Origin of the sequence: Alteromonas sp. BMJM2, from assembly GCF_027257845.1 — a bacterium.
Taxonomy (GTDB): Bacteria; Pseudomonadota; Gammaproteobacteria; order Enterobacterales; family Alteromonadaceae; genus Alteromonas.
This window is the reverse complement of sequence record NZ_JAPVOT010000003.1, coordinates 57,672-115,342: the sequence shown is the minus strand read 5'-3', so window position 1 is coordinate 115,342 and position 57,671 is coordinate 57,672. Positions and strand designations below refer to the sequence as shown.

The window sequence follows — 57,671 nt, the reverse complement described above, 5'->3', positions numbered from 1 at the left end:
AGTTTTGCTCTAGGCGAATTGTTGCTGGTGATTCAAAGTCTTTTAGAAAGTGCTGAATGTTGTCTACATTCGCACCGCGCCAACCGTATATAGATTGGTCGTCATCGCCCACAATCATAATATTGTTATTATCGCCGCTGCTCAGCATGCGTAACCAAGCATATTGAATGTTGTTGGTATCTTGGAATTCATCAACTAACACCGCGCGAAAACGACGCTGGTAGTGGGCTAATACTTCAGGATTTTTCGCCCATAGCTCGTGAGCGCGTAACAGGAGTTCAGCAAAGTCTACAAGGCCTGAGCGATCGCAGGCATCTTGATAAGCGGTATACACTTCGCGCATGGTTTTTTGAATAGGGTCATCAAAGGTTTCAATGTGCTGAGGGCGAAGTCCTTCGTCTTTATTACCGTTGATATACCATTGAATTTGGCGAGGTGGATAGTGCTTCTCGTCTAAATTCATGGCCTTTAAAATTCGACGAATTAGGCGATACTGATCGTCTGAATCAATGATTTGAAAATTCTCTGGCAGTCGTGCTTCAGCGTGGTGAGCGCGCAACAGGCGATGGGCTAACCCGTGGAACGTGCCAATCCACATGTTATGCAGGCTTTTGCCCATAAGTGACTCTATACGACCGCGCATCTCTTTAGCGGCTTTATTTGTGAACGTAACGGCTAAGATTGAGAAGGGCGCAATATTTTCGACTTCCATCAACCACGCTATGCGGTGAACAAGCACGCGGGTTTTGCCACTACCAGCGCCTGCTAATACCAGCGCGTTTGAGAGCGGTGCTGCTACAGCCTCACGTTGTTTGTCGTTAAGCTCGTCTAGCAGTCTGGATACATCCATAGTGTGGCACCTATTATTTTATTTCATTCACAAATTAGAAGCGTGGCTATTATGCCAGCTGCCTGTTAATTTATACAGTCTAGTTTTGGCTTCTTATATCTTGAATAGGTGTGCAAGTACTGTTAGGAGTCTTGTGAAGAGAAAGGTAAAAATTGACAGATAAAAACCTAATGGAATAACTAATAATAAATTGTTTAGCTAAGTTGATCGAAATCCACCGCCAGCAGGTATCACTGTCATATTGCAATTCGTCAATCTCAGGTAAACTCATCGTTTACGCTTCGCTGTCCAATATCACTGCGTCTAAGATAAATACCAACGGGAAATGCTATGTCTGTTACCTCTACGCCCATCGATTTTTGGTCTACTTTAAAACAAGAAGCAAAAGTTGTTGCAGATAATGAACCGTTATTATCAAGCTATGTTCATGCAAGTGTATTGGCGCACCATAACTTTGAATCGTGTTTAAGCTTTATTCTTTCCAATAAAATGGCTGATGATGTGATGCCAGCCCTCGCTATACGGGAAGTCTTCGATCAGGCCTATTTACTAGAGCCAGGGATCAGTGAAGCGGCTACCGCAGATATTTTAGCCATTAAAGCGCGTGATGCCGCGGTAGGCGACTTCTTAACGCCGCTGCTTCATTTTAAAGGTTTTCACGCTGTTCAAGTACATCGTATGGCGCATTATTTATGGATGCACGGTCGTCATCAGCTTGCTCTTTTTCTTCAAAGCCGCAATTCAGCAAGCTTTAGTGTGGATATTCATCCGGCTGCGAAAATTGGTAAAGGCGTGATGTTTGACCATGCTACAGGTATCGTTATTGGTGAGACCGCTGTGGTTGAAGATAACGTGTCGCTGCTACAAAGCGTTACGCTAGGCGGCACCGGCAACGAGTCTGGCGATCGTCACCCTAAAATTCGCCAAGGCGTTTTAGTGGGAGCCGGGGCTAAAATTCTAGGCAATATTGAAGTGGGCGAAGGGTCAAAAGTTGGCGCAGGAAGCGTGGTGCTAAACGACGTACCACCCCATGTTACCGTAGTTGGCGTGCCGGCAAAAGTGGTGGGCCGCCCAGTGTGTCAACACCCTTGCGAGTCTATGCAGCAAAACGTGCTTGAGGATAATGTCTAAACAACATGTTTAGACACTCAAGCCGAGCTTTTTGCGTTTAAACTCAGCCCCCAGCCTTTAATTTCAGCCCTAAGCTTAAGCAATTCGCTAAGTTTGCTGGGCCGTACTCTTTTTTAAAGCTTCCTATTTAAAGCTTCCTGCTCATAACACCTTGCCTAAAGCTCCCTGCGCATAAAACCTTACTTGTAGCGCATCGTTTTAGAAAAAACGTTAGGCTGCTATGCCTATTAACGACAAAAGTGAGCGAGTTCTGACAATGTGGATAGCGAGACATGTGGCAACACCGAAACAGGCTCGTTTCGCAGCGCCATTGGTCGATTGCAGGCAAACCAAGCTGCCTGAAATTGCGCATTTATCGCCCCAAGCACATCTTTAATAATGTTATCGCCCACATGTAATATGTTACCGGCGGGAATACCCAATATTGCGGCTGCTTCGTTGAACATATCCGGTGCCGGTTTCATTGGCCTAGTTGTACTGGCATGCAAAATAGTCTCAAAATAGGGCGTGATGCCTATTTTATCAGCGTCTACATTACCGTTGGTTATACCAACAAGGGGCATATTATCACTCAGCAGTTTGAGGATGTTATGCACGTCATCATCTAAGGTTAAATCACTTCTCGCATCGTAAAAGCAATTAAAGCATGCATCCACAGCGCTGTTTAACTCTGCGTCATCCGGTATTTCTATAGAAAGAGAGTGTTCATTTTTACCAGAAAGGGCCGCGGTTAATATGACTCTGCGCAATTGCCCCATATCTGAGGCTAAGCTACCGTCTAGATTAACGGCAGCTTGCTTAAGTAAGTACCAGTCGCGAGGGGTAAGCGCAGCGGCATTACTGTGATGGGCTTTTAAATGGGCGGCAAGGGCAGCTTCGGCTTGCCTAATAACGGGTTCGTTATTGTATAGGGTGTCATCGAGGTCAAAGGTCATGGCCTTTACTTCGTTAAGGGGGCGGTAAAACTGCATAAACTAGCTGGCCTTAATGTATCGTATTTAAATGTCGCGTTTACTTTTTATGCGCACGAGGGTGGGCTGCATCATAAACATTAGCGAGGTGTTGAAAGTCGAGGTGAGTATATACCTGTGTTGTAGACAAGTTGGCGTGCCCTAGTAATTCTTGAACCGCCCGTAAATCTCCGCTCGATTCTAGTACGTGGGTTGCGAAGGAATGGCGCAATTTATGGGGGCTTACTTTTTGGGATATAGATTGCTCTTGGGCCATTTTATCGAGTCTGTTGGCAACTTGACGATTAGATATCCGCGTTTTTCGCTTGCTAACAAACACCGCGCTTTCATAGGGAGAAGCGAGAGCCGGCCTTACTTTTAACCAGGCATTCAGGGCTTTTTGAGCGTGGCGACCTAAGGGCAAAATACGTTGCTTGCTACCTTTGCCCGTTACTCTCACCGTGCCGTCTTTTAAACAATCGGCGAGATTAAGCCCGGTAAGCTCGTTTAATCGCAGACCGCAGCCGTACATCAATTCAAACATGGCGTTATCGCGAAGCTTCATTCCCTCGTCGTCATCACTTGAAGGCCGAGCGGTAAGCAGTTGCTGCATTTCATCAACGCTAAGCTGTTTCGGTAGTGGCTTTCCTTGCTTAGGCGCATGGATACCCTCTAAAGGGTTACTGAATAATTGCTTGTGTTCAATTAGGTAGCTGCAAAACGTACGAAGAGCAGAAAGCCGAAGTGCGATACTGCGTGCGCTGTGCCCCGACATTTTTGAATCGGCCATAACGCGTTTTATATCGCTAGGGGTTAGTCCTGACCATTCAAATAAGCCAAGCAGTTTTGCCACTTCGGTGAGTTGTCGTTGATAATTTTTTACGGTGTGAGCGGACAAGCCGCGCTCTACTTGAAGGTGTAGCAAAAACTTATCAAGCCAGTGCTGACAGGCATCGCTTAACATGGACTCATTAGAACCAGACGGAGTGTCACCTGAGCTAGCGCGGAAATTGGCCGGCACGGGGGCTAATACCCCATCATCTCTGGCAATATAATGTTGAGTACTTGTTGCAGCTGTTGAAGCAGCAAGGTATCCATCTCAGGGGTGAAGTGGCTAGCATCGCTACTGCTTATTCCCAATATACCTAATTCGCGTTTATCACCAAGCAGCATTAATGCCACCGATTCGGCACTGCTTTCACCGAATAGTAGCTGTCTTTCATGTTGAGAAAGTCGTCCGAAGAAAAAATTAGACTCTTTAAAACGCTTTTCTGTGAACAAACGTTGCTGCAGTTCGGGAATGGCGTGGGGGCCTTTAAAGCTTTTAATAACCGCAGAGGATAACTGAAGGCGTTCTTGTAGCACGTCTTCAAGCGTAAATTGCACCTCCGCGACGCTTTTGCATCTAAGCAGCTGAACATTTAAATCGGTATAAACGCGATATATTTTTTCATTTTGCTTCGCAATAGAAACTAACTGGTTAAGCTTGAAGTTGAGCTGACGCACTTTTTTTCTAAGCTGTTCACTCTGAATTTCTACTAGAGAAACACTTCCTTTTTGTTCATGGGGAAGGTTTATTTTTTCAAGTAGCTCTGGGTATTGCACAAAGAGCTCAGGGTTTTCTAACAAATAGTCACGCACCTGCGCTGGGGTTAGTGCAGAGGTGTCTGTAAAGGGCTCAATAATTTGAGTTGCGTTAGATTGCCCTAGTAATTCGCTCATATCGTTATCTGTCCGTCATATACGTGTTCAGCAGGTCCAGTCATTTTCATCACGCTATCTGGGCCTGGCCAGCGAATACGTAAACTGCCTCCGGGCAAATCTACCCGCACATCGGTTCCTAATTTACCTTGTATTTGACCGATTGCAACTGCCGCGCATGCGCCGCTTCCACAGGCTAAGGTTTCACCTGAACCACGTTCAAATACACGAAGTTTAATATGCGACTCGTTGATAACCTGCATAAAACCAACATTCACACCTTCAGGAAAACGCTCATGTCGCTCTACCAATGGGCCAATTTCATGTACGGCGGCGGTATCAACATCATCGACTTCCATTACACAATGGGGGTTGCCCATTGAGGCGGCGCCAATAAATAAGGTTTTTTCACCTACTCGTAAAATGTAGGTGTTTTCTTGCTTATTTGCTTTTAAAGGAACAGATGCTGGCTCAAACATGGGCTTACCCATATTAACGGTAACCTGACCATCTTTTTCGAGATACAGCACCATTTTTCCGGCTTTGGTGCTTACCACAATTTTGTTGCGGTTAATAAGGCCATGTTGTTTTACAAAACGTGCAAAACAACGCGCGCCGTTGCCACACTGCTCTACTTCCGAACCATCTGCATTAAAAATGCGATAGTGGAAATCTTGCTCCGGGTCGTAAGGAGGCTCAACCATTAATAGTTGATCAAAGCCAATACCGAAGTTCCGGTCGGCCAGCTGTTTTATTTTATCTTTTGAGAAAAACACATTCTGGGTAACGTTATCAATAACCATGAAATCGTTACCCAAGCCGTGCATTTTAGAAAATTGAACCTGCATTAACGGTGCATCTTTATTTTATAATTGTCTCTAGTTTACGGAAGTTTGTGCTCACCTTTCCAGAGATCTTTTTGAATTTCTCGCTCGCGCACTACAATGGCAGTATCGCCATCAGCCATAATTTCGGCTGGGCGACAGCGACTGTTGTAGTTTGAAGCCATTACAAAGCCGTAGGCACCAGCGCTGCGAACCGCTAATAAGTCGGTGGGTTTTATGGATAAAATTCTGTCTTTTCCAATAAAATCACCGGTTTCACATACCGGGCCCACCACATCATAAGTACTTGGCTCAGCATCACTATTTTCATTAACTGGAATAATGTTTTGCCATGCTGAATAAAGCGCCGGGCGAAGTAAGTCGTTCATTGCAGCATCAACAATCGCAAAGTTTTTTTCTTCGCCTTGTTTAATAAACTCGACTTCTGTCACCAAAATCCCCGCGTTTGCCGCAATAGCACGGCCAGGCTCAAGAATAAGTTTTAACGACTCTCGACCTACCATTTTTTCAGCCATCGCTTCAGCATATTCTTTAGGGTGCGGAGGCAGTTCATTATTGTAAGTAACGCCTAAGCCGCCGCCTACATCTAGGTGCTCTATAATGATATTGCGTTCGGCTAACTCATCAATTAATACCAACAAACGCTCTAATGCATCTACAAATGGGCCAATTTCCGTTAGCTGTGAGCCAATATGGCAATCCATTCCTACGACATTCAAGTGTGGAAGTGATGCTGCTAACTCATAGGTAGCGAGGGCATTTTCGCGCGCAATACCAAATTTATTGGCCTTTAGCCCTGTAGAAATATACGGATGGGTTTTTGCATCTACATCAGGATTTATGCGCAAAGAAATAGGCGCTTTTACACCTAACTCGCCGGCTACTTCATTGATACGGTGTAGCTCTGGCTCAGACTCTACGTTAAAACACATGATGCCTTGTTGAAGCGCATAGCGAATTTCATCGTGTTTTTTACCCACGCCTGAAAATACCACTTTGCTGGCATTGCCGCCGGCTTCAATCACTCTTGCTAGTTCACCTGCAGACACAATGTCAAAACCTGACCCTAGCTTTGCTAATACGCTAAGTACGCCAATGTTTGAATTTGCCTTTACCGCGTAGCAGATAAGGTGAGGATGCTCGCCTATGGCGTCATTGAATGCATGCCAATGGCGCTCTAGGGTGGCCCGAGAATAAATATAAACGGGGGTTCCGTGTTGAGCGGCAATATCGGCAACAGCAACGTCTTCAGCGAAAAGCTGACCTTGCTTGTAGGCAAAGTAATCCACTAGTTAGAGTCTCCAAATTTGGTGATAGGTGCAATCATGGGCGTATTCGTGAGGGGAGTTTTAGGCGCTGAGCCAGACACAAAATGAGATACTGTGTTTTGGCCGTTGGACGCTTGCTCACTCTTATTATAAGAAGCATCAAAAGAAGCGTCAGAAGAAACGTCTGAAGACGGAGGCGTGTTTTGCGACGGAGCGTCGGGTATATACAACGCCCCTTTATAGCCACAACCGCCTAATGCAGTAAGGGTAAGCAGTAAAACAGCCAACTTATTAAGCACAGAAAAATCCCGCAGAGAATACGACAAATGCCGCTATCATCGCATTGCGGTGCTAAATTGCAAGAGACAATAGACGTTCTCTTGTTTTATCTCCATAGTGGACGTTTTTCCAAAGGGTTTCACACAGCGATTTTGTATCTGTGTAGTTGCCTTGTTTGATCCAATCAATAAGCAAATTCGCATTATCTGGGAAGGTGATTGGCTCAATATCTTCAGATGTCAGCCATTCTTCTAGTATATCGGTGTCTAGCTGAAACAAAGGCTGGCACAAGTTAAGGCTATCAAGCATATACACATTCGATAACTGTTCAAACTGCCCGTGCAATGGTTTAATAAGTAACTTTTTGCCTAGCTGTAGCGCTTCACTTGAAAGTTCAAACCCACCGTTTGCCACTACCCCATTACAGTTTTGTAAAGCTTTGTGAAAGTGCACCTTAGAGGTGGGTTTCCATTGAATATGCCCCTGAGTGTCGGCCTGTTCTATATCGGGGTGAAAACAAATGAATGTTTGGTCAGCCAGCGGCTCAAGCATATCCCGTATATCGCTTATATTTTCAAAAGGGAGATAAACCAGTATATGGCTGTTTTTTGCATGCGCGATAGGCTTATCAACTACAAAGGGAGGAATAATAGGCTGATTAAAGTGATACCAGTGAACCCCAATTTTTTGCTGGGTTGGTGCAAAAATTTTCATTAAAGCGGTATCAAATAGCGAGTTACCCCGCTTGGGCACATCATACGCAAAGGCCGCTTGATGACTGATAGACATAGAGGGTAATCCTTGGCGCTTTGCAGCCCAAGCCGTAACCGGCTCAAAGTCGTTAATAAGTAAGTCGTACTCACCAGTATCAAACTGCTTTACGTCACGAATAAACTGCCTGGCATTCGCTTGGCGTACCGTGTCCCACTTTTTTACTTTTCCGTCTTGGTAAATAAAGCTTAACCCACAATACGTTTTATACTGACCGAACACTTCCATATCAAAATATTTGTCTGGCGCTCGGCCAGTAAAAACAAAGTCCACATCAATGTCACTACGCTCTGCAAATGCAGTAGCCATAATCCTTGCTCGAGCAATATGCCCATTGCCTGTGCCCTGCACGCCGTAAAGTATTTTCATATCACACCAAAACCGGAGTGCTGAAAAGCGCAATAGCAATACCAAGTAAAGCCCCTGCAACAACATCAGAAGGGTAATGTACGCCAAGTAATACGCGGGATAATCCAATGAGTGAGGCCCACCCGTAAACGACAACCGAAAAAGACGGGTAAAAATGAGCCACTATGCAGGCCATTAACCACGCCGCCGCTGTGTGCCCAGACGGCAGTGAAAACTTATCAGAGGGCGTGATGTGGGCTTTAAAATTAGTTAGGAAGTCGCAAGGGCGGGGGCGCTTAAAGGTTTTCTTTAATAATAAATAAATGGGCAGCTCTAGTGCGTATGCCATCAGTGCAGTGTAGAGAAATATTTCGCCGTGCTCAGGCTCAAATGCCCAAAGCAACATTCCCACGACAAGATATAAGTAACCATCTCCGGTTTTTGATAACCAAATAATGGAACGACAGTCTCTTTTTTGCGTCATTTTGTAAAGGCGGTAAAATAAGTCAGTATCGTACTTGGTCAAGGATTTCATGATTTAACCTTGTCCTCTGTTGGTTACTTGTTGCTCACGTTAATTAGGTTCTGTGACTAATAGGTGACAGAATGAAGAAACATTTTTTACATCAGGTCAGAACGCGTAGAAATTATGCGCCACCTAGGAAATCTCAATACCAACTGCGCACCGCTAGAGGTTCGGGTTTTGCAGTGCTAATGGTGGTAAAAAAATTTGAATTTAAGTTTCAACAGATTTCTATAGATTTATATTCTTAGTAGCAAGAACGTAGCAAGAACTGTGCTCAATGTTGTTATATTCTCCGATAATCGCTACACGTTACGATTTTAAACCAAGTGATCAAAACAAGCGTTTTCAACGTGTAAATTAGTGCTATGCTAGTGAAATACACTGCGTTGTGACATTTCACACAAATTAACTAATGTAAGGCAGGGCCATGGAATACAACACTTCAGAATTATGCGACTTGTTTGCTGATAGCGTGGATGTCGTAGACCCAATTTTTGCGAGCTTTGGTGGGCGTTATTCATTTGGTGGTGAAATCACAACAATTAAGTGCTTTGAAGACCGGGGCCTTATCGATCGCGTTTTAGCCCAGCCAGGCGCTGGCAAAGTGCTGCTAATTGATGGTGGAGGTTCGGTTCGCCGTGCCTTGTTTGACGCTACATCGGCACAAATCGCGATAGATAACGATTGGGAAGGCGTGGTGTGCTACGGCAGTGTTAGGGAAATAGACAGCCTTGCTGAATTGGATATTGGCGTATTGGCAGTGGCTGCTATTCCAGTGAATGCCGACGCTGAAAGCGTGGGCGATGTAGATATTCCAGTTAATTTTGGTGGTGTGACTTTTCTACCAGAAGATCACCTTTACGCTGATAGCACTGGGGTTATCTTGTCACCAGAGCCGCTAGATGTAGATTAAAGTGTAAGCTTAAAGTGAATTCAAAAGCGAACTAAAAAAGTGAATTGAGTACAGAACAAAAAAACGGAGGCCTAGGCCTCCGTTTTCATTTTGTACTCGTTCAGCTTATTCGATAAGGACATCACGCTCTCGCGTTACTGGTTATGTGTTTGCGTCTTCAAATACAGCGTTTAAGTACATGGCAATGCGTATTCCCGCCATTTGCAGGCGACGTTTAGCCGTTGGCAGGTGATTGTATAAGTAGTCGTAACTCATTTTATTGGCATCAGTAGGATAGATGGTGTCGCGAATACTAACGCTCTCTTCAATCCATACGTTGGGATCGGTTGTTGCCCAGTTGCGAATATCCTCTGCGGTAATTTGCTCAGTTAACCATGATGTCCACTCGGTGTAAGACAGCGCGCGCTGATCTAACATTTGTGAGTCCCACACGCGGTGCAGGTTAGAGTCTTGCCAGAAAAAGCGGACCTTTACATCGTTGCCACCGCGATCGGTGCCGTTGCCAGCATGAAGCGGCTGATGCAGGTCGCCAATAATGTGTACGATAAAACGAAGAGCCAGTCGTTTTTCATCATCACTGGCCGTTTCGCTTTTCAAGGTTTTAGTAAATTCGCTAAGTGCACTAAATGCGTCGCCTTGTTCTGGTGCACCTACTTCAACATAGCGTTTACCTTCAGGCACAGTCACGTAGTGCCAAGGGTTAGCGGTTTTTTGCCAAAACTCACTGGGGTTTGAGCGCATTTCATCGGCGTGGGTTGAGGCTTCGGCAAGGGAGCCATGGGGTAATAAATCCATGAGTGCCGCTTGCGATAGCGGACTTAAATACTGCTCGGCAATAGCGCCCGTTACTCGATGACCCGTCTGGCCCCAGCCAAAAGCGGGTGAAGCAATGCACATTGTTATCAGTGTGCTTAATGCCACTGCGCAAGTCCTATTTGCAAATGCAAACATAGTTATTCCTCTGAATGTTTTGACGATTGATAGCCCCAACGAGCAACCAATGATTGTTCTATACCTAAGTGGTCTAAAATTCGAGCCACGACAAAGTCTACCAGATCATCAATCGTTTTAGGATTGTGATAGAAGCCGGGGGCTGCTGGCATAATTGTGGCACCCATTTGTGACAGTTTTAACATATTTTCTAGGTGAATGGAGGAAAGCGGCATTTCACGGGGGACTAAAATGAGTTGACCGCGCTCTTTGAGTACTACATCGGCTGCCCGTTCAATAAGATTATCACTCGCCCCAATGGAGATAGCTGATAACGTGCCGGTAGAGCAAGGGCACACCACCATTTTAGCCGGCGCCGCCGAGCCTGACGCAACCGGAGAGAACCACTCTTCTTTCCCGAATACCTTAATTTGGCCAGGTTTACCGCCGCAGTGCTCGGTAAAAAATGCCGCTGCATCTTCAGGGCGTGAAGGAATTTTTACATTTTCTTCGGTAGCGAATACCACTTTAGCCGCAGATGAGATAAGCACGTAAACTTGATAGTCGGCGCTAACGAGTGATTGCAGCAATGTCAGTGCATAAGGTGCGCCAGACGCGCCGGTAATAGCAAGAGTGACTTGCTTGTCATGTTTCATGTGTTGGCCTTGTTATATTTTTTTACTAAGCGCATCTAATAAACGCCCGTGAATACCGTCGAAACCACCATTGCTCATAATGAGAATATGATCGCCTGGCAGTGCTACGTTAGCTAGGAGTTGAACGATCGGTTCTACCTCATTAAAACACTGTGAGGAAACGGGGCTTTGGGCCGCAGCTTCACTTAACGACCATCCCATTTCTTTGGGTTCGTATAAGTATATCTCGTCGGCTTGCCGCCACGAATTTGCTAGCGTGTCTTTGTGAATGCCCATTTTCATCGTGTTAGAGCGGGGTTCTAATACGGCATGAATTCGCGCCTTGCCTACTTTATTGCGAAGCCCTTCAAGGGTGGTTGCTATGGCGGTAGGGTGGTGAGCAAAGTCATCATATACCGTGATGTTATTCACCACGCCCTTGACCTCCATTCTACGTTTAACATTTTTAAAATGGGCGAGGGCTGCAATTGCATCAGGTAGTGTTACGCCAGCATGGTGAGCAGCGGCAATTGCCATAAGGCCATTGTCCACATTGTGCTGACCGAGAAGCGACCATGTTACGGTACCTTTGGTGTCACCATTATGGATAACATCAAATTGACTGCCGTCTTTGTTCAGTAATTGACTAGACCATTCTTTACCTAAACACTGACGAGACGACCAACAACCTTGTGCTAAGGTTTCTTCAATAGCAGGGACGTCACTCGGTGAAAGAATTAAGCCATTTTCTGGCACCATTCTAATTAAGTGATGAAATTGGGTTTGTATGGCGGCCAAGTTAGGAAAGATATCTGCGTGATCAAACTCTAAATTATTAATGACTAGTGTTTTTGGGCGGTAGTGTACAAATTTAGAACGTTTGTCGAAAAACGCGCTGTCGTATTCATCGGCTTCAATGACAAAGAATGGCCCGTCGCCAATGCGTGCTGAAACGCCAAAGTTCTCAGGAACGCCACCAATAAGGTAGCCAGGGTTTAGCCCCGTATAATCTAATATCCACGCCACCATACTGCTGGTGGTTGTTTTACCGTGAGTGCCCGATAAGCCAATAACCCATCTATCTTTTAGCAGATTATCTAACAGCCACTGCGGCCCGCTGGTATAAGCTAGGTTGCGGCTAAGCACATACTCTACGGCCGGATTGCCGCGAGACAAGGCGTTGCCAATAATAACGATATCAGGCGTTGGCGAAAACTGGCTTTCGTCAAACCCTTCGGTGAGTTCTATTCCCAAAGCTTCTAACTGGGTGCTCATGGGGGGATAAACATTGCTATCAGACCCTGTCACTTTGTGTCCAAGTGACTTAGCGATGGCTGCAATGCCGCCCATAAAACTTCCGCAGATACCCAAAATATGTACGTGCATAGCGCATTCTCGTTCTTGTCTTTTATGGGGTGTACTGTATCAGAACCTTAAAAGATTTGGATAATCTAACGTGAGAAAAACTTAGCTTTAGCGCTTTGATTAGCCACCGCTATCTCACGTTTACAGTCAACGTTGGCCTTATTTACTGAACGCTCAGGTTGATAACGCTAAAACTGGTATGGTGTGTGAATGTCACTCTGATGGTATATAACCCTGTATGTCTGTTCTATTTCTAGGCGAACATGGTTACAATTGGTTTGCGGCACATTGCTAACGCGCCGTCTGTCGACACACTTGCAAAGGACTAACTGGCAAAGCAACGAGCGATAAGCCAGTGCGAAAATTGTGCGACTTGTGACACCACACCCTACACTCGAAAAAAAGGCTTTGAATAAATGAAACGTTTAAACTCTCAATTGCAACAAGACGGTGCACCGCTTGAGCTAATATTGCTCATTCGTACGCTGTTAGCTGGTTGCAAAGAAATTTCTTTCCGTGTTAGTCAGGGCGCCCTTGCTGGCGTACTGGGTTCAACGCTCTCTGAAAACGTGCAGGGCGAGACGCAAAAAAAGCTCGATGTCATTTCTAACCATATCTTAAAAGATACGCTGAGAGAGTCGGGGTATGTTAAAGCGATTTCATCAGAAGAAGAAGACGATGTTGTACCCTGTAACCCTGAGGGCAACTACTTAGTAAGTTTCGATCCGCTAGACGGCTCTTCAAATACTGAAATTAACAGTTTGATAGGTACCATTTTTTCAATCACTCATGCACCTCAGTGGATGGAGCCTGATGATCCTTCGGCGTTTCTACAGCCAGGCACACAGATGGTGGCAGCAGGTTACGTACTTTATGGTCCGTCAACGATGCTTGCACTTACCACGGGCCGCGGAACGCACATATATACGCTAGATAAAACCCACGGTGGCTTTCTGTTAACGCACCCCAATATTGAAGTACCTGCGCAAACCTCTGAATTTTCCATTAATGCCTCTAACCAGCGTCATTGGGAGCCTTCAATGCAGGCTTATATTGCCGACTTACTTGCTGGAAAAGAGGGGCCACGCGAGAAAAACTATAATATGCGCTGGGTAGCTGCCATGGTTGGCGATATTCATCGTCTATTATGTCGTGGCGGTATTTTTATGTACCCGTTTGATAATCGCGACCCGTCGAAGCCTGGAAAACTGCGTTTGTTATATGAAGCAAACCCAATGGCGTTTTTGATGGAACAAGCGGGTGGTAAAGCAGAAACAGGTGAAGGCCGCATACTTGAAGTGATGCCGGAAGAGATTCATCAACGCGTACCTTGCATTATCGGCTCGAGTGAAGAAGTCGATATGTGCTTGAGTTACGCCAAAAAAGCCTAACTAATCACAAAATAGTCATTATGAGGCGGCAAAATTCAATAGTTTGATGCGACATCAGTCTTAAATCATTTTTATTTTGCCGCTGTCACCGTATACTTACGGGCAAAATTTCTAACCTATTATTGTAAGGACAATCGAATGAGCTTGAATGCTGTTCCTGCGGGCAAGAATTTGCCTGATGAAGTGAATGTAATTATCGAAATCCCAGCACACGCTGACCCAGTTAAATATGAAGTAGATAAAGATACTGGTGCGTTGTATGTAGACCGCTTTATGGCGACATGCATGCATTACCCAACTAACTACGGTTACGTTAACAACACCTTGTCTGAAGACGGTGACCCGGTTGATGTATTAGTAATGACGCCTTTCCCACTACTTGCGGGTTCAGTGATTAAGTGTCGTCCTGTTGGCGTATTGAACATGACTGATGAGTCGGGCAAAGACGCTAAAGTTCTTGCTGTACCGGTAGACAAGCTATCTACTATTTACCGCGATGTTAAAGAATTGGCCGACGTACCTGCGTTGCTTCTTAAGCAAATTGAGCACTTCTTTGAGCACTACAAAGATTTAGAGCCTGGTAAATGGGTGAAAATTGAAGGTTGGGACGATGCTGCAGCTGCTAAAGCTGAGATTGTCTCAAGTGTTGAGCGTTTCAAAGCAGAATAATTCACCTTAGGTGAATGTAATGCTACAACGGGCTGGTTACGACCAGCCCGTTTTTGTTTATAAGAGAGGATTATGGCTACTGCAAAAGTAACATCATTATTTGCGTTAGTATCCTGCTTGATGTTTTTCGCTGTTTCAGCGCAAGCTCAAGAGGCACCGGTAGAAGTGTATTGGGAAGACTTAGTTCCTCCTGGCTTCAACGAACTAGCACCACCAGCGGTGCAGCATAACGGTGAGATGAGCCAAATACAGCCCGACGCGCCTGTGGTAGATACCTATGATGGTAAACGGGTTAAAATTCCGGGCTTTGTGGTTCCTCTTGAAGGCACAGCCGAACTCACCACTGAGTTTTTATTAGTGCCGTTTTTTGGCGCTTGTATCCACGTTCCGCCACCACCCTCTAATCAAATTGTGTATGTTAAGTTTGAAGAAGGCATTGCTATCGACAATATTTACGATGCAATTTGGGTGACAGGTGAGCTGTCTACAGAGGGTTGGAAGGGCGATATTGCTTCGGTGGGCTACCGTTTGAAAGGTGAGGCCGTCGAAGGGTTTTAACCCTTCAATATTGCCCAGCTTTTGCTATTGCCCAGTTTTTGTAATAGAACAAAGCCGCGCTTAATAGCCTCGCATAAGGATCCACACCTAGAAGCAGGGCCTTACTTAGCCATTACCCTTGGGTGTAAATTTGTTCTGCACGGTTAAACAAAAGCCATGAGGTAAGAATATATTTGTCATTACTCTTAGGTATTTGCCCGCGGTGAGTGTGGGTAAAATATGCTGGCGCAATCACCATTCTTCCGGCCTTTGGTTTTACTGAACGGTCTTGATAATAGAACTCAGTTTCGCCGCCCTCATCCACGTCATTGAGATAATACATAAACAGCAATACTCGGTGTAGTGCATCGTTATGTTGAAGCTGTGGATACACTTCTGAGTGCCAGTAGGGGTAACCTCCGTTGCCCGCAGTATAACGCTGAGCATTCACATCGCCCACCCGAAATAAGTAGTTCACTAAGTTCGCTAAGTTTGGCTTGCCTACTTCTTCAAAATTTTCCCCAGTAAGCTTTACGGGTTCGCCGGTTTTCGGGTGTTTTACAGTAAGCCCAATTGGTCCTACGAGTGCGTAATAGTATTTCTCAATATACGCCACCAACTGTTGACCCGTGTGCTGCATTACCTGCTTGAATAAATCTTGGAACTCATCGTTACGGCTAATCGACACATCAGTGCTGCGCTTCTTATCTAAATCAACGCCGCCACCAGTGCGACCTTGACTCAAGTTAGGACTGTTTTCAAATCGGTCCATAAGCTGAGTACACAACTCTGGTGGCAATACATCATCAATTACTTCTATTAAATCGCTCATGGTAAATCCTTAACCCTGTGCCTTACTTATCTGAAATGTCTTTGAAGTGAGAATGAAGGGCGGACTTTACTTCATCAGGAATAGGTGCTGAGCGCTGAGTTTTATAATCAAAATGCACCATTGTAGTCACACCCGTTGAGCATAACTTGTCGTCTTGCCACAGCTCTTGAAATACATCGAATGCACTGTTGCCCAATCGGCTTATAAAGGTTTTTACGGTTACTGGTTTGCCATAGAAAATCTGCGCCAAAAAATTAACTTTGTAGCTGGCCAAAATCAGCGGCCAATTTTGTAAATCTAACTCGGGGGTAAACATACGAAAAATGGGCTCGCGAGCGGCTTCAAACCATGCCACTAAAGCTGTATTACTCACATGCTGCAGCGCATCAGTTTCACAAAAACGCACATCGAAAGATGTGACTAACGGAGTTTCGTTGGTCATAGAGTACAGAGCTTATATTTTGTTTTTCACAACTCTAGCATTAAGTAGTGTGGTTTTCAGTAATGCTAGTTCTCCCTATTAACAATCTGGCTGATAAAAATGGAGTAAGAAAGTGACAGTTAGTGTGACCAATGGATTGTTTTACATTACAATTCACGCCAAATTTCTTTTACGTAATAACTATGACTGCAATTGGGATTGATTACGGCACATCAAATTCTGAAGTGGTGTATTTTGATGGTGCCACCCATCAGCACATCAAGCTTGACCCTCTAGATAAGAAGGGCAATAAAATTCGTTCGTCGGTATTTATTTACTTTGAAGACGAGTTGCCACCGCCGCCCGATGCCATGGTTGAAGCGAAAGTGGCGCAGTTGCAGCGTGTTATCAACGAGCAAATAGATAAAGCCAAAGACGGCTATTATTCAGCGAAAGATCCCAAAGAGCAGGCTACGTATAATCAGCGGATTAATTCGCTGCGTGGCGATCTTCACAATAAGCCTGCTCTGCAACGTAAAGCTATCGCGCAGCTGATGCACGCCATGTCCCTGGATGAAATTCCTCTATTAAGGTTGGTAGAGCACGGTAAGTTTGCTTTTGGTGAAGCTGGTTTTCGCCGATTTTTGAAAATGCCTGAAAAAGGGCGCTTAATTTACTCGCCTAAAAACTTTTTGGGTGCGTCGTTAGATAGCGATCAAAAGAAAGCGTTTGTCGGCATAATCGCGAAGCAGCTTGGTTACTTTAAGCAATGTGCTCAAGAGCAGCTAAGTAGCAACATCGATTCGGCGGTGATTGGTCGTCCGGTTAAGTTTCACGGCACGCGTGGTGAAGAAGGGAATATTCAAGCCATAGAAATAATGACCGAAGCGGCCAAACAAGCTGGCTTTTCAACGGTAAACTTCTTGGACGAGCCTATTGCTGCGGCCTATAAGATTGAACAAACCTTGCCGCGGGATACCACCACACTTATTGTGGATATTGGTGGCGGTACTACCGATATTTGTTGTATAAACCTCTCGCCAGAGCGCACTAATCAGTTAGATAGAAAGCAAGATGTGCTGTCGGTAACAGGGCGACGCTTAGGGGGCATGGATTGCGATAAAAGCCTGGTGCTTAAAACGATCGCTCCTGAAATGGGTATGGGGCTGAAAATGATGAACGGCCTGCCCGTACCGCCAACTTACTTCTCTGATATGTGCGCGGTAGATAACATTCCTGCCTTAATGCGCTTCTTTTCTGATGACTATGGATTGGATATTTCTCAAACTATGTCACTTATTAAAGAGCCTGCCCAATTAGAGCGACTGTTAATCGTTCAGGAAAATAAACTGTCGGCACGTATTGTTAACTCTGCCCGAATGGCCAAAGAGCTATTGTCGAGTAAGCCTCGTATCACGCTACCACTTCACTATGTTGAAGATGAGTTTGGAGTGGATATTAGCCAAGATTCACTCCAAAAAGCGTTAAAGCCGTGGCTTGATAAGGTTAAGACCTTAGTGACCGAGTGTTTAGACAGCACCGACATAAAGCCAGAGGTGGTAATGATTACTGGGGGAATGAGTTTGTCGCCCATCGTGGTAGATGCACTGTATGAAAACTTACTGACAGGGCTTCCACGCCTAGAAAACGACGCATTTAACTCAGTGTGTGAGGGACTCGCTATTCAGGCGTCTAAGTTTTAGTCACGCCTGAATAGGAACGCGTCACTCATATTCATCGAGCGCTAATGACTGATGAAACGTCTTAGTGCTTGAGAATATTGTTGGCTTTTAAGTAGGTAGCGATAGCCTCAGGTGATTCGAAGGCATTAAGCAACATTTGCTGGGCATGCTGCTTTATACTGTTGTCTTCTGACGAAGAGAGTAGGTCATACCACGTTTTTACTAGGGCCAATGGCGGTGTTTGATTCATTCTTTGCTCCGGTAATATAAACTGCATATTAACAACCATCATCGTAACTCATGATGCGTTAAATAAAGCTCTGACCAGAATAAACAAGCGGGTAAAAAACGCTAGCCTGGGAACGAGCGATCTTTACCTACCTGTTTGTAATTTTTTGTCAGGCTTAGTCGAGCAGTGGCTTTAAGAAGCGACCTGTATGCGACACTTCTTGTTCTGCAACATACTCTGGTGTTCCCTCTGCAATTATCTGGCCACCTCCGGATCCTCCTTCAGGACCAAGGTCCACAATCCAGTCGGCAGTTTTAACTACATCGAGGTTATGCTCTATTACCACCACAGTGTTTCCGTGGTCTCTGAGCTCGTGCAGAACAGCAAGCAGCTGTTTTATATCGTGGAAATGTAACCCAGTTGTGGGTTCATCAAGAATGTAAAGGGTTTGACCGGTGTCTCTTTTTGATAACTCTTTTGCGAGTTTTACACGCTGTGCTTCACCGCCAGACAGTGTAGTAGCCGCCTGACCGAGTTTGATGTAAGACAGACCAACATCCATCAGCGTTTGCAATTTGCGAGAAATCGAAGGCACTGCATCAAAAAATACGCGAGCGTCTTCCACCGTCATCTCTAGCACTTCGTGAATATTTTTATCTTTGTATTTTACGTCTAATGTTTCGCGGTTATAGCGTTTGCCCATACACACATCGCACGGCACGTACACATCAGGTAAAAAGTGCATTTCTACCTTAATCACACCGTCGCCCTGACAGGCTTCACAACGACCGCCTTTTACATTGAAGCTGAAGCGGCCTGGTTTGTAACCACGAGAGCGTGACTCCTGTGTGCCTGCAAACATCTCTCTAATAGGTGTAAATATTCCCGCATAGGTTGCAGGATTTGAACGCGGCGTTCTGCCGATAGGGCTTTGGTCAATATCGACAACTTTGTCGAGCAACTCTAAGCCTTCCATTGATTTATGTGCTGCAGGTTCCGCAGTTGTCGCCTTATTTAACTCACGCTGTGCAATCTTGTAGAAGGTGTCGTTAATTAGCGTCGATTTTCCCGAGCCTGATACACCCGTTACGCAGGTCATCACGCCCGTGGGTATGCGAAGGTCAACAGATTGTAAGTTGTTACCGGTAGCGCCTTTAAGCGTTAGCCATTCATTGTTTTTCGCTGGATTCCGTTTTTCCGGAATATCAATCTTTTCTCTTCCTGACAGATATTTTCCAGTAAGTGAGTGCTCGCTTGCTAGAATATCGTCGATGGTACCTTGGGCGATAATTTCACCGCCGTGTACGCCAGCACCTGGGCCAATGTCGATAACGTGATCCGCTTGGCGAATGGCATCTTCATCGTGTTCCACTACAAGCACGGTATTTCCGAGGTCGCGCAAGTGGGTGAGGGTTTTTAGTAAGCGTTCGTTGTCTCGTTGATGCAAGCCAATAGAGGGTTCATCAAGTACATACATAACACCCACTAAACCTGCACCTATTTGGCTAGCGAGGCGAATACGCTGTGCTTCACCACCGGATAACGTATCTGCGCTTCGAGAAAGGGACAAGTAGTTTAGCCCTACATTGACCAAGAAACGTAGACGGTCCAATATCTCTTTTAATATTTTTTCAGCAATTTGCGCTTTTTGACCGGTGAGATCGAGGGTCTCAAAAAACGTGTAAGCTTCTGCTATCGACATATCGGCGATAGTGGGCAGGGTTGTTTGCTGAATAAATACGTTGCGCGCTTCAAGGCGCAGTCGAGAGCCATTACAGCTACTGCAGTGTTGCTGGCTTAAGTACTTGCCAAGCTCTTCTCTTACCGAGTTCGACTCTGTCTCGCGATAGCGTCGTTCCATGTTAGGAATGATGCCTTCGAAGGGGTGCTTGCGCTCCATGATATCGCCGCGCTCGTTGATATACTTAAACGATAGTGACTTACCTTTTGAGCCATACAGCACAATATCTTTATGTTCTTTTTCTAATTCTTCAAACGGCGCCGTTAAACTAAATTTGTAATGGTCGGCGACGGCTTGCAGCATTTGAAAATAGTAATAGCTGCGTTTGTCCCAGCCGCGAATGGCGCCGCCTGACAAACTAATCTCGGCGTTGGTAATAACCCGAGAAGGGTCGAAAAAGTTACGGGTGCCAAGCCCGTCACACGTAGGACACGCACCTGCAGGGTTGTTAAACGAGAACAAGCGAGGTTCGAGTTCACTTAAGCTGTATCCGCAGTGGGGGCACGCAAAGTTGGCGGAGAATATAATTTCTTCAGCGTCTTTATCGTCCATGTCGGCGACAATCGCGTTACCGTTAGCTAGCGATAAGGCGGTTTCAAAAGACTCAGACAGACGAAGCGCCATATCATCTCGCACTTTGAAGCGGTCTACTACCACTTCAATAGTATGTTTCTTATGCAGGTCTAGAGGCGGTGGATCGGATAAATCGCACACTTCGCCGTCAATTCGAGCGCGAATAAAACCTTGTGCCGATAAGGTTTGCAGCGCTTTTACATGTTCGCCTTTTCGTTCCTTCACAATAGGAGCAAGCAGCATAAGTTTACTGCCTTCAGGCATAGCCAACACTTTATCCACCATTTGGCTCACGGTTTGTGCGTCAAGAGGCACATCGTGGTCGGGACAGCGCGGTGTGCCAACACGGGCAAACATTAGGCGCAGATAATCGTATATTTCAGTGATTGTACCCACGGTAGAACGGGGGTTATGCGATGTCGATTTTTGTTCAATCGAAATGGCTGGTGATAAGCCTTCGATATGATCTACATCGGGCTTTTCCATCATTGATAAAAATTGACGAGCGTAGGCTGAGAGCGACTCAACGTAACGACGCTGTCCCTCGGCGTACAGAGTATCAAATGCAAGAGATGATTTACCTGATCCAGAAAGACCAGTAATCACTACCAGTTTGTCTCGTGGCAGTGTTAAATCAATATTCTTCAAATTGTGAGTGCGTGCACCGCGTATTTCGATTTTATCCATTGAAGCCTAATGAGAAAAAGAATCTGAATGAAAGGGTCAGTATGCCATATGTGTCAACTAAAGTGATATGGCATTGAAGTTATACTGCTTGAAAGCGGGTGAGATCACCTTCATTTGATTTGTGAAGAGCTTAATTGCACTAAGAAGCAGACTTGATAAACCCTGTCTTTCGCTTTGACGATTACATTAATCAGTTTTAACCTACATGGGCACATCCACAATTTATGCTACACTTCGCGACCTTGTTTTGGCTCAGTAAACTTTGAGGAACTCAGACGCTTTGAACGCTTTGGAATTACGCGCGGCGCTTGCGCTGGCATCTGTTTATGTTTTACGTATGTTGGGCCTTTTCATGGTCATGCCTGTTTTGGCTGTGGCTGCGATGGACTATCCAGACTATTCTCCTTTGTTGGTAGGCTTAGCAGTGGGTGGCTACGGTCTGACACAGGCGGCATTGCAAATCCCCATGGGCATGATGTCTGATAAATGGGGTCGTAAACCCGTTATTCTGTTGGGTCTTAGTGTGTTTGCGGTGGGTAGTTTTGTCGCTGCCAACGCCGACACCATGGCATGGATGATTGTCGGGCGTATTTTACAAGGCGCGGGAGCTATTGCTGGCGCTATTATGGCACTTGCCACCGATGTAAGCAGAGAAAGCCAGCGAGCAAAAGTGCTCGCAATTATTGGTATTGCTATCGGTTTTTCGTTTTATCTCGCTGTTATCATCGGCCCCTTAATTGCAAATCACTATGGCTTAGCGGGCGTTTTTGCCGTAACAGGTCTTTTAGCCGTGCTGTGTATGCCATTAGTAAAATGGGTAGTACCGAACTCTGAGCCACTCAGCAGTGGCGATACACTTCCTCAAAAAGGCCAGCTTCGTCATTTAATGCTTTCCCCGCAACTGTGGCGTTTGAACGTGAGCGTTCTCGTGCTGCATATGTTGATAACGCTGTTGTTTGTGCAGCTACCCGTTACCTTAACCAATTTTGATATGACGCTGAGTGAGCATTGGCGCATGTACCTGCCCGTCTTAGGTGTGTCCATTTTAGGGCTTATTGTAATGATGGGAATTGCAAGAGGGCGCACGCCTAAATGGTTATTACTACTGGGTGTCGTTTTTATGGGAAGTGCGTTTTTAGCCCTTGGCGTAAATGGCAATAGCTGGTGGCTAACGACGGCAGCGGTCATTCTTTTCTTTACCGGCTTTAATTACCTAGAGGCAAATTTTCCTGCTTTAGTATCGAGCATTGCCCCTGCCGGTCAAAAAGGAACCGCCATGGGGATTTACGCTAGCTTTCAGTTTTTTGGTGCCTTTTTAGGTGGGATGGTATCGGGTGTTGTCACTGATATCTGGTCTCCTAATGTGGCGTATCTGGTTGGAGCATTAAGTACACTACTTTGGATTTTCGTTATAAGCGGCCTCAAAGAGGTGAGCCCAGTGAAACGCGTGATGTTAAACGGGCTACGTTCAGACGTGTTGCTTGATGCCAATAAGCGACATGATAGCAATAAGCAACAAGCCCTTGAAGAAGCGCTTTTAGCCGTACCGGGGGTCTTGGAAGTCACATTGAATGCAGAAAATGGCGCAGCGTATTTAAAAGTAAATAGAGACTTTGATGCCGTGAAAGCGCGTGCTGTACTAGCGGTTTAGGTGCTGTCTGAGTACTTTCTAGGTGCAGTCTAGCTGCAAAGAGACGTAGGTCTTATGTAGCCACTACTTAGCAGGTGCACAGCGAACGTGAAATATTTCTCATGGCTGTTTGGCTTGTGAAGCTGCAGGTACTTTGCTTTAATAAATTATACAAAAACACGGACAGTTCTTCCCCATGGCTTTTAAACCTGCCTTATTATCCTTTTTATCTTGCCTAGCCTTAAGCGTATTTTTGGCTGGATGCGCTATCAACGTTTCTCCGAGCGCGTTCTTTTACCAAGATACCAAAGAAAAACCGTTAGATACGACACGACTTCACAGCGCCATTCAAAAAGACAAAGTGGCTGCTGGAATTAGTATTGTAGAGATTGAAAATGCGGGTGGAGAAACTCTGCGAGGCGTTGCGGTTTCTTATGCTAAGCCCGTTATTAATATTCTGTTCTTTGCTGATAACCGAATGACGGTGTCTGAAAATAACAACGTGATACACCAGTTAGGTAAGCTACCCGCCAATATCCTATGGCTTGACTATCAAGGTGTTGGTGCGAGTGAAAAGGCCGACAAGCTCAGTATTAATGCGATTAAAAAAGACGCATTAATGCAATTCGATTATGTGAAAAATACCTTCGATAAGTCTGTACCAACTATTGTCCACGGACGGGGTATTGGAAGTTATTTTGCGAGTTATGTGGCTGCTAACAGGCAAATAGATGGGTTGGTATTAGACGGGGCATTCAATAATATATCTGATTTAATCGCCAATATGGTGCCAGGCTTTTCTAATTCATTTACTGCAATGAAGCTGCACGATGAAGTTCACAGTATGCAGATTGCGCCCATTCTCAGGCATTTTGATGGTCCGCTCTGGTTACTCGTCGGTGCCAAGGATAAAATTACTCCTCAAGTAATCAGCGAACAACTTCTTGCCGACAGCGCGAGTGAGAAAAAGCACATCTCTGTTATTCCTGATGCAACGCATAATGCCACATTAAGTTCAGCATATGCGATTACTGAATATCGGCGTTTCATAATTCAACTATCAGACTAAACAACAGCGCGTTATTTCACTTTTTGCCTGTGGATAAATAGTGGAAAACCTTGTTGGTAACTATGTTAACAGTCAATGAAAGTAAGCGATCGAGATCAAGCAAGCTCAACTGATCCGATCACGTTATGCTAGTAAAATCAATAGCTGTAGCAAAATTATTGTAGATCGCTGGTGGATTTGATCGTAATTGGTTGAAGGATCAATAGCTTTATCATCTTGGGGATAACCATAATGACTGGTGTTCCCAATCTTGCATTAGACTTAAGTATAAAGTTAATGCTCTCGCAATCTGAAATTATTCGTTACAAGCAGTAGATTCTTACACCCTGACTATAGAATCTCGTTTAATAATCGTAGGGGTGTATTTAAAGGTTAAACCTTCTTCTGGCTTTTTCCCCGATGCATACTTAAGGGCAAGCTCGGCAGCTTTTGAGGCCATCATTTCAACAGGATAGCGCAAAGTGGTGAGTTTGGGGCGGCAATATTTGGCTAACAAAACATCGTCGTAACCCATTACAGATACCTGTTCTGGTACCGCAATACCGTGGTCTTGTAGCATTGTCATGGCACCTGACGCCATAGCATCGTTATAGGCCAATACGGCGGTAAATTTAGCGCCTGTGGCCAATAAGTTCTGCATTGCAAGTTCACCACCTTCTTGATCTGGCGTTGCATACTCAATCATGCTTTCAGGCAATACTAGGTTGGCGTGCTTTATAGCGGTGCGAACACCTTCAAGCCGTTGATTAGGATCGTCTATTCGGTACTGACTGCTGATAACCGCCACGTGTTCGTGACCTTGGTTAATCGCATATTCAGCCATTAAACGTCCACCGGTAACATTGTCTAGCCATACGCATCTATTGGCGATTTCAGGAATATATCGGTTAATGAGTACAAAGCCTGGCACTTGTTTTGAGAACTCTACGAGGGTTTTATCATCAAGGGCCTTGCTGTGGACCACCATGGCTTCAACACGATGCTCTAACAAAGTTTCTATAGCTCGTAATTCTGTCTCTTTTTCTATTGAGCCTGCACTTAATAGTATTTGGACATTGTTCTTGCGAGTAACAGATTCAACACCGTGAGCCAGCATGGCGAAGAACGGATCGTGTAATTCGGCAATCACAACCCCCAGCGATGCGCTTTTCTTTGTTACCAAAGCTCGTGCATTGGCGTTAGGGCGATAACCCATCTCTTCCATTATCTTTTTCACGCGTTTTCGCGTATCGCTACCTACTTTGGGTCCGTCGTTAATTACGCGAGACACTGTGGCAAGTGAAACCCCTGCCGCTTGAGCTATATCTTTAATTGTTGCCATTTCGTTTTCGCAATTCTATTTTTATTTTTAACGATAGGCTCGCTGACGGTGACACTTAAAAGTAAAAAGGCTGTAAAAGCACAGTCAGTAGGGCCAAATAATGCCTATAGCGTACATTATATTTACAAAAATTGATAAATTTCCAACCCGTTAGTTAGGGCTTTCATCAAGGCGGTAAACTGTGTTTCAAACGTAAGTGAATAACTCTGACTCAATAGCGGCACTTAAATACAAAATGTTATCCCGTGCGCTACAAATAATTGTTGAAAACGTATACCCTTTGAAAACAGGTTGCGCTGTTACAGTGTGTTCAGTGGTGTTGACGTAAGTATAAAAGGCGAAAATAGGGTTATGAATATTCAGGTGTCGGCTTTCGGTAAAATGAGCGGAAAAGCGAGCGGTCAACTAAGTGATGAACAAGTGAGTATGTTTACCTTATCGAACGCCAACAACATGGAAGTTAAAATATTAAGCTTAGGCGGTATCATTAAAGAAATTACTATGCCTGATGCCAATAACGCGCCTAAACACTGTATTCAAACTTTCGACACCATAGATGAGTACATGGCCGATGAGAGTTATCGCGGTGCTATTGTAGGGCGATACGCTAACCGCATTGGCAATGGGTGTTTTAGTCTTAATGGCACAACCTATCACCTTGATAAAAACAACGGTGAGCATAACCTTCATGGTGGCAATGCCGGTTTTCACAAACGCAATTGGGCCTCGTCAACCCATTGTGATGACCAGAGCGCTAGTGTCACGTTAACGCTACTTAGCGGCGATGGGGAAGGGGGCTTTCCTGGCAATGTAGCGGTAACCGCCTGCTATACCCTAAATAATGACAATGAGCTTAGCCTACGTATAAAAGCAACGACCGATAAAGCAACCCCGCTCAGTTTTACTCAACACGCCTACTTCACATTAAGTAATGATAGCTCAGTAGAAAGCACGGTATTGACTATCGCTGCAGATGAAGTGACCGATGCGGATAGTACATTGCTACCAAACGGTGAGTTTGTTGCTGTGAACGACACTCCCTTTGATTTTAGAGTGCCCACTCAAATAGGAAAGAATGTACATGATATGCCGTCGTCTGAACTCTTTGAGAAAGTAGGGGGGTACGACCATAACTACGTGCTGCGCCAAAGTGCTAACACCCAGCCACAAGCTGAAGTGAGCGCCAGCGACACTGGGCTTACCATGAAGCTGTATACCAATCTGCCAGGATTGCAGTTCTATACAGGTAATCTAAAAACGCAGCAGCAAATGGGCGCATTGTGTTTAGAGCCTCAGTTTTTCCCTGATTCACCGAACAAGCCTCACTTTCCAAATTGTATCGTTACGCCAGATTCTCCTTTAGACATGGAGATTCGTTACGCTTTCTCGGTAACAAAATGAACGTGGTCGTATTAAAGGGGCTGTACATACGTGACTATCGAATAGGCACTAAATGTTATTTTAATTAACATTTATTTTTCCTTCTTCGAACATTGATAAATTGAGAGCATTGATATATTATTTTGGGTAAACGTTTAACCTTTTGTGTATGGCGCACGCATTATTTGCCACTGAGGCTTAGTGACCGGCCCACAAAACGCATTTTTATAGAGAGCGACTATGGCAAGCCCATTCGATCCGTCAGATGATCCACACCGCAGATTCAACCCCCTATTAGGTGAGTGGGTTTTGGTATCGCCGCATCGCGCGAAACGACCATGGCAAGGGCAGTCGGAAGAGCCTAACAATGAGCAAAAGCCGTCTTACGATCCAACCTGCTATTTATGCCCGGGCAATACCCGTGTTAACGGCGAGGTAAACCCTGATTATGCTGGCACTTTTGTTTTTGAAAACGACTTTGCTGCGCTCAAGAAAGATACGGTTGTGTTGAGCGAGAAAAAAGGGCTTTTTCAGTTCGAAACTGAACAGGGCTGTAGCCGAGTTATTTGTTTCTCTCCCGATCACAGCAAAACCCTTCCTGAATTGACAGACCAAGAGCGTGCAGACGTTGTAGCATGCTGGAAATCACAGACAGAGGAGCTAGGTCAACAATATCAATGGGTTCAGGTATTTGAAAACAAGGGCGCGATGATGGGCTGCTCTAACCCTCACCCTCACGGACAAGTATGGGCGCAGCAGCATGTGCCGACAGATCCGGCTAAAAAGCTTGTACAATTAAGTGCTTATTTCAACGAGCACAAACGTCCTTTGTTGTTAGACTACGCTGAGCAAGAAGTTGCAAAGCAAGAGCGCGTTGTATGTCAAAACGATGACTGGATAGTAGTAGTGCCGTATTGGGCTGCATGGCCGTTTGAAACATTGTTACTGCCTCGCTTTGATGTAACAGCACTGCACAAATTAACCGACGAACAATCGTTTTCTCTAGCGCAAATTATTGGCGATATAACCGCGCGCTATGACAATTTGTTTGAAACGTCATTTCCATATTCTATGGGCTGGCATAGCGCACCATTTGATAAACAAGAACATCCTGAATGGACGTTACACGCGCATTTCTTCCCGCCACTGCTTCGTTCTGCGAGTGTACGTAAGTTCATGGTTGGGTATGAAATGATGGCCGAGGCCCAGCGCGATTTAACGCCAGAACAAGCCGCAGATAGATTGAAGGCACTTTCCAGCGTGCACTATAAAAAACATGAGAATGTAAATGGATAATCAAATACTCTCTTCAGCGTTTGAAGAAAGCTTTGCAGAAGAACCGACACTGATAGCTCACGCACCAGGTCGCGTAAATTTAATTGGCGAGCATACCGACTACAACGGCGGCTTCGTATTTCCTGCGGCCATTAATTTTGGCACCTGGGTAGCGGCATCAAAGCGAAGCGATAACAACATTGTTGTCACCGCAATGGACTATGAGAATCAGCAAAATACGTTCGGCCTTGATGATATTCACTATGATGACGAGCAAGGTTGGGCAAACTATGTTCGCGGTGTGGTTAAAGTACTTAAGCAGGATTTTCCCGCATTTGGTGGTGCCAATTTATTAGTCACGGGTAATGTGCCTCAAGGTGCTGGCTTAAGTTCTTCCGCGTCATTTGAAGTTGCAGTACTAAAAGCAATGAGTGCCCTATATCAGTTGCCTCTCGATGGCGTGAAGGCCGCACTTCTAGGTCAGAAAGCGGAAAATACCTTTGTGGGCTGCTCATGCGGCATTATGGATCAGCTTATCTCGGCAATGGGTAACGAAGGCAAAGCCATGTTGCTCGATTGTCAGTCGCTGTCAATTCAACACTCACCGCTGCCTGACAGCCATCAAATTGTCATCATAAACTCAAACGTGAAGCGCGGCCTGGTAGACAGTGAATACAACCTTCGCCGTCAGCAGTGCGAGCAGGGGGCGTCATTACTCGGTGTACCCTCATTGCGCGAAGCCGATATTGATATGCTTGAAGCTGCAAAGCCGCATATGCCCGAGGTGGTATACCGCAGAGCTAAACATATTATTACCGAAAACAAGCGAACCTTGTCAGCCAGTAACGCTTTAAAAATAGGTGACATTGAAACGGTGAGTAAGGCCATGGCCGAATCTCATGTGTCTATGCGAGACGATTTTGAAATAACGGTGCCCCCAATTGATTACCTTGTCACCATCATTGATGAGTTACTTGGTGTTACTGGCGGCGTGCGTATGACCGGAGGCGGTTTTGGAGGATGTGTTGTTGCGCTAGTTCCAACAGATACTGTTGATGCTGTGAAACAATTAGTGGCTGATAAGTACTTTGATGAGACGAATTATCACGCTGATATATACGTATGCACTGCCACACAGGGGGCCTTTGCATAAATTATTTCCCCATCTTTGACCGCTTATTTGTGTCCCTTAGCCGCATCATTGGATAGCGGCTTTTTTTTGCCTGCGGTAACACACTGCGGCTAATGGCGGGCTGCTTGCGGCACTGGGCTCATTTATTTTAAGCATCGTGTTTAGGCAGTTTTGGCCCGAGCTTCCGTTTATTGACCGAGTAGGTATTGTATTTTTACTGTGCGTAGCGGTGGCTGTCATCGTCTCTCTTATGGAGAAAAGAGGTGTACACGAGAATGCCGTAGAGCTCTCTGATGTGCAGTTTGATACCACTAAAGGATTTAATTTCGCGGCTATTGCAGTGGTACTCATACTTATCGCTTTTTACAGCGCGTGGTGGTGATGGAGTAAGCTTTCACACACGCTTCTAGAACGAGTACGGTTGAAAGTGCACTGTTAAAAAGAGCCTAGTTAAACAGAGCGAAAGTTCAGAAGACGGAAATGAGAAACTTTGATAGCGTTTATTTGTGAATAAATGCATCGACAAAAACTTCATTTTTCCCTGGAAAAATACGATATACTACAGGGCTCAAAACTATGAACTTTCGTGCTTGTTGCTGTCGAACTTTGATGAAGTCGAAATAGCGGCGCTTTAAAATAAGCGTTACAACGCAGCAAGCCAATAAACACGTTACAGGAGACATCAATGGCAACGAAAGGCGTGAACAAGGTAATTCTTGTAGGAAACCTTGGTAATGATCCTGAAGTAAGATACATGCCGAACGGAAACGCCGTTGCGAACCTGAGTCTTGCAACCAGCGAAAGCTGGAAAGACCAACAAGGGCAACCGCAAGAGCGTACAGAATGGCATAGACTCACTATGTATCGTCGCTTGGCTGAAATTGCTGGAGAATACCTGAAAAAAGGTTCGCAGATTTACGTAGAAGGTAAATTGCAAACCCGTAAATGGCAGGATCAGCAAGGCAATGACAAATACACCACAGAGATCATCGTAGACCAAATGCAAATGCTTGGCGGTCGCGGCGGTGAAGCTGGTGGTGGTAACGGCGGTTACCAACGTCAACAAAATAACCAAGGCGGCGGATACCAGAACCAGGGCGGTGGCTATAATCAAGCACCAGCTCAGGGCGGTCAGCAGCAAGGCGGTCAACAAGGTGGTTACAACCAAAACCAAGGCGGCGGTTTCAATCAAGCTGCTCCTCAAGGTGGTAATCAGCCTCAGCCTAAAACTCCACCAATGGCTGAGCCAGACTTTGACTTTGACGACGATATTCCATTCTGACTAGTACTTAAGGTCTGTTTAATTTCTAATTAAGGCAGGCTTACTTCAGCGCGAAAAGCTGAATTAGGATTGAGTTTAGTTTGAAGACATTGCTAAAAAGCCCAGCTAAGCTGGGCTTTTTTACGTCTCCTGTCCCGTCCTGAAGTACGCAGCACATTTATTGACTTGGCAAATTGTGCACTACGTAAACAGGAGCCAGGTTCTCTATTGCTTCATCGTTTTATCACTGCTCACGGCCCACACTGCTCGCTTCTTAAGGTTTTAGTTTCACACTCTCCCGTTCTCAAATTCATATTTCCAATGTCGCACCATCACCGACACGGCTATTTTGACCGTACTTTTACTCAAAAAGCCGGTAAGAGGTAATACGTTTACCTTTTTGGGGCGCTGTTAATATCCAATAGAAATAACTTAGTTGTAACAATTAATGAAAAGAATAGCGGCTTGCTTGCTTGTTGATGCCAATAAAGTAATATGGCTACGCCTACTAATTAACAAGCTATTAGCAAACTATGAAAACGTTATCCCTACTCTGCGGTGCGAGCGTAATGCTCGTTACTACTACTTTTTCTGCGACTGCATTTCCTGCGCAAACTGTTTACAAAGATTTCCCAGCTGATGTTATGCCCGAGCTTAGCGAGGGTGGTGACCTATCGGTAGGGGTAAAAACTATTGAAGTGGCTTACCCCGAAGCGGCAATGACAATGTCAGGAGAGATGGTAAAGCGGAAGTTAACCCTCGAGGTTTGGTATCCCGCATCTCAATCAACTGACTTAGCAGAGTCAAAATTAGCCGTATATAGTGATGAAACACGCAGCGGTAAGACGTTTGAAATTCAAGCCGATGCTTATCGCGATGCCCCTATTATGGCGACGGACGAAAATTATCCTATCGTAGTCATCTCTCACGGTTATACCGGCTACCGTACGCTGATGCATTATCTTGGCGAGCATCTAGCATCTCATGGGTATGTTGTGGCTGCTATAGACCATACAGACTCAACAAACAAAGACGTTAACTTTGCAGAAAGCCCATACAGTGGTTTTCCAAGCACGCTATTAAATCGTTCACGAGATCAGGTGTTCACGCTTAATGCGGTGGCTCAACACGGCTTTTTTGCCGACGACGTTGACGAAACTCGCGCTGGAGTGATTGGCTATTCAATGGGTGGGTTTGGCGCAATGAGCACAGTGGGAGGGTGTTACGCGTTTAACGATACTACGGCTGCCACTTTTACCGGTACACAAGACCCTGCAACAGTTCAGTTGGTAAAAGCGGCCTTAAATACGTGCGCAGGTGGCAAGCCTTCAAGTGATGACACATTACCAGCATGGAAAGCTGCCTTAGCTCTTGCGCCTTGGGGCGGACAACAGCAGTTGTTTGATACAAAGTCCCTATCTAACATTGACGTACCTGTGCTGTTTGTCGCTGGTGATAACGATGATATATCAGGCTACGATGGCATTCGTTGGTTGTTTGATCACACAACGAATAAAGATGCCAAGTTACTAACCATTAAAAACGCACGTCATAATGTTGCACCTCACCCGGCACCTAAAGAAGCGTATGGCAGTGAGTTCGACTTGGGTAGTTACATCGAGCCCGCATGGGAAGAGCAAAAGCTCAATGCCATAAACGAACACTTTGCTTTAGCGCTCATGAACTGCCACGTAAAAGCCATGCCAGATTACTGTGCCTTTTTAGAAGTAACGGGCAGTAGTGACCAGGTACCAAGCGGCGGAGAAACGCCTGCGCCTTGGAAAGGTTTCGATAACCGCTGGGCGTTAGGGTTGCTTATGGAAGGAAAAGGCGGAAAGTGATTCTGTTTTAAAAACTCTTTGTTAGAGAGTTTGTTTGTTACCCGCTAAGGGGCTTTACTATGAGCCCCTTTTTTTATGCCTTTCTTGTTCGTTTATTTCTCTTGCGAAACGGTAATACCAGTCCGCATAGATAATTCCCCACTCAGCGAGACTTAAAATCTTCGTAATCGCCGACTGGTATAACTCTTGTTACAACTAATTGCTGGAATATTGTTCAGCATAGGTTAATGTAAACAGAGTCAATATGAGTGTAAGCACCAACCTAATATCTAGCACACAATGCATCAAGTTTAGTGTGCAGTAACCATTGCTGTGACAGTGTCTCGACACCCTTATTTCCCCAAAAGGAATTGCTATGAAATTGAATTATCCTGCATCGCAACTAGCATGCGCTGCCCTTTTATCAACCATGCTATCAATCACCCCATTGAGTACATCATTCGCTGCTGATAGCTCAGTATCAACGTCGTCTGCGAAGAGTGCAGAGCTTACCAACCTTGAAATGTATGCCCGCCAAGGAGACTGGGAGCGTGTTATTGATAAGCTGGAGGACGTAAAAGGTAAAAGCCCTGAACAATATAATTTGCTGATTTCAGCACTAATGAACACAGACTTAGACGATGCCGAAGAAGTAGCTGAAGAGTTTATAGCAAGCTACGGCAACGATTACCGTGCCTTTCATACCCATGCCAACGTGATGGGAGCACAAGCCTCAAGCAGCATCTTTTCAGCTTTGGGTTATGCAAAAAAAGCCAAAAGCAGTTTAGAGCAAGCAATTGTTATCGCGCCTGAGGAGATTGCGGTATATCGCGCCCTGATGCAATTTCATTTAGTTGCTCCCTCCATAGCCGGTGGTGATATGGATGAAGCGAAAAAGTTGGCAGAAAAGATCGCCACAATTGATAGCGTTGAAGGCCAATTTGCTTTGGCTAGCTTCTACCTCAAAGACGATAAAGAAGACCAAGCACGTGCTATTTACGACGCTCTTGCACAGAATGAGGCCTCGACCTTACGAGCTAACTTTGAATTAGGCAGTCACTATTTATCTGCTGAAAAATACAGTCACGCTTTTGAAGCGCTGTCGCCACTAATGGATATGTCGGTAGCAAGCGTAGAAAGCAAAGATTCGGCGCAATGGGACGAGTACGAACAGCGCGAAAGCAATTTGCTGTACGGCAAATACCGCATTGGCCAAGTAGCGTTAAACAGCGACAAATTTACCAATACCGGCATTGCTGCATTAGAGCAGTATATTGATGGCTTCAATACGACGAATATCGATACAGCAGGCCTGCCAAGTGCAAACTGGGCCCATTTGCGACTCGCAGAGCTTCGCTTAAATGCCAATGACATTGAGAAAGCGAAAAGTACGCTGGCGCTTATCAATGGAGACGAGGGCGAACGCTTTGCAAAAATTCTGAAAGCGTTAAAAAAGAAGATTAAAAAGCGGGCTTAAAGCGGTTTTATCAAAAACGGCCTGAACGCAGTAAACATAACGTTCAGGCTGTTAGTTTTTTCGATTTACACCGCTTTCACTGAATAGATAAGCGCTGTTTCTGGGAAAAGCACGGGTAACTGCATGCCGTACTTCATCAACACCTCACCGGTAAAAATCTTTCCTTCTAGCTGCTGTAAGATAGAGGGCGTGTACTCTTTGAGTACCCCAGGCCACACTCGTTCCACCGTATATTGCTTATTGGCATCTAGCCCAGCAAAGTAGAAGCGAGTAGGGGTAGTACGACGGGTTTCTTGCACACTGTTATAAGCAAAAACACCTTCCTCTTTATTCTTAGACACATAACCAAACTTAACGTTTAGGCCATCGTCATCCATGCGGAACAAGTCGCCGCTATGAGTAAGGGGACGTATGCGCTTATAGAGTGAAATGGCGTCGGTAAGTACGCTTTCTTCGTGCTCAGTCAGTTCACGAGGGTCCATTTCAATACCCATGTGGCCAAACATCGCTACAGCAGAACGAATTTCGATGGGTAAGTGTCTACCGGTAATGTGGCAGTCACGCGGGCCTACATGGGCACCCATTACCTCTGAGGGGAAAAAGAATGAGCAGCCACGCTGAATGTAAAGTCGGTCTAAGGCGTCGTTTGAATCTGAGGTCCAAAAGCGGTCAGTATGAGGAAGTATGCCTAAGTCGATACGTCCACCGCCCGAGCAGCAGCTCTCAATTTCAAGCCCTGGGTGTGCGCCTTTTACGCGGTCGATTAGCGAATATAGCGCTGCAATTTGGCCATGCATGGCAGGCTTGCCGTGCAGGTTGCCAGGGTGATTAACGTCGCGGTTCATATCCCATTTAATGTAGCTAATTTTAGGGTAGGTGGCGAGGATATCGGTAATCACCTTATACAGATATTCAACAACGTCGGTGTTGGTCAAGTCGAGAACATACTGATTTCTAAACGGCACGTGAGGATTGTTTTCACTTTGCAGTGCCCATTCAGGATGATTGCGATACAGGTCACTATCTGGGTTCACCATTTCAGGTTCAAACCAAATACCAAACTCCATTCCCAACCCCGTTACGTGGTCTATTAACCCGTCAAGCCCATCTGGATATATCTCTTCATCCACAAACCAGTCGCCAAGGCCTGCTTTGTCATGGCGTCGCCCCTTGAACCAGCCGTCATCAAGCACAAAACGCTCAATCCCTAATGGCGCCACCTTGTCAGCAAGGGCTTTTAAGGTAGCTTCGTCGTGGTCGAAATAGATGCCTTCCCACGTGTTGTAATGCACAGGGCGAGGCTTAGACTCAGCGCTGTGCTGTAAAATATTGCTGCGTATATATTGATGAAACTGCTGTGAAAGAGAAGAGAAACCATCACTGCCAAAGCCGGTGTACAAAACGGGGGTAGTATAGCTTTCACCTTCACTAAGTACGACTTCACCTGGGAACAATAATTCGCCGAACTGCACATAGCTTCTACCATCAGCCATAAGCTCTGCACGCAATTTGTGATTGGCTGATGCACCTAAGTGGTAGCCGTAGCATTCACCCTGCAATTCCCCCGTGCCTTGAGGGTAGGCAATTAAGCCTGGGAAGGTGTCGTGGGAGGTTTTACCGCGGCGGTTTTCTCTCACGTAACTGCCAAAAAAGAGGTCGTGATCGCTTGTTTGAAATTCTGCTGACCATCTACCTTCAAAGGTTTTAATTTTATTAACCAATGTGGGAAGCGGTAGGCTTGCAGCATTTAAATAGCCAAGGTGAAGCGCTGTTTGCCCCGTATTCTCTATACGCGAGCAAAAGGACGCTACGGTAGTATTGGCGTCTAAACTCACTGTTGTAACTAGCTGCATGCCTCTATGTTGGTCTTCACCAACAAATTCTACTGACGTGCCGTTCTGTTTTGTTTCTACAAGGCTAAAGCCGGCAGACCATTGGTCTTTATCGCCAGACACTTCAAGGCCTGGTTGTCCGGTCCATCCTTCACCATGAGTAGGCACCAAGCTGATAGGAGGCTCGATAACCGGTGCACACTTGGCTTCTTGGCGGGTGTTTAAAATGCTGAGCATTTCAGGCGTTGTGGAATCGCTGAGTGGGGCGCCGTAATAGATGACTTTTGGCATACGGCCTTGGCAGTCAAAGATGAGCGTTGTGAACTCATTACATAATCTTACAAATGAAGGTGAAGACGACATATAAACCTCGACGTTAAAAATAGGTTGAGCAAAGATGCTGGCGGATTAGCTATCCATTGTGCGAAAAAGAGCGCGAAATAGTACGTGGCAATAACGTCGAGCCAGCGCAAAAGGTCTCTAGCAACAACAAAGCATAGTTAATGCATCGCTTGATAAACAAAAGAGGGTACGCAGCGTACCCTCTTAAAAGATACTTACAGAAAAGCTAGGCGTTTTTGTTTTCAACAGTACTTTGATTTTCAATAGTGCTTTCTTCAAAGGGACTATCGCTGTTTAACGCCATTGAAAATTCTGCTTTTTGTTTAAAGATGACCCTGTTCACAATGAGTGCGAATGACACACAGCCTATAAGCGTTGCAAACATGAGGTGGATATAATGCAAGCCAAATGGTGCGTAAAACGGCGATGCTTCAAAACTGACAAATGCATAAAAAGAAACGCCAAAAGTAACAGCACCAATAGCAGCAAACGCATGAACGTTTCTAAACAAGAGACCAACAATGAACACAGAAAGAATTGGCATACTTAATAGGCCATAAAGTTTCTGTACTAGATTGATAATACTGTCGGCCTGCTGATAAACAGGAATCAGCGCTAATGAAATTAAACACAGTAATACAGTAACGTAACCGCTTAATTTAGGTACGTTAGGCGTTTTGTTAACGTAACTCTCATGAATATCGCAAACATAAAGCGCAGTGGCTGAGTTCAGGTTACTGTTAAAGGTAGTCAGTACTGCCGCCGCCATTGCCGCAGCAAATACGCCGGATAACCAGTCTGGCAACACGGTTGCTACAATTTTGCCGTAGGCACTATCGCCAATGTCGCCGAACAGCTTGTAAGACACTATGCCAGGAATCACGATGATTGCAGGAACAATTAATAAACGAATGCCTGCTGCGGCGAATACACCCTTTTGCGCCTCTTTTAACGATGGCGCGGCCATCGCTCGTTGCGTAATTACCTGATTCGTACCCCAGTAAAACATTTGAATAAAAATCATGCCTGTTAGCAGGGTGTGCCATGGAATAGGGGAGTCATTGTCGCCGATAAGCGTAAGGCGCTCTTGTGGAATACCGTCGAAGTTGTAGTCAATGGCTTGTAACGCGAGAATTAAAACAATTACCGCCATGGTAAGCAGCAGAACACCGGAATAAGTATCTGAAACGGCAACAGCTCGAAGGCCGCCAAAGATGGCATACAGTGCGCCAACAACCACAAAGATAACTGCGATATACATCAATGGTAGCTCTACATTAAACATTGATTGCATAAATAGGGAGCCAGAATAAATGACCGCAGGACAAAAGATAAGTGCGCTGCCCGCAAAAAATAATACGCTGATCACTGCACGAATGTGCTTATCGTTATAGCGAAGCTCTAGCAATTCGGTAGTCGTAGTACATTTAAATTTGTAGTAAACAGGAAGAAACACTTTTGCTAGTACAAATAAACCAACCACCGCAGAAAACTCCCACAGCGAGAGAAGCGCCATTTGGTTTCCGTTCATACCAACAAGTTGATCGGTACTTAAGTTTGTTAACGTAATACTGCCCGCTATGAAATACCAAGCTAATCCGCCACCGGCAAGAAAGAACTCACGGTTTTGGTTTTGCGCATTTCTATTTTGTCCACGACAACTCAAATACGTTAAAAAACCAATTAGCGCGGTAACGAACACAAAAACAGACACTTGAATCGTGCTGGAAAACATTCACGTACTCCTAGAAAAATTACGGTTTGCTAATCTCGAACTTCACATTGTTTATGAGGCGAGTAGGGAATTTTGTGTTGTGGAGCCTAATAACACGGTTTATTTGAAACACTGAGCCCAGAATATTAAATAGAACAGAGAGCACCCCTTTCTTATTGAGAGCAGAGAGCGTTTCTGGTGAGAGCTGTTGGAGCCGTTCTTCGTTAAGCATAGCTAGGCCGCCAACGCGCTGCTGCGTTTTATCTGCATATTCAATCAGTAAGTCGGTAGGTTGAATAAGCGCTAGCTCAGCAAGCTCACTTAACAAGGATGCAGTTTGTTGCATTGCATCAACGCGCTCTTTGAGCAATTTTTGTTTATTATCTAAATAAGCAGTTGGACGACCACTTGATAAGAACAAGGCGTCTCCACTGTCTTTTTCAGTATTGTTTTTTGCAACTGCCGGTGAATCCATATCCAACAAGGTTTCGGGAGTAGTGGGGTCGCTTTCAAAACTCAAGGTAAATGGCAAGGTACGCAAACTTAGCGGTGTAACGTGCGCAAGCCATGTGCCTTGAGTTTCAAACACGTTTTCTTTCGGCGCAAAACCGCAAAGTGCCGAAATAGTCCAGCGCTGCTGATTACTCACTTTACTGAAAAAAAGTGGGTATTCACTAGAGGCTTGAACCGCTTCTTTAATCTCTATATTAACTAAGTGGAAGTTAGCAAATGTCTTGGCTAACTTGTCTTCGTCGACACGTACATCGCTGTGTTTATCAGCAGTTAAAACTTCAAAATTTGGCATTCTTATTCTCTTTTAGCTAGCTAACCACTGCTCTATGTAGTCTCTATGATTCGGTAAGCTACTCAGTTTTTGCTGTGTTATCAGTTGATTCTGTTTCATGACTTTGTCAGCCAAGTCCCGTTCGGTATAGAAATGCGACTGCAGTGAGAAATCAGGTGAGAAGCCCATTCCATAAAGCACGTACTGATAGCTTGCAGCGGGAAATAGTTCTATTGCTGCTGAAAAATCAGCAATTTGCGGCCCACGATACTTCCAAATTTCGAGATCTTCTTTCAACGAATCAGGAATTGACGCAATGTCTCGATTGGCTTGCCAGTAAGGCTCGCTACGTTGGTTGAAAATGTAGTGCAGCTTTAAAAAGTCGATAATACGCTGCCACCTGTACTGCATTTGCTTGTTAAAGCGCTGGCTAATTATTGGCATTGCTGAAGCTGGCGTAGGCATTTGCTCGGCAATATACCTCGCTGAGATTTCTATTAGCATAAGTGCTGTGGCTTCTAGAGGCTCAACAAAGCCGGCGGACAAACCTACACCGATACAGTTACCTTTCCAAATTCTCTTTTTATAACCTGAGTCAAACCGAATAACACGTGCATTCAGCTTGCCCATTTCATCACCCACATAGCGACGGAGCAACTCTTCAGCCCGCCCATCATCGGTAAAGTCAGTGGAGTAAACGTGACCCACGCCTCTTCGAGAAGAGAGGCCAATATCCCATATCCAACCGGCTTCCTGAGCGGTAGCTTGCGTGTATGGCTTAATCTCAAAGTCATCTTCGTAAGGCACATGTAGCGCGATTGCAGAGTTGTTAAACAGTACATCGTTTGCAGACACTACGGGCTCTTGAAGTGCTTCGCCTAGCAGCATAGAGCGAAAACCAGAGCAGTCTACGAAGAGGTCTGCATGAAGCGTACTGTTGTCATCCAGCGTAATACTTTCTATATGCTCTGAAGAGGTCGCCGACACTTGCTCAACGGTGGCAACTTTATGCTGCACGCCCAACTCTTCTTTGCAAAAAGACTTTAGCATGTCGGCAAATGCACCTGCGTCTAGGTGGTAGGCGTAGTTTGATTGTGCGCTACTGTATTCTTCTTCATTCAGCGTGCGCGGCGCCATATTCTGCTCGCATACGTGCTGCTGGAAGTTGGTAGTATTAGCAAAGTCGGCAATGTTATTAATATAAGGGGCCATTTCAACACGGCCATACCCTAGCGGTACGGTGAAGGGATGATAATAAAAGTCGCCATTACCATTTACCCAGTTAACAAATTTGCCGCCTTGTTTAAATGCTGCAGAGCATCGCTTGAATACTTCTTTTTCTGACAACCCTATGTCTTTCAACGTATTTCGCATGGTAGGCCAAGTACCTTCGCCAACGCCTACGGTAGGAATATCGCTAGACTCAACTAGGGTGATATCTAAACCACACTGACCTTTCGCCACTTTGTGTTTTGCCGCAACAATGGCTGCAGTTAGCCAACCTGCAGTGCCACCGCCAACAATGACAATACGTTGTTTGGATGATGTGTTGGTCGAAAAATTCATGAGAGATTACTGCCAATTTGTTTTGCTACATTTATTCATAAACTTATTCATTTTCCAATAAGCTTGTGAATAAAAGGCAGGGTTTTCACCCTGCCAAAACACATACTTTTAGAATGAGCCTCGAACACCTACCGCGAAACGAGAGCCATTATCTTCAATTGAATAAATTTGATCTGGGAAGCGACCCACTTGAGTAAGCTCTTCCTCAGTCACGTTGATACCTTCAAAGAATACTGAGAAGTTTTCATTGATGTCGTAGCTAGCACTCACATCCCACTGACCGTAAGTTTCAGTAGTCACCGGCTCGCCAGTAGCACCGCCAACAGAGGTGTTATCAAGTGCAAACAAGAATGACTCTCTGTTGTTGAATGCAACACGGGCTTGGAACGCGTCACGCTCATAGAACACAATGAGGTTTTGCGAATCACCAAGGCCAGGTAAAGCAAACGTTTGTGCAGTGTCGCCACTCACACCTATGTCACTGTTTACGATAGTCGCGTTCGCAGTAACACCGAAACCGTTATCCCAAATGTGAGTTAGCGCAATTTCGTAACCGTTAACTGTTGCTGTTTCACCGTTTTGAGGACGAGTAACGGTATAAACCTCACTCTCGCCGTTCAATTCTTCAGTCTCTGCAACCACATCGCGGTCAGGGTTTTGCGCGTCTAACGATAAACCTTCAGCACAGTTTGCTTCAGCACAACGGTAACCATTTACAGGGCTTCTATCAGTCATTGAATAAATTTCATTACCCGATAGCGTTACGATAAAGTTTTGAACGTCTTTGCTGAAGAATGCAAAAGAGAACACTGAATCGTCACTGTAGTACCATTCAAACGATAGATCCCAGTTCTCTGCTTCAAAAGGTTGCAGCCCAGGGTTACCGCCACTCGCCTGTAGATTCTGTCTACGCGGCTCGTTAAATGTTGTCGCTGGCGACATCTGTGCCATTGTTGGACGAGTCAGTGAGTCGTAGCGAGAGAAGCGCACCAACATATCTTCCTGCACTTCTAACTTCACGTTCAAGCTAGGTAGCAAGTTTGAGTACGACGAGGTACCGGTAATGTCATTAGCCGGAGCAAATCTATTCGCAAACAATGTTAAATCGGTGGTAGGGACAACATCCGAGATGAACGCTTGTACTGCTGATACCGCAACGTCGGTTTCTTCGTAGCGAGCACCGAAGTTCATAGTAAGCGGCATATCGCCAATGTCATAGCCAAACTCAAATTGTGCGTAAAGAGCCGTTACGTCTTCTTCAATGTTGTAGTAGTTTGGCTGTAATGTTGGGATTACTGGCGCACCTTGTGATGCTAAAAAGTCAAGGTATGCATCACCATCGTAGGTGTACCATGTATCAATTAGTCCGCTGAAGAAGTTTTGAGCAGTAAACGGACGGATGTTTAATTCATCAACTGGCGCAGGTGTCGCGTAACCACAGAATGCGCATTGTGAACCAAATTCTTGGTAAACATACTTCTCTCGCTCAGATAACAAAATACCGAAGTCAGCTTTGCGGAACACATCTGAGTCAGACATATAGGTGAAGTCTGCCTTGTATTCGGTCACTTCATCTTCAGTCGCTTGGGTATTCCCTAAGTCATTGTAGTGAAGACGGTTAAGAGAAATGTCAGGTAGTTGGCCATTACCAAAACCATCGTGTGCAACTGTTGGCGTACTGCCAGTTCCGTCAAACGAGTAGTTGTTAATAATACCTACAACGTTAAAGCGGCCTTCGCCTGCAATGTCGTTTTCAGCTGTTGAATTAGAGATATCGAAGGTTGCTGATAATGCATCACTTACTTGCCATTCAACGTTGATACCGAAGCCTTCAGTAGTCACATCACGAACGCCACGGCTTGATGACACAAAGTCAGACGCTGGGTTACCGCTACCTTGGTGTAAGTCAATTTCTTGAGTGAACTGTATTGCAGTTCCATTATCAGAGATTTGTGCAGAGCCTACGCGATCAGGCTCAAACCATGATGCTAAATCTGTCACTTGTGAGTCTACTTCGAACTTAGACACAAAGCCGTCTAGCGTAATTGTTACGTCATCTGAAGGCGCGTATTGCGCAACAAGTGAAACGTTAGTACGTGTTCTGTCTTGCTGATCAACAAGCTGATCCCAGTTTCGAGGAAGGTATACGTTATCCGCAATAATGCCATCGTTTCTGTTAGACAGAGTAAGACCTGGACGCCAGCCTGCCGTTTGAATACGGTTTATCTGAACTTGGCGTTCTTGATGTGAAGCAGCAAGAAGAACACCAAATTTGTCATCAGCAAAAGTGTTGCTAACTAAAAACGAGGCTTGTGGCGAGGTTTCTTCAGAAAGGCTTTCGTACATGCCTTTCACCATACCCACCGCTTGGAAACCATCGTAGTTGAATGGACGGGCGGTAGAGATATTTATTGTTGAGCCAATACCACCAGATTGTAGGTTGGCAACAGCACTTTTATAAATACTTGCACCTGTAATTTGGTCAGCAGCCAGAATATCAAAGTTAAACGCACGACCAGCTGCATCGGTTGCTAGCTGACGACCATTCACTAAAACTGTGTTGAACTGTGGGCCAAAACCACGAACTGTTACTTGTTGGCCTTCGCCACCGTTTCTGTCTATCGACACACCAGTGATACGTTGCAAAGATTCTGCAACGTTAAGGTCTGGAAATTTGCCTAAGTCTTCAGCAGCGATGCCATCGGAAACGGCTAGGTTTTCTTTTTTGTCGGCCATTGCGCGTTTTAAACTGCTAACAATGCCGCGCACTTCAATAATTTCAACGGGTGCATCTTTTACATTTTGTGACGCAGAATCTTGCGCCAACACGATGGGCGAATGCAGGGCAGCAGCGATAGCAACACCCAATAGGGAGCGTTTTGCCATTGGGCTGAATTGTGATGTGTTTGTTTTATGTGTCACTGTGTTTTCTCCGTGAGTAGGCTACGTATTAACGTATTTTTCACTCAAATTACGTGTTAGTGCGCGCCTTCGAGCTTGTTAACATTACTTTTACACTTTGAGTGCTATATTTTTCTAATTATAATTTTGTAACATCATGAAAAATATACGCTAATTTTCATAAGGTAAAAGGTGAAACGTTTACCTTGGTTCCAATACTAGCACAAAAAGACAATGTAATTACAATGTTATAAAAACTTTTTTTGCGCAAAAAAAGGACATATTATTACAACGCTTTATTAACATTTGGAAAAATAAGGAGTTTTAGTTACAGCGAATTCGCTCTACCGCTTCTTTCCAACCATCATAGGCTTGATCCCGTTCTGCTTTCGATAAACGAGGAGTAAATACTCTGTCGCTTTTCCAGCACTGGGTTAAGTCATCGATGGAGTCAAAAATACCGTGCTGCAAACCAGCAAGGAACGCGGCGCCTAGTGCAGTAGTTTCAGTGACCTCGGGTCTTTCAACTTCTGCACCTAGTACGTCAGAAAGAAAGCCCATTACCCAATCGTTTTGAGACATACCGCCATCTACACGAATGTTGGTAGGTCGCGCGCCATCACTTTCCATGGCTTTTTGAAGATCTTTGGTTTGATAGCAAACTGATTGCAAGCCTGCTGCGACAATTTCACTGATACCCGTATCTCGGGTAAGGCCCAAAATTGCGCCTCGGGCGTCCGGATCCCAATAAGGGGCGCCTAATCCAGTGAAGGCGGGTACCAAAAACACACCATTGTCTTGTCTTGCACGCTGCGCTAATGCCTCAGATTCTGCGGCATCGCCAATCAGCTTGAGACCATCTCGTAGCCACTGAACCGTGGCTCCGGCCATAAAAATACTGCCCTCTAGTGCATAAGTGGTTTCACCATTAATGCGATATCCAACTGTAGTGAGCAGTCTGTTTTTAGACTGAAGGGGAGTGTTACCTGTATTGAGGATCATGAAGCAACCTGTACCGTAGGTGCTTTTCGCCATCCCCTTTTTAAAGCATGCCTGCCCTACAAGCGCCGCTTGCTGATCGCCGGCTACACCTTGTATAGGAATGGCTTTTCCTAAAATTTCCTCGTTTATTACGCCGTAGTCAGCGGCGCAATCCATTACCTCTGGTAACATGCTGCTAGGAATATTAAAGCGCTCTAGTAAACGTTTATCCCATTGCTGCTTATTAATATCAAATAGCATTGTGCGAGAAGCATTAGTGGCATCAGTCTTGTGCGACTGACCATCGGTTAATCGCCATATCAAGTAGCTGTCTACCGTGCCAAACAACAAGTCTCCGTTTTCAGCCTGTTCTCTTGCACCTTCTACGTTGTCTAAAATCCACGCCACTTTTGTGGCTGAAAAATAGGGGTCTAATAAAAGCCCTGTGGTGGAGTTGATATAAGAGACAAACTCCTCATCACTGCTTAAGTCTCGGCATTGCTGAGCGGTGCGTCGGTCTTGCCATACAATGGCGGGGTATACCGTTTTACCTGTCGACTTGTTCCACACTAATGTGGTTTCACGTTGGTTGGTAATGCCAATTGAGGCAATATCCGATGGCGCAAGTGAGCACTTTTTAAAAACATTCCTAAGAGTAAATAGAACGCTTTCCCAAATTTCCTCTGGTTCGTGTTCTACCCAGCCGTCTTTAGGGTACTTTTGAGAAAACTCTTGTTGTGCGACAGCTTCTATCTTGCCACTAGAAGAAAAAATAATACTGCGAGAACTGGTTGTGCCTTGATCAATGGCAAGAAGATACTGACTCATACTGTCACCTTTGAAAATAATTTTCATAGAGTTTGCATCATTTACTTCTATTTAACAATGCTGTGTTTTCGAAAACGAACATTATGATGTTCGAACGAACGTATGAACTTACATAGGAACCACGTATACTATTAAAGTGGCATGTACAGGTAACAGTAGGGTGACCTACTTTAGGGAGCATAATGAACCAAACACAACGACACGAAAAAATAATCGCGCTAATAAAGCAACACGGTTTTATGTCTATTGATGATTTAGTGTCTACCTGTGCCGTTACGCCTCAAACTATTAGACGAGATTTGAATCAGCTTGCTCACACGGGTGTGATCAGTCGTTATCACGGTGGCGCTGGATTAAATCGCAGCTGGGAAAATACGCCCTATCAAGAGCGCAAGACTCAAAATAGCGATGTAAAAGAAAAAATCGCCGACGCAGTCGCTGCTATGATCCCAGATGGGGCGTCTTTATTTATCAATATTGGAACGACGACAGAGTTAATTGCCACTAAGTTACTCAACCACAGCAATTTACACGTTGTCACCAATAATATTCACGTTGCCACAATTTTATCTGCAAAAGAGGACTTTTCAGTCATTATTGCTGCTGGTGAAGTACGCTATCGAGATGGCGGTATCATTGGTGAGGCTACCTGCGATTTTATCAGCCAGTTTAGAATGGACTATGGCATTATCGGTATCAGCGGAATTAGCGCTGATGGCGCCTTGCTCGACTTCGACTTTCGTGAAGTAAAAGTATCTCAGGCCATTTTAGAGCATACTCAGCACGTTATTTTAGCCGCTGATTACAGTAAGTTTGAACGCCGCGCTATGGTTGAGCAGGGTCATATCTCTCAAGTTGACTGCTTGGTTTGCGACCAAGCACCACCGCCAGCCATTAAAAAAATCATAGAAGAAAATAACATCAAATTTGTGAAAGCATAACTATCGAGCTATTGCCTTTTCCTCGTGTGCCACTCTGAATAAATTCATCTACTTTTTCTTTTAATGTTCGTTTATGTTCGTTTTGTGTTGACATGATTTCTTTTTGGTTGTCAAATGAGCACATAGGCGATTCGTTCTTAAAGGGTAAGTGATGAGCAAGAGTAAAGAAGACAGTAACATTGTTGATGTATTAGTAGTTGGCGGGGGCGTAAACGGCGTTGGTGTTGCACTAGATGCAGCGGGTCGTGGGCTGTCAGTCACCTTATGCGAAAAAGGTGACCTTGCAGGCGCAACGTCTTCGTCTAGCAGTAAACTGGTACACGGTGGTCTTCGCTATCTTGAGCATTATGAATTTCGCCTTGTAAAAGAGGCGCTTGCAGAGCGCGAAGTGCTACTTCAAAAAGCGCCGCATATAATGTGGCCATTGCGCTTTCGCTTGCCCCATCAAAAGCATTTACGCCCAGCGTGGATGATAAGAATCGGGCTTTTCCTTTACGACTCTCTTGCCAAACGTAACTTACTTGCCCGCTCTAAAAAGCTTAAAACATCAAGTGAAGGGCCGTTAGTCAAAGATATTTCTACGTGTTTTGAATATTCAGACGGTTGGGTAGACGATGCGCGCTTAGTGGTGTTAAATGCTATAGCAGCGCAAGATCAAGGCGCTACCATACATACGCGCACTGAGTGTGTGAGTGCTCAGAAAGAGGGGGCATTGTGGAGCGTTGTTTTACGCAACGAACAAGGTGAAACGTTTACCGTGAAGGCAAAGTCGATTGTTAATGCAGCAGGGCCTTGGGCGGTATCGTTCCTCGACAGATTGGTGGATATTAAAAACCCTAACGCAATGCGCATGGTCAAAGGCAGTCATTTTGTTGTGCCTAAACTATACGACACCGATGAAGCCTATATTCTCCAAAACCAAGACGGTCGTATTGTTTTTGTTATTCCTTACGAAGAAGACTTCTCATTAGTGGGCACAACGGATGAAGATTTTCAAGGAAACCCATTAGACGCGGTGATTTCACAGGAAGAAACCGACTACCTAGTAGATATAGTGAACACCTACTTTAAAACAAAAATTACTACCGACAACATTGTTCACAGCTACAGTGGCGTTCGTCCGTTGTTAGAGGAAAAAAATGCATCGGCGCAAGAGCTTACCCGAGATTATAAAGTTGAGCTTAAAGGTCAAGCAGGCGAACCTGTTTTACTCAACATATTCGGTGGCAAGATAACCACGTACAGAAAATTAGCCGAACATGCGGTAGATAAATTAGTTTCTTGCTTTCCGCGAGCGAAAAAAGCGTGGACAAAAGAAGTACCTCTTCCTGGCGGCGCATTTTCTGATAAAGCCTCGCTGAAGAGCGAGCTGCAATCTAGCTATCCTTGGTTGTCAGCTTCGGTAATCGAGCGTTATGTTCGTCAATACGGACTGCTTTGTCACAAGTTCCTGACAGGCGTTTCGAATGTCGATGGGTTAGGTCAAGATTTTGGTGCACAGTTATATCAAGCTGAAGTAGATTATTTGATAAATTTCGAATGGGCTCAAACGGTGGAAGACGTGTTGTGGCGTCGAACAAAGCACGGTTTGCGCCTTAGTGATGCACAAAAGCAGGTATTGTCTCACTACATCGAAGATAAAGTTACATCACTGCAGCAGCGAAGTGAAATGCGAGACATCGCGTGACTTAGGTTCTGAGAAGGTTCGAGTCAGGTTAACATTGACTACAGTTTAGGCTGAGCTTAGGTCCAAAGCAGACCAAGCTCAGGCCCCGTATCTACCAAAACTCTGACCCCGCCCAGACAAAACCGCGCTCTTAATCACTTTATCTTTTCGCTCAAGCGGCCGATAATTATCTCATTAAGCAAATTGTAATTTGCAGACAAAAGATGGTTATTGGGCTATAAAAATGAAAAAGCGACAAGATAATTCGCGTTCAACCGCATTTAAGCTTTTAACGGTAGTGGCATTTGTTGGTGTACTGGTTTTTTTTATAAATAATCTATATATCGGTGAGCCCGATACCACACTAACGGCATTTTCAAAGCAAGCGAAAAAGTTTGAGCGCCATACCATCTCTTCTCACTATCAATGGCGAGTTCGCCAACCTACCTCCATGATAATGCTTATACACTTTGATGACACTGGCAGTGAAATAGACAGAAAGCCTGTCAGAATAAATCATAAAGGATGGCCATCAGCACAGGACAGCGACGAAGGTTGCGCAACGGTGTGGACATCGTTGGTGGGAAGTCCACTCAGGGTGGATGGCTTTAATGTAAAGGCGCGCTTTTACTCAACGGCTTCAAATGATGAAGCAGTTAGAAGAAATGATAACGAGTATTGGTGCCGTTACAGTTTAAGTAAAGGTGGTGAATTTGATTACTTTCCAGGGTTGGGCAAAGTAACACAACCTCAACTTTAGGATAATAATAAATAGCGCATCTATTTGTTATTCATACATAATTAGTCTACTTTCTTTAAGTGCCTGTATATCTTGTCATTGTCGTGCGCTATGGTGACAAAATGCCAGCGGCACCATTTACGTATAAGAAGGTATATGCTTACTCGATTCTTCTCTTCAGCAACAAAAAGTCATACTCATTTAGTGGGTATGTCTATTAGTGCGTCTGCGCTTCATGTTGTCGCCATTGATATATCGGGAGATACGCCCTCACTGCATTCCTCTACATCGCACCCGCTAGAAAAGGGTGTGGCAATAGGCGAGCAGCTCAGTAGACACCTCGCGTCCTTTGATAAACTTCATTGCAGCGTTTCCGTTGTGATGGAGCAAGACGTCTATCAATTAGTTCAAGCAGACAAACCTGATGTGCCAGACGAGGACATACGTTCCGCATTGCCATGGATTATTAGTGAAATGGTTCCTTTCGATGCATCGAATATGGTACTTGACTATATAGACTATCCAGCCGCACTTAGAGGTGGAAAGAAGAAGGTCAATGTTTTCGTTGCAGATAAAGCGTCAACGGCTGACATTGTTGCCACGTTAACAAAATTAAGGTCTAAGGTACTTACTCATATTCATGTAAAAGAAACCCTTGCTACGTCGATGGTGCCCGATGACGAATACGCGCGATTGTTGATAATACAAGAGCCCGACAGTGAACCATTTTTGCTGATCGTTCGCTCGCAGGTCATTTGGCTTGCAAGGCGATTGCGTGGTTTTGTGGATAAAATGCAGGGGCAAACAAATATTGCTCACTTTAGCGATGCATTAGGGTTAGAAATTCAACGCTCAATGGATTTTTATGAATCACAACTTAAGCAGCCCCCTTTAAAAGAAATACTCTTTAAAACCCAGTTCGATTGTGCTCCAGTTATTGAGCAGTTGAAACCTTTCCAGCCAGCTGCCATGGCGCCGTTTAAACCCGATTTGCCATTTAGTGATGTTGTGCATCCAGATAACCATTTCGCTCTTGCGAGCGCCCTAGAATTATTGGGTGAACGTGAATGAAACGGAGTATTAACCTTTATCATCCTTCGCTGCTGCCAAGCAAAGAGCGCCTGCCGTTAAAAAATGTGTTGTGGGTTAACGGCGCTGCGTTAGTGCTATTGTTAGCGCTTACCGTTGGTATGGAGCAGTTTATCGAACTGAAACAGCGAAAGTCAGACAAAGTTACCGCATCGGTGAAAAATATTGATGACGAAATCAATGCACTTACTGATAAGTTAGCAGCGAAGCGAGATACACAATCTGTGCAAAAAGATCTAGACTCATTGCGCGTGAAAGTGAAAAACCGTGAGCAGCTTCTGGACTATATGCAGACCGGTGAGTTATCACTGCAGACAACACAATATCAAAACGTAATGGATGACTTGGCAAATTTTCATAATCCGAATCTCTGGCTCACGTCGATTACCATCACACGTGATGAGCTTCGTTTAACGGGTAATACGATAAAGCCGTCAGCTATTCCACAGTGGTTACAGAAACTGCAGGGGTCAACCTTCTTTAAGGGCAAAACGTTTTCCACGGTAAATTTTGAGAATGAGAGTGACGACAGCGACGTAAAAACATTTACCCTTTCAACTGATTTTGATGGAGAGGCTGATGACACAGTGGCAAAAGCTCTCTAGCGCTTACGCTCAACTTCAGCTTCGAGAAAAGCAGCTCATTTTTTGGGTTGGCTTAGCTCTTATTGTGTATTTATTTTTTTGGTTTGGCATTTCCCCTCAATTAGACAAACTATCCCGTTTAGACAAAGACATTGTGCGCAACGAGAGTCAGCTCAGTGCGCGGGTTATTCAAAAAGATGCTCTCAAACAAGCGCTTTCTATGGATTACGCGGCGAGAACAAAACGCGAAATAGATATTGAAAACAAGAAGCTTCTCGAATTGGATACCCAATTAGCGGTGTTAAACGATGGTTTTGTCGCCGCAGATAAAATGCCTGAGTTACTTATCACCTTACTCAATGAGCAAGGCAACGTGAAAATGGTGGAATTTAATGTGGCGCCGAGACAAACCGTGCAGTTTGGTGATGGGGAATTACAAAGCGCGGCGTTATTTAGGCATAACATGACGCTGAAAATAGAGGGTAGCTTTTTTAACTTGCGAGACTACTTGGCAAGAATTCAGGCATCTGATGAAAAAGTGGTTGTCACTAAATTCCGCTACGCGGTAGAGGAATACCCTAACGCTATCCTCACATTACATTTGGCAACGGTAAGTAATAATGAAACCTTCATTTCTTTGTAAAAGCTGGCTGCTGATGGTGTTAGCTGCCTTATTTTCAATGCCAGCTGCTGGCCAAGTTGACCCTACTAAACCTGCAATTTCGGGAGTGGCACAAAGGGCAACAAGTGGTGAGCAAAATGGAGCGCTAAGGCTTCAGTCAATCTTAAAGCGACAAGACAGTTTTACCGCCGTGATTTCCGGTCAGTCTTATCGTGAAGGTGATTCAGTGGGCGACCATCGCATCGTTAAAATTAATCCTAAAGATGTGGTTCTTGATGACGGACGACAGACAATGACGTTGAAAATGTATTCCTATGAAATTAAAAAATAACTTAGCTTCAACAGCAACATCACTTTTACTTGCTCTTGTTATTGCAGGCTGTCAAACCTATGGAGTGGGCGATGAAGTAAAGCCGCACATTCGCGACGAGCTAAGCGCTTCAAATAAGAGCGCTCAACCTGATGCCACAAAAAACGCTTCAACGAGGCGAATGTCTCCCTCGCAGCTTAACAATGAATTACTCGCCGGCGTAGAGCAATTTCAATTGTTACCTGCCGTTTCCCAGCAAAATACATTCGATGTGTCGGCAAACGCGATTGAAGTTCGTCCATTTTTTGATGCGTTAGTGACTAACACGCCCTACAGTGTGGCGATTCACCCTGACGTATCGGGTCAAATAAGCCTCACGCTAAAAGAGGTCGCGCTAAGCGAAGTCTTAAAAATTGTTTCAAGAATGTACCCACTGGATGTGTTCTTAGAAGGAAAAGTTATACAGGTTATGCCTGCGCAACTTAAAACCGAATCAATTCCTGTTAATTTCCTAATGATTAAACGCTTTGGCGTATCAAACGTGAGCGTTATCGCCGGTGGAGTGAGCGAGCAAGATCAAAATAATGGCAATCAGAATAATGGCGGTTTAAACGGCATTAACGGCAACAATAATATTGGCGGTAATGGTCAAGCCGGAATGATGGGGCAAAACGGGATGGCTGGAAATAATATACAGCAGCTCAATGGCTCGAATATTCAGACCACCAGTGAAAACGACTTTTGGAAAGACCTAAAAGAGGCCCTTAAAGTGCTGGTAACGCCGACAGACGGGCGTCACGTTGTGGTGTCTCCTCAAGCTGGGTTGGTCACTATCAAAGCGTTGCCTAGCGAGATTGCGGTGGTCAAAGATTTCCTAATGCAAAGCCAAGAAAGTCTGCAGCGACAGGTTGTGCTAGAGGCAAGAATTATTGAAGTTACCCTTAACGATGGTTATCAGCAGGGCGTGCGATGGGATCGTATCGCGAGCGGCCTAACAGGCAGCCTCAATTTTGGTCTTAGTGGCGGCAGCGTTGCCACAAATTTTGCTGCAAATACCGCGGCGGGCATAAACCCAGCCATTAATGCAGTAAATGGTATTGGTAATAGTATTTCTACTGACATCGGCGGTGTATCTACCCTGCGTATTGCTCGCGGCGACTTCGACGGCGTGATTAATATGCTGCAAACCCAGGGTGACGTGCAAATGCTCAGTAACCCCAGGGTGACGGTAACCAATAATCAAAAGGCCGTTATTAAGGTGGGGCAAGATGAGTATTTTGTTACCGATGTGTCTACCAGTGAAGACTTAAACGCTACCGGGACGCAAAATGAAAACGACATCGAACTTACCCCGTTCTTTTCAGGTATTGCGTTAGACGTTACACCGCAAATAGATAAAAGCGGTTCGGTTATTTTACATGTTCACCCCTCGGTAACAGAGACGGCAGAACAAACGAAAGTTATCCAAGTAGGCGACCAGCAAATTCAGCTGCCCCTGGCACAAAGTAATATTAGAGAGTCAGACACGGTGATCCGAGCTCGCGACGGCGAAATTGTGGTTATTGGCGGTCTTATGGAAACAGTAACCAACGAGAAAGAGTCTAAAACGCCATTTTTAGGGGATATTCCTGTGTTGGGCAATATGTTTAAAAATATTGCTAAAACGCAGACTAAGCGAGAGCTCGTTATTCTTCTTCGCCCTTCCGTTGTGCAGCCTGATTCGTGGGAGAAGCAGCGAATGCGCACTCAGTCTTTATTAGATAAGTGGTATCAAAACTAGCTATGTATAAGGACTTTTTTCACTTCAACGAAATGCCGTTTTCGCTTACGCCGAATACCGATTTTTTCTGTGCGCTAGCACCGCACAATGAAGCGTTAAAAGTTATCCTTACCGCGCTAAGCATGTCCGAAGGTTTTATAAAAGTGACTGGCGAGGTAGGGACGGGAAAAACGTTATTATGCCGCAAACTTATCAATCATTTATCAGACCGATTTGTAGCGTGTTATTTGCCAAATCCGTACTTGTCTCCTGACGAATTGCGCATCGCTTTTGCTAAAGAGTTGGGAATTAAAACGGGCAAGACGAAAGAGCGGGTTAACCTGCACAACAATATTGAAGAAAAGCTGTTGAGCCTCAAGGCCGAAGGACGTCAGGCAATTCTTATTATTGATGAAGCACAGGCGTTAAGTTGGGATTCGCTGGAAATACTTCGACTGTTTAGTAATTTAGAAACTGAGAAAAGTAAGCTGCTTCAAATCGTACTCTTTGGCCAGCCAGAATTAAATGACAATCTTGATAACCAAAGAGTGAGGCAGATTCGCCAAAGAATAACCTTTTCTTACTCGCTGCGAAAAATGACCCGCGCTGAAGTAGACTATTACATTGGACACCGATTAGTGACAGCAGGCGGTGATGAAGGGCTGATCCCTCGTTATTTGCGTCCTTTCATTGCGTTTACAAGCTCAGGTACCCCGAGATTAGTGAATATTGTATGTCATAAACTCCTTCTCTCTGTGTATGGAGAAGGAAAGAAGGCGGCAACATATAAACATTTGGTCAGCGCTATTTTGGATACTGAAGACTGCAGGCGACGGGTGCTGCCTCAAAAGCGTTTATTTTTTCTCTCTCTTGCGCTCGTTGCAGCGCTGGGCACTTGGCAAATGACGCTAGGTAGCTTATGAGTATTTTAAACAACACGCTGAAGTCGCTTGACGATAGAAATCAAGAAAGTGATTTTGGTTTACCGCCCACTGTACAGCTTCGTAAGTCTTTTTCTATACGCAAAGTACTGGCCTTAACGGTCGCTTTAATGGTGTTAGTGTGGTTGGCATTTGATTACATGGGGAATAGACAAGAGAAGTCACAACACCTCGCTTCTCCTGAGCTATCTTCTGAAAATGTCAATGGCACGGTCAAATCATCATCTAAATTCAGTCAAGATGGTAACGATCGCTCTTCAACCGACGCCGGGAACATATCATCATCAAATACAGCCGCTGGTACGTCACCGAGTGAAGGCATGAAAAGTGTTCCTTTATCTGATAGTGATAGGGCATTGCTAGCACAATCTACACCCGTCATCGAGCAAGTGTCTGAGCAGGTATTTGAACAGTTAGAGCAAGACCTCGCTGCACAAGACAGTCAAAATGGGGAAGCGGTCTTTGATGATGAGGCGGAATACAGAAATGCCAAAGAAGCCGCTACTAAAGCACAAAGGCGAAAAGAGGCAAAGCTGGAAAAGGCTAATGCAACAGCGAGTGTTAGAGACATTACAACAAGCCAAGAGGATAATTATCTCAAGGCAGATAGTAATAGAACCGATACTAATATAAGTGCTAGCGGTATAAATAGCACGGTAGTGGGCAATAGCAAATCCCCAATAAAGCCTAAAACCCATAAACAGCAGAGTGCGGTTCATTTAGACGCAGGTTTAAACGCTTATCAATTTGGTATGTTTGAAGATGCCGAACAGAATTTTCTACTGGCTCTTCAGGTGGAGCCTGAAAACCATGAGGCCCGCAAGCAGCTTGCCGCTTTATACTTCGGACAAAATAATATTCCAATGGCGCTGTCTGTTTTATCTAAGGGGGTGAGCATTGAGCCTCAAAACCTAATGTGGCGAGAGCTAATGGGTAAAATTCTTATTGCAAAAAGTCGCTTCGAAGAAGCGTTAAGCGTTATGCCTGAAGCATTTAACCAACAGGCGGTAAAAGACCAGCGCAGCGACTATCTCATTATTATGGGTACTGCCGCTCAAGCAATCAATAAGCCAGAGGTTGCGATATCAGCATTCTCTGCCATGACGGTCTTACAGCCACAAAATGGAAAGTGGTGGTTGGCCTTAGGGGCTAATTATGACCAGCTAGGGCAAAACGGAGAGGCCATTAAGGCGTTTGAAGCCGCACTCGCCAAAGGCGGCGTTTCTCCTGCATCTAAGCAGTATGTCATCGAGCGGTTACATGCATTAAAGGAGGTACGTTAATGCGACCACGGTTAAAAATGCGATTAGGTGACTTACTTGTTCATGAAAATATCATCACAAGCGAGCAGCTTAACCAAGCACTGTCAGCACAGCGAAGTACAGGGCGTAAACTGGGCGACACATTAATCGATCTCAATTTTATTGGCGAGCCAAAGCTATTACGCTTTTTAGCACAGCAGCTAAATGTACCATTTTTAGATATTTCCCACCGCAATATTACGCCGGAACATGCTCAGCTTTTACCGGAAACCTACGCTCGGCGGTATCGCGCGCTGGTACTTGAAGTAGACGATAAAACCGTACTGCTCGGTATGAGCGATCCTACTGATTTAGGCGGGCTTGATCAGTTAATGCCGCTATTTGAGCCACGTACTGTAGAGCTGGCTATTGTGCAAGACAATCAAATTGTTGAGGCATTCGACTCGGTTTACCGTCGTACGCAGGATATCGCTTCATTTGCAGAGAAGCTTCATGAGGAATACGAAGACGATGTTAAATTCGAGCTATCTGCGTTAGATGACAATACGTCAGACGCTACGGTGGTTAAATTACTGCATTCTATTTTTGAAGACGCAGTACAGGTGCGTGCGTCAGATATCCATATAGAGCCTGATGAAAATATATTGCGCATTCGCCAGCGCGTAGATGGTGTGCTGCAAGAGAACACCTTAGATCAGGTGAAGATTGCGTCGGCGCTCGTTCTGCGTTTAAAACTGATGTCAGGTTTAGATATTTCAGAGAAGCGTATACCTCAGGACGGCCGTTTTAATATTAAGGTAAAGGGTCACACCATAGATGTAAGGCTCTCAACCATGCCGGTGAGCAACGGCGAATCGGTAGTAATGCGTTTATTAGATCAATCTGCAGGGTTGCTTACCCTTGATCAAACCGGTATGCCAGACGCAATGGTGCGCAAATTTCGCGCTGCCATACATCGCCCTCATGGGATGATTTTGGTCACAGGTCCAACGGGGTCCGGTAAAACAACGACGTTGTACGGCGCCTTAAGTGAACTGAACAAACCTGATTTAAAGATTATTACTGTCGAAGACCCCATTGAATACAGGCTGCCTCGAATAAACCAAGTACAGACTAATGCCAAAATAGGGTTGGATTTTGCCTCTATTTTACGGACTACGTTACGTCAAGACCCAGACGTTATCATGGTAGGTGAAATGCGCGACCAAGAAACCGTTGAAATTGGCTTACGAGGTGCCCTTACTGGCCACTTGGTGTTAAGTACGCTGCACACCAATGATGCAGTAACCAGCGCTATTCGTCTTATCGATATGGGAGCGGCACCGTACCTAGTTGCTACCTCGCTAAGAGGTATCGTGGCTCAGCGGTTAGTAAGGCGTATATGCGAAAATTGCAAAACCACCAGCGCCCCTAGTGTTCAAGAGCAAGCATGGGTTCGCTTCTTAATGCCCGAACTTGAAAACGCCACCTTTTACAAAGGAGCAGGCTGTAACACCTGTAATCATACTGGTTACAAAGGCCGTATTGGTGTATTCGAAATGCTGGAAATGAACGAAGATATGATGGAGTCGCTGCGGGAAAATAACACCCAGGGCTTTGTTGATGCCACAAAAGCGAACAAAGATTTCACACCGCTTTCTCATATGGCGCTTGATTATGCTGCTGAAGGTAAAACGTCACTCGATGAAGTGTTTAAAGTGGCGGAGTTCGTGCCAGAGGTAATTAATCACTAATGCCACAGTTTGAATACGCTGGTAAATCTGCACAAGGTAAACCTTTGAAAGGTTTTATCGAAGCTGCCTCTCAACAAGGGGCGGCGCAGGCATTGCTGGCGAAAAAAATTGTGCCGTTAACGATACAAGAATCGAAAAAACAGTCATCCAGCTCAGGGCTTAATGTTGATGTAAGTGCGTGGTTTGAATCAAAGGTTGGCCTTGATGAGATGATTATTTTCTCTCGTCAAATGTACTCTTTGTTAAAAGCAGGTATCCCTATTATTCGAGCCATAAGAGGGTTGTCTGAAAACGCGTCGCACAAGCGTTTTCAAGCAGTATTAAAAGACATTGCGGAACAGCTTGAACAAGGAAGAAGCCTGTCATCAGCCATGTCCAAATATGAAAACATTTTTTCCAGGTTGTCTATTTCCGTTGTGGTAGTAGGGGAGAACACCGGTAAGTTAGACGATGTGTTTTTGCAGTTGGCCCTTTACTTTGAAAGAGAGCAGGAAACACGCAAGCGTATAAAATCAGCCCTGCGGTATCCCACCTTTGTGGTTATCGCGTTAGTAATCGCCATGTTTATCCTTAACCTGTTTGTGGTTCCCGTATTTACCCAAATGTTCGCAAGGTTTAATACTGAGCTGCCGTTGATGACGCGAATACTAATTGGTACTTCTGACTTATTTGTTAACTACTGGTGGGTGATGCTGGTGGCCCTTGTCGGTGGAATAATTGCGGTGAAACAATACCTTAATTCGACTAATGGACGGTTGAAATGGGATAAATTTAAACTAAAGTTGCCTATTGTTGGTGGCATTATTGAGCGATCATTGTTGTCACGGTACAGCAGAAGTTTTTCAATGATTCTGCGAGCAGGTGTACCACTAACCTCCGGTTTATCGTTAACCGCCGATGCTGTCGATAATGCTTATATGCGTACTCGTATTATTGAAATGCGAAAGGGCATCGAGAAAGGCGAGAGTCTGCTGCGGGTTTCTAAATCGAGTGAGTTGTTTTCAAATTTAGTACTGCAGATGGTTGCAGTCGGTGAGGAAACCGGTCGTCTAGAGCCGCTTCTTGATGAAAGCGCAGACTATTACGAGCGTGAGGTAGATTTTGATTTAAAAAGCCTCACCGCGAAAATTGAACCTATACTTATAGGTGTCGTTGCGGTGATGGTGTTAGTGCTAGCACTAGGCATCTTTACCCCAATGTGGGACATGATGTCAGCAGTAAAAGGCGGCTAACTTGATTAACGCTGATGTGGTTACATCTTAAGTGAAAGTGGCGCGAGGCGGACTTCTCAACGCTATTACTATTGGTGTTCTAATCGCGCTAATGTCAATGGCTTATGTCAAACACATGATGCCTGTTTTAGAAGAAGCTGAAACGGTAAAAAAAGAAGCACTACTTGGGAACTTCCAGCGCATTGTTATGCAAGCTAGAGCGCAGT

The 57,671-nt window shown here is 45.0% G+C and carries 51 protein-coding genes (2 of these 51 cut by a window edge); 28 read left to right on the top strand and 23 right to left on the bottom strand.

Annotation, left to right across the window (positions count from 1 at the left end; translation table 11 throughout):
• A protein-coding gene (gene uvrD / locus O9X84_RS05015) for a DNA helicase II (RefSeq protein ID WP_269518519.1) crosses the window boundary here: on the bottom strand, positions 1 to 850 show its beginning. Its footprint begins 1,322 nt before the window's first position; the window shows 850 of its 2,172 coding nt (coding positions 1–850); the start codon lies at positions 848 to 850; its stop codon lies off the left edge, out of view.
• Positions 851 to 1,180: 330 nt separating this feature from the next.
• On the opposite strand from uvrD, the gene cysE reads away from it, so the two are divergent.
• Positions 1,181 to 1,981, top strand: coding sequence for a serine O-acetyltransferase (gene cysE, locus O9X84_RS05010; protein ID WP_032094643.1), 801 nt, complete (start codon positions 1,181 to 1,183; stop codon positions 1,979 to 1,981).
• A 227-nt stretch (positions 1,982 to 2,208) separates the two neighbouring features.
• Here the strand turns inward: cysE and O9X84_RS05005 are convergent, their stop codons facing one another.
• From O9X84_RS05005 to O9X84_RS04970, 8 genes are all read right to left on the bottom strand, one after another.
• Positions 2,209 to 2,952: an HAD-IA family hydrolase gene (locus O9X84_RS05005; RefSeq protein ID WP_269518517.1), complete on the bottom strand. Its 744-nt coding sequence runs from the start codon at positions 2,950 to 2,952 to the stop codon at positions 2,209 to 2,211.
• A 40-nt stretch (positions 2,953 to 2,992) separates the two neighbouring features.
• Complete coding sequence (gene xerC, locus O9X84_RS05000) at positions 2,993 to 3,895, bottom strand: tyrosine recombinase XerC (protein WP_269518748.1); 903 nt, start codon at positions 3,893 to 3,895, stop codon at positions 2,993 to 2,995.
• 62 nt (positions 3,896 to 3,957) lie between these two features.
• Positions 3,958 to 4,653 (bottom strand): DUF484 family protein, encoded by a 696-nt coding sequence (locus tag O9X84_RS04995; RefSeq protein WP_269518516.1) that lies wholly within the window; start codon positions 4,651 to 4,653, stop codon positions 3,958 to 3,960.
• Complete coding sequence (gene dapF, locus O9X84_RS04990; RefSeq protein WP_032094640.1) at positions 4,650 to 5,480, bottom strand: diaminopimelate epimerase; 831 nt, start codon at positions 5,478 to 5,480, stop codon at positions 4,650 to 4,652. The genes O9X84_RS04995 and dapF overlap by 4 nt, the downstream gene beginning before the upstream one ends.
• Positions 5,481 to 5,515: 35 nt before the next feature.
• Positions 5,516 to 6,766, bottom strand: a complete 1,251-nt coding sequence (gene lysA / locus O9X84_RS04985) for a diaminopimelate decarboxylase (RefSeq protein WP_269518515.1) — start codon at positions 6,764 to 6,766, stop codon at positions 5,516 to 5,518.
• Positions 6,766 to 7,044 (bottom strand): LPS translocon maturation chaperone LptM, encoded by a 279-nt coding sequence (lptM, locus tag O9X84_RS04980; protein WP_269518514.1) that lies wholly within the window; start codon positions 7,042 to 7,044, stop codon positions 6,766 to 6,768. The genes lysA and lptM overlap by 1 nt, the downstream gene beginning before the upstream one ends.
• A 52-nt stretch (positions 7,045 to 7,096) precedes the next feature.
• A complete protein-coding gene (locus O9X84_RS04975; RefSeq protein ID WP_269518511.1) occupies positions 7,097 to 8,164 on the bottom strand; it encodes an MJ1255/VC2487 family glycosyltransferase in 1,068 nt (355 codons plus the stop codon).
• A gap of 1 nt (position 8,165) precedes the next feature.
• Entirely contained in the window at positions 8,166 to 8,678 is a 513-nt protein-coding gene (locus O9X84_RS04970; RefSeq protein WP_269518510.1) for a phosphatase PAP2 family protein, read from the bottom strand.
• Positions 8,679 to 9,096: 418 nt separating this feature from the next.
• Here O9X84_RS04970 and rraA point away from each other — a divergent pair, with 418 nt between their 5' ends.
• Positions 9,097 to 9,582: a ribonuclease E activity regulator RraA gene (rraA, locus tag O9X84_RS04965; protein WP_269518509.1), complete on the top strand. Its 486-nt coding sequence runs from the start codon at positions 9,097 to 9,099 to the stop codon at positions 9,580 to 9,582.
• Between the two features lie 141 nt (positions 9,583 to 9,723).
• Here rraA and O9X84_RS04960 read toward each other — a convergent pair whose 3' ends face one another.
• The 3 genes from O9X84_RS04960 to mpl are packed head-to-tail and all read right to left on the bottom strand — an operon-like array spanning position 9,724 to position 12,533.
• Positions 9,724 to 10,533, bottom strand: coding sequence for a S1/P1 nuclease (locus O9X84_RS04960; RefSeq protein WP_269518508.1), 810 nt, complete (start codon positions 10,531 to 10,533; stop codon positions 9,724 to 9,726).
• Between the two features lie 2 nt (positions 10,534 to 10,535).
• Complete coding sequence (locus tag O9X84_RS04955) at positions 10,536 to 11,168, bottom strand: flavin prenyltransferase UbiX (RefSeq protein ID WP_032097062.1); 633 nt, start codon at positions 11,166 to 11,168, stop codon at positions 10,536 to 10,538.
• 12 nt (positions 11,169 to 11,180) lie between these two features.
• A complete protein-coding gene (mpl, locus tag O9X84_RS04950; RefSeq protein ID WP_269518507.1) occupies positions 11,181 to 12,533 on the bottom strand; it encodes a UDP-N-acetylmuramate:L-alanyl-gamma-D-glutamyl-meso-diaminopimelate ligase in 1,353 nt (450 codons plus the stop codon).
• Between the two features lie 395 nt (positions 12,534 to 12,928).
• On the opposite strand from mpl, the gene O9X84_RS04945 reads away from it, so the two are divergent.
• The 3 genes from O9X84_RS04945 (at position 12,929) to O9X84_RS04935 (ending at position 15,130) form a co-directional block, all read left to right on the top strand.
• A complete protein-coding gene (locus O9X84_RS04945) occupies positions 12,929 to 13,903 on the top strand; it encodes a class 1 fructose-bisphosphatase (protein WP_269518506.1) in 975 nt (324 codons plus the stop codon).
• A gap of 138 nt (positions 13,904 to 14,041) precedes the next feature.
• Positions 14,042 to 14,572, top strand: a complete 531-nt coding sequence (ppa, locus tag O9X84_RS04940; protein ID WP_032097065.1) for an inorganic diphosphatase — start codon at positions 14,042 to 14,044, stop codon at positions 14,570 to 14,572.
• A 72-nt stretch (positions 14,573 to 14,644) separates the two neighbouring features.
• Positions 14,645 to 15,130 carry a DUF3299 domain-containing protein gene (locus O9X84_RS04935; RefSeq protein ID WP_269518505.1) on the top strand — a complete coding sequence of 162 codons (486 nt, stop codon included), beginning with the start codon at positions 14,645 to 14,647 and terminating at the stop codon, positions 15,128 to 15,130.
• Positions 15,131 to 15,242: 112 nt separating this feature from the next.
• Here the strand turns inward: O9X84_RS04935 and O9X84_RS04930 are convergent, their stop codons facing one another.
• Both O9X84_RS04930 and O9X84_RS04925 read right to left on the bottom strand, forming a co-directional pair.
• Positions 15,243 to 15,941, bottom strand: coding sequence for a 2OG-Fe(II) oxygenase family protein (locus O9X84_RS04930; RefSeq protein ID WP_032097067.1), 699 nt, complete (start codon positions 15,939 to 15,941; stop codon positions 15,243 to 15,245).
• A 22-nt stretch (positions 15,942 to 15,963) separates the two neighbouring features.
• Positions 15,964 to 16,383 carry an acyl-CoA thioesterase gene (locus tag O9X84_RS04925; RefSeq protein ID WP_269518503.1) on the bottom strand — a complete coding sequence of 140 codons (420 nt, stop codon included), beginning with the start codon at positions 16,381 to 16,383 and terminating at the stop codon, positions 15,964 to 15,966.
• Between the two features lie 182 nt (positions 16,384 to 16,565).
• On the opposite strand from O9X84_RS04925, the gene O9X84_RS04920 reads away from it, so the two are divergent.
• Positions 16,566 to 18,065: an Hsp70 family protein gene (locus tag O9X84_RS04920; RefSeq protein ID WP_269518502.1), complete on the top strand. Its 1,500-nt coding sequence runs from the start codon at positions 16,566 to 16,568 to the stop codon at positions 18,063 to 18,065.
• Between the two features lie 61 nt (positions 18,066 to 18,126).
• Here O9X84_RS04920 and O9X84_RS04915 read toward each other — a convergent pair whose 3' ends face one another.
• Both O9X84_RS04915 and uvrA read right to left on the bottom strand, forming a co-directional pair.
• Positions 18,127 to 18,321 carry a hypothetical protein gene (locus O9X84_RS04915; protein WP_269518501.1) on the bottom strand — a complete coding sequence of 65 codons (195 nt, stop codon included), beginning with the start codon at positions 18,319 to 18,321 and terminating at the stop codon, positions 18,127 to 18,129.
• A 127-nt stretch (positions 18,322 to 18,448) separates the two neighbouring features.
• Positions 18,449 to 21,274, bottom strand: coding sequence for an excinuclease ABC subunit UvrA (uvrA, locus tag O9X84_RS04910; RefSeq protein WP_269518500.1), 2,826 nt, complete (start codon positions 21,272 to 21,274; stop codon positions 18,449 to 18,451).
• Positions 21,275 to 21,554: 280 nt separating this feature from the next.
• Here uvrA and O9X84_RS04905 point away from each other — a divergent pair, with 280 nt between their 5' ends.
• Positions 21,555 to 22,925: an MFS transporter gene (locus O9X84_RS04905; protein ID WP_269518499.1), complete on the top strand. Its 1,371-nt coding sequence runs from the start codon at positions 21,555 to 21,557 to the stop codon at positions 22,923 to 22,925.
• Positions 22,926 to 23,100: 175 nt separating this feature from the next.
• Complete coding sequence (locus tag O9X84_RS04900; RefSeq protein WP_269518498.1) at positions 23,101 to 23,973, top strand: alpha/beta hydrolase; 873 nt, start codon at positions 23,101 to 23,103, stop codon at positions 23,971 to 23,973.
• Positions 23,974 to 24,292: 319 nt separating this feature from the next.
• On the opposite strand, the gene O9X84_RS04895 is transcribed toward O9X84_RS04900, so the two are convergent.
• Positions 24,293 to 25,294 (bottom strand): LacI family DNA-binding transcriptional regulator, encoded by a 1,002-nt coding sequence (locus O9X84_RS04895; RefSeq protein WP_269518497.1) that lies wholly within the window; start codon positions 25,292 to 25,294, stop codon positions 24,293 to 24,295.
• A 351-nt stretch (positions 25,295 to 25,645) separates the two neighbouring features.
• Between O9X84_RS04895 and O9X84_RS04890 the strand changes: the two genes are divergently transcribed.
• The 7 genes from O9X84_RS04890 to O9X84_RS04860 all read left to right on the top strand — a co-directional run bounded on the left by O9X84_RS04890 (position 25,646) and on the right by O9X84_RS04860 (position 33,639).
• Complete coding sequence (locus O9X84_RS04890) at positions 25,646 to 26,695, top strand: aldose epimerase family protein (RefSeq protein ID WP_269518496.1); 1,050 nt, start codon at positions 25,646 to 25,648, stop codon at positions 26,693 to 26,695.
• Positions 26,696 to 26,914: 219 nt separating this feature from the next.
• Positions 26,915 to 27,970 (top strand): UDP-glucose--hexose-1-phosphate uridylyltransferase, encoded by a 1,056-nt coding sequence (locus tag O9X84_RS04885; protein ID WP_269518494.1) that lies wholly within the window; start codon positions 26,915 to 26,917, stop codon positions 27,968 to 27,970.
• Positions 27,963 to 29,102, top strand: coding sequence for a galactokinase (gene galK / locus O9X84_RS04880; RefSeq protein ID WP_269518492.1), 1,140 nt, complete (start codon positions 27,963 to 27,965; stop codon positions 29,100 to 29,102). Before O9X84_RS04885 ends, galK begins: the two co-directional genes overlap by 8 nt.
• A 136-nt stretch (positions 29,103 to 29,238) precedes the next feature.
• On the top strand, positions 29,239 to 29,463 hold the full coding sequence (locus O9X84_RS04875) for a hypothetical protein (RefSeq protein WP_269518490.1): 225 nt from the start codon (positions 29,239 to 29,241) through the stop codon (positions 29,461 to 29,463).
• A 303-nt stretch (positions 29,464 to 29,766) separates the two neighbouring features.
• Positions 29,767 to 30,363, top strand: coding sequence for a single-stranded DNA-binding protein (locus O9X84_RS04870; protein WP_163106614.1), 597 nt, complete (start codon positions 29,767 to 29,769; stop codon positions 30,361 to 30,363).
• Positions 30,364 to 30,875: 512 nt separating this feature from the next.
• The gene (locus O9X84_RS04865) at positions 30,876 to 32,183 is read left to right on the top strand and encodes an alpha/beta hydrolase family protein (RefSeq protein ID WP_269518488.1); all 1,308 of its coding nucleotides are present in this window, start codon (positions 30,876 to 30,878) and stop codon (positions 32,181 to 32,183) included.
• A 355-nt stretch (positions 32,184 to 32,538) separates the two neighbouring features.
• Positions 32,539 to 33,639, top strand: a complete 1,101-nt coding sequence (locus O9X84_RS04860) for a tetratricopeptide repeat protein (RefSeq protein ID WP_269518486.1) — start codon at positions 32,539 to 32,541, stop codon at positions 33,637 to 33,639.
• Between the two features lie 65 nt (positions 33,640 to 33,704).
• Here the strand turns inward: O9X84_RS04860 and O9X84_RS04855 are convergent, their stop codons facing one another.
• From O9X84_RS04855 to glpK, 6 genes are all read right to left on the bottom strand, one after another.
• Positions 33,705 to 35,834 (bottom strand): alpha-galactosidase, encoded by a 2,130-nt coding sequence (locus tag O9X84_RS04855; RefSeq protein WP_269518485.1) that lies wholly within the window; start codon positions 35,832 to 35,834, stop codon positions 33,705 to 33,707.
• A 205-nt stretch (positions 35,835 to 36,039) separates the two neighbouring features.
• Positions 36,040 to 37,548 carry an SLC5 family protein gene (locus O9X84_RS04850; protein ID WP_269518483.1) on the bottom strand — a complete coding sequence of 503 codons (1,509 nt, stop codon included), beginning with the start codon at positions 37,546 to 37,548 and terminating at the stop codon, positions 36,040 to 36,042.
• A 19-nt stretch (positions 37,549 to 37,567) separates the two neighbouring features.
• Positions 37,568 to 38,332 (bottom strand): SapC family protein, encoded by a 765-nt coding sequence (locus O9X84_RS04845; RefSeq protein ID WP_269518482.1) that lies wholly within the window; start codon positions 38,330 to 38,332, stop codon positions 37,568 to 37,570.
• A gap of 12 nt (positions 38,333 to 38,344) precedes the next feature.
• Entirely contained in the window at positions 38,345 to 39,877 is a 1,533-nt protein-coding gene (locus O9X84_RS04840; RefSeq protein ID WP_269518481.1) for a tryptophan halogenase family protein, read from the bottom strand.
• Between the two features lie 108 nt (positions 39,878 to 39,985).
• The gene (locus O9X84_RS04835; protein WP_332108316.1) at positions 39,986 to 42,763 is read right to left on the bottom strand and encodes a TonB-dependent receptor; all 2,778 of its coding nucleotides are present in this window, start codon (positions 42,761 to 42,763) and stop codon (positions 39,986 to 39,988) included.
• 339 nt (positions 42,764 to 43,102) lie between these two features.
• Positions 43,103 to 44,587, bottom strand: coding sequence for a glycerol kinase GlpK (gene glpK / locus O9X84_RS04830; protein ID WP_269518478.1), 1,485 nt, complete (start codon positions 44,585 to 44,587; stop codon positions 43,103 to 43,105).
• A 182-nt stretch (positions 44,588 to 44,769) separates the two neighbouring features.
• On the opposite strand from glpK, the gene O9X84_RS04825 reads away from it, so the two are divergent.
• The 13 genes from O9X84_RS04825 to O9X84_RS04765 form a co-directional block, all read left to right on the top strand.
• Positions 44,770 to 45,528 (top strand): DeoR/GlpR family transcriptional regulator, encoded by a 759-nt coding sequence (locus O9X84_RS04825; RefSeq protein WP_032094793.1) that lies wholly within the window; start codon positions 44,770 to 44,772, stop codon positions 45,526 to 45,528.
• A gap of 151 nt (positions 45,529 to 45,679) precedes the next feature.
• Positions 45,680 to 47,215 carry a glycerol-3-phosphate dehydrogenase gene (gene glpD, locus O9X84_RS04820; RefSeq protein ID WP_269518477.1) on the top strand — a complete coding sequence of 512 codons (1,536 nt, stop codon included), beginning with the start codon at positions 45,680 to 45,682 and terminating at the stop codon, positions 47,213 to 47,215.
• Positions 47,216 to 47,438: 223 nt separating this feature from the next.
• A complete protein-coding gene (locus O9X84_RS04815) occupies positions 47,439 to 47,954 on the top strand; it encodes a hypothetical protein (protein WP_269518476.1) in 516 nt (171 codons plus the stop codon).
• A gap of 135 nt (positions 47,955 to 48,089) precedes the next feature.
• Positions 48,090 to 49,004: an agglutinin biogenesis protein MshI gene (locus O9X84_RS04810; RefSeq protein WP_269518475.1), complete on the top strand. Its 915-nt coding sequence runs from the start codon at positions 48,090 to 48,092 to the stop codon at positions 49,002 to 49,004.
• Positions 49,001 to 49,627: a PilN domain-containing protein gene (locus O9X84_RS04805; protein ID WP_269518474.1), complete on the top strand. Its 627-nt coding sequence runs from the start codon at positions 49,001 to 49,003 to the stop codon at positions 49,625 to 49,627. The genes O9X84_RS04810 and O9X84_RS04805 overlap by 4 nt, the downstream gene beginning before the upstream one ends.
• Positions 49,602 to 50,249: a type II secretion system protein GspM gene (locus O9X84_RS04800; protein WP_269518473.1), complete on the top strand. Its 648-nt coding sequence runs from the start codon at positions 49,602 to 49,604 to the stop codon at positions 50,247 to 50,249. The genes O9X84_RS04805 and O9X84_RS04800 overlap by 26 nt, the downstream gene beginning before the upstream one ends.
• Positions 50,227 to 50,559 carry an agglutinin biogenesis protein MshK gene (locus O9X84_RS04795; RefSeq protein WP_269518472.1) on the top strand — a complete coding sequence of 111 codons (333 nt, stop codon included), beginning with the start codon at positions 50,227 to 50,229 and terminating at the stop codon, positions 50,557 to 50,559. Before O9X84_RS04800 ends, O9X84_RS04795 begins: the two co-directional genes overlap by 23 nt.
• The gene (gene mshL, locus O9X84_RS04790; protein WP_269518471.1) at positions 50,543 to 52,318 is read left to right on the top strand and encodes a pilus (MSHA type) biogenesis protein MshL; all 1,776 of its coding nucleotides are present in this window, start codon (positions 50,543 to 50,545) and stop codon (positions 52,316 to 52,318) included. Before O9X84_RS04795 ends, mshL begins: the two co-directional genes overlap by 17 nt.
• A 2-nt stretch (positions 52,319 to 52,320) precedes the next feature.
• On the top strand, positions 52,321 to 53,220 hold the full coding sequence (locus tag O9X84_RS04785) for an ExeA family protein (protein ID WP_269518470.1): 900 nt from the start codon (positions 52,321 to 52,323) through the stop codon (positions 53,218 to 53,220).
• Positions 53,217 to 54,521: a tetratricopeptide repeat protein gene (locus O9X84_RS04780; protein ID WP_269518468.1), complete on the top strand. Its 1,305-nt coding sequence runs from the start codon at positions 53,217 to 53,219 to the stop codon at positions 54,519 to 54,521. Before O9X84_RS04785 ends, O9X84_RS04780 begins: the two co-directional genes overlap by 4 nt.
• Positions 54,521 to 56,233, top strand: a complete 1,713-nt coding sequence (locus O9X84_RS04775) for a GspE/PulE family protein (protein WP_269518466.1) — start codon at positions 54,521 to 54,523, stop codon at positions 56,231 to 56,233. The genes O9X84_RS04780 and O9X84_RS04775 overlap by 1 nt, the downstream gene beginning before the upstream one ends.
• Positions 56,233 to 57,465 carry a type II secretion system F family protein gene (locus O9X84_RS04770; RefSeq protein ID WP_269518464.1) on the top strand — a complete coding sequence of 411 codons (1,233 nt, stop codon included), beginning with the start codon at positions 56,233 to 56,235 and terminating at the stop codon, positions 57,463 to 57,465. The genes O9X84_RS04775 and O9X84_RS04770 overlap by 1 nt, the downstream gene beginning before the upstream one ends.
• Before the next feature lie 31 nt (positions 57,466 to 57,496).
• Positions 57,497 to 57,671, top strand: partial view of a hypothetical protein gene (locus tag O9X84_RS04765; protein WP_269518462.1) — the beginning only. It continues 314 nt past the right edge of the window; 175 of the gene's 489 nt are visible here — the first part of the coding sequence; it begins with the start codon at positions 57,497 to 57,499; the stop codon falls past the right edge of the window.

What these genes read in the sequence shown, in the direction of transcription:
- galK (WP_269518492.1), top strand. Translation starts at nt 27,963, where the DNA reads ATGGATAATCAAATACTCTCTTCAGCGTTTGAAGAAAGCTTTGCAGAA.
- rraA (WP_269518509.1), top strand. Translation starts at nt 9,097, where the DNA reads ATGGAATACAACACTTCAGAATTATGCGACTTGTTTGCTGATAGCGTG.
- O9X84_RS04795 (WP_269518472.1), top strand. Translation starts at nt 50,227, where the DNA reads ATGAAACCTTCATTTCTTTGTAAAAGCTGGCTGCTGATGGTGTTAGCT.
- O9X84_RS04785 (WP_269518470.1), top strand. Translation starts at nt 52,321, where the DNA reads ATGTATAAGGACTTTTTTCACTTCAACGAAATGCCGTTTTCGCTTACG.
- O9X84_RS04805 (WP_269518474.1), top strand. Translation starts at nt 49,001, where the DNA reads ATGAAACGGAGTATTAACCTTTATCATCCTTCGCTGCTGCCAAGCAAA.
- O9X84_RS04835 (WP_332108316.1), bottom strand. Translation starts at nt 42,763, where the DNA reads ATGGCAAAACGCTCCCTATTGGGTGTTGCTATCGCTGCTGCCCTGCAT.
- ppa (WP_032097065.1), top strand. Translation starts at nt 14,042, where the DNA reads ATGAGCTTGAATGCTGTTCCTGCGGGCAAGAATTTGCCTGATGAAGTG.
- dapF (WP_032094640.1), bottom strand. Translation starts at nt 5,480, where the DNA reads ATGCAGGTTCAATTTTCTAAAATGCACGGCTTGGGTAACGATTTCATG.
- O9X84_RS04995 (WP_269518516.1), bottom strand. Translation starts at nt 4,653, where the DNA reads ATGAGCGAATTACTAGGGCAATCTAACGCAACTCAAATTATTGAGCCC.
- O9X84_RS04855 (WP_269518485.1), bottom strand. Translation starts at nt 35,834, where the DNA reads ATGTCGTCTTCACCTTCATTTGTAAGATTATGTAATGAGTTCACAACG.
- glpK (WP_269518478.1), bottom strand. Translation starts at nt 44,587, where the DNA reads ATGAGTCAGTATCTTCTTGCCATTGATCAAGGCACAACCAGTTCTCGC.
- O9X84_RS04920 (WP_269518502.1), top strand. Translation starts at nt 16,566, where the DNA reads ATGACTGCAATTGGGATTGATTACGGCACATCAAATTCTGAAGTGGTG.
- O9X84_RS04780 (WP_269518468.1), top strand. Translation starts at nt 53,217, where the DNA reads ATGAGTATTTTAAACAACACGCTGAAGTCGCTTGACGATAGAAATCAA.
- O9X84_RS04885 (WP_269518494.1), top strand. Translation starts at nt 26,915, where the DNA reads ATGGCAAGCCCATTCGATCCGTCAGATGATCCACACCGCAGATTCAAC.
- O9X84_RS04800 (WP_269518473.1), top strand. Translation starts at nt 49,602, where the DNA reads ATGACACAGTGGCAAAAGCTCTCTAGCGCTTACGCTCAACTTCAGCTT.
- xerC (WP_269518748.1), bottom strand. Translation starts at nt 3,895, where the DNA reads ATGTTAAGCGATGCCTGTCAGCACTGGCTTGATAAGTTTTTGCTACAC.
- O9X84_RS04840 (WP_269518481.1), bottom strand. Translation starts at nt 39,877, where the DNA reads ATGAATTTTTCGACCAACACATCATCCAAACAACGTATTGTCATTGTT.
- O9X84_RS04945 (WP_269518506.1), top strand. Translation starts at nt 12,929, where the DNA reads ATGAAACGTTTAAACTCTCAATTGCAACAAGACGGTGCACCGCTTGAG.
- O9X84_RS04960 (WP_269518508.1), bottom strand. Translation starts at nt 10,533, where the DNA reads ATGTTTGCATTTGCAAATAGGACTTGCGCAGTGGCATTAAGCACACTG.
- O9X84_RS04970 (WP_269518510.1), bottom strand. Translation starts at nt 8,678, where the DNA reads ATGAAATCCTTGACCAAGTACGATACTGACTTATTTTACCGCCTTTAC.
- O9X84_RS04925 (WP_269518503.1), bottom strand. Translation starts at nt 16,383, where the DNA reads ATGACCAACGAAACTCCGTTAGTCACATCTTTCGATGTGCGTTTTTGT.
- O9X84_RS04825 (WP_032094793.1), top strand. Translation starts at nt 44,770, where the DNA reads ATGAACCAAACACAACGACACGAAAAAATAATCGCGCTAATAAAGCAA.
- O9X84_RS04915 (WP_269518501.1), bottom strand. Translation starts at nt 18,321, where the DNA reads ATGCAGTTTATATTACCGGAGCAAAGAATGAATCAAACACCGCCATTG.
- O9X84_RS04845 (WP_269518482.1), bottom strand. Translation starts at nt 38,332, where the DNA reads ATGCCAAATTTTGAAGTTTTAACTGCTGATAAACACAGCGATGTACGT.
- O9X84_RS04955 (WP_032097062.1), bottom strand. Translation starts at nt 11,168, where the DNA reads ATGAAACATGACAAGCAAGTCACTCTTGCTATTACCGGCGCGTCTGGC.
- O9X84_RS04975 (WP_269518511.1), bottom strand. Translation starts at nt 8,164, where the DNA reads ATGAAAATACTTTACGGCGTGCAGGGCACAGGCAATGGGCATATTGCT.
- O9X84_RS04850 (WP_269518483.1), bottom strand. Translation starts at nt 37,548, where the DNA reads ATGTTTTCCAGCACGATTCAAGTGTCTGTTTTTGTGTTCGTTACCGCG.
- O9X84_RS04815 (WP_269518476.1), top strand. Translation starts at nt 47,439, where the DNA reads ATGAAAAAGCGACAAGATAATTCGCGTTCAACCGCATTTAAGCTTTTA.
- O9X84_RS04775 (WP_269518466.1), top strand. Translation starts at nt 54,521, where the DNA reads ATGCGACCACGGTTAAAAATGCGATTAGGTGACTTACTTGTTCATGAA.
- O9X84_RS04935 (WP_269518505.1), top strand. Translation starts at nt 14,645, where the DNA reads ATGGCTACTGCAAAAGTAACATCATTATTTGCGTTAGTATCCTGCTTG.
- mpl (WP_269518507.1), bottom strand. Translation starts at nt 12,533, where the DNA reads ATGCACGTACATATTTTGGGTATCTGCGGAAGTTTTATGGGCGGCATT.
- O9X84_RS04890 (WP_269518496.1), top strand. Translation starts at nt 25,646, where the DNA reads ATGAATATTCAGGTGTCGGCTTTCGGTAAAATGAGCGGAAAAGCGAGC.
- glpD (WP_269518477.1), top strand. Translation starts at nt 45,680, where the DNA reads ATGAGCAAGAGTAAAGAAGACAGTAACATTGTTGATGTATTAGTAGTT.
- O9X84_RS04810 (WP_269518475.1), top strand. Translation starts at nt 48,090, where the DNA reads ATGCTTACTCGATTCTTCTCTTCAGCAACAAAAAGTCATACTCATTTA.
- O9X84_RS04865 (WP_269518488.1), top strand. Translation starts at nt 30,876, where the DNA reads ATGAAAACGTTATCCCTACTCTGCGGTGCGAGCGTAATGCTCGTTACT.
- O9X84_RS04860 (WP_269518486.1), top strand. Translation starts at nt 32,539, where the DNA reads ATGAAATTGAATTATCCTGCATCGCAACTAGCATGCGCTGCCCTTTTA.
- O9X84_RS04900 (WP_269518498.1), top strand. Translation starts at nt 23,101, where the DNA reads ATGGCTTTTAAACCTGCCTTATTATCCTTTTTATCTTGCCTAGCCTTA.
- O9X84_RS04895 (WP_269518497.1), bottom strand. Translation starts at nt 25,294, where the DNA reads ATGGCAACAATTAAAGATATAGCTCAAGCGGCAGGGGTTTCACTTGCC.
- O9X84_RS04770 (WP_269518464.1), top strand. Translation starts at nt 56,233, where the DNA reads ATGCCACAGTTTGAATACGCTGGTAAATCTGCACAAGGTAAACCTTTG.
- cysE (WP_032094643.1), top strand. Translation starts at nt 1,181, where the DNA reads ATGTCTGTTACCTCTACGCCCATCGATTTTTGGTCTACTTTAAAACAA.
- O9X84_RS04870 (WP_163106614.1), top strand. Translation starts at nt 29,767, where the DNA reads ATGGCAACGAAAGGCGTGAACAAGGTAATTCTTGTAGGAAACCTTGGT.
- O9X84_RS04930 (WP_032097067.1), bottom strand. Translation starts at nt 15,941, where the DNA reads ATGAGCGATTTAATAGAAGTAATTGATGATGTATTGCCACCAGAGTTG.
- mshL (WP_269518471.1), top strand. Translation starts at nt 50,543, where the DNA reads ATGAAATTAAAAAATAACTTAGCTTCAACAGCAACATCACTTTTACTT.
- O9X84_RS05005 (WP_269518517.1), bottom strand. Translation starts at nt 2,952, where the DNA reads ATGCAGTTTTACCGCCCCCTTAACGAAGTAAAGGCCATGACCTTTGAC.
- uvrA (WP_269518500.1), bottom strand. Translation starts at nt 21,274, where the DNA reads ATGGATAAAATCGAAATACGCGGTGCACGCACTCACAATTTGAAGAAT.